Origin of the sequence: Streptomyces sp. N35, assembly GCF_016464295.1 — a bacterium.
Classification (GTDB): Bacteria; Actinomycetota; Actinomycetes; order Streptomycetales; family Streptomycetaceae; genus Streptomyces.
In genome coordinates, this window is the sequence record NZ_JAEIMH010000021.1 from 1 (window position 1) to 57,671 (window position 57,671).

Genomic DNA, 57,671 nt, shown 5'->3' on the forward strand with positions numbered 1-57,671 from the left:
AGCGCACCGACCTCCCCGCCGCCGTGCAGCAACTGCACAGCCTGCGGCGGGAGTCCGGCCTCCAGAAGGAGCGCGACGATCGCGGCGGTGGAGGCCGGGGCCTGCGGGGGCGCCTTGACCAAGGTGGTGTTGCCCGCGGCGAAGGACGCGCCGAGTTTGTGGGCCAGGAGGTTGGCGGGGGCGTTGAAAGGAGTGATGGCGAGGGTGATCCCGGCGGGTGCGCGGTAGGTGAGTGCGGTGTTGCCGACCCCTCGCTGCCAGCCCGCCACGGGCAGCATCTCGCCGCCGATCTGCCGTGCCTCGGCCGCGCATACGGAGAGGGTGTCCGCCACGCGGTCGATCTCGCCCCGCCCGTCCTTGACCGGCTTGCCCAGTTCCAGGGCGAGCAGCCGGGCCAGATCCTCCCGGTGGGCCAGGGCGGCGTGTGCGGCGCGGTCGAGGATCTGGGCACGTGCCGCGGGGGAGAGCGAAGCCACCGTACGAGCGGCGGTACGTGCGTAGCTGAGCGCGCGGTCGATGTCTTCGCCGGTCGCGGCGGTGGTCCTGCTGACCTCGCGACGGACGTACGGGCCGGTACGGGTGAGAACGCTGCCGTCGCCGCCCCAGCGGCCGGCGACATACGGTGGCGCCTCGGCGACCGCGGACTCCCGGCCTGCCTTGAGGAGCGAATCGAGCATGTGATCTCCCAGAAAACCGCTGAGTGGTACTGGTGGACTGCTCTGTGGTTCGGCCGGTAACGTACGGGCGCCAACTCCCTGTGGCAAGAGGAAAGTTCAGGGAAGTTGCCGCACCATCGCCGATGCCGAGGGAGTAGCCAGATGGACGAGACCGGGAACGAGCGGACGGACGAGGCGACCGGGGTGCGCAGTGTGCGCAGGGCGCTGGACATCCTGGGGCTGCTGACCGAGGACCGGCCGACGGTGTCGCTCCGCGAGATCGTCGAGGCGACCGGACTGGCCAAGACGACGGTGGTCCGCCTCGTGCAGACGCTGGAGCAGTGCGGACTGCTGTGGATCACTCCGGCCGGTTACACGGCGGGCCCCGGACTGTGGCGCTGGGCGCATCTCGCCCACACCAGCTGGGAACTCCCGGGCGATGCGCGCAAGGTGCTGCGCGAACTGGCCGAGGAGCAGCGCGAGACCGTCAACCTGTTCATGCTGCGCGGTCTGCACCGCGTGTGCGTGGCCCAGCAGGAGAGCCCGCAGCCACTGCGCCACGTGGTGCGGGTCGGCGACGAACTCCCGCTGTGGGCCGGCGCGTCCGCGAAGATCCTGCTCAGGGACGCCGCCGACGACCTGCTCCACCGGATCGCCGTCGCCTCCCCGCACGGTGAGGGCCATGCCCGGCAGCTGCGCGTCTGGGCGGACCTGGCGGCCGAGCGCGGGCACGCGGTCAGCCGCGGCGAACGCGACGAGGGCCTCACCGCGGTGGCCGTGCCGGTGCTCGGCCGCAGCGGCGCGGTGGTCGCCTCCCTCTCGCTCAGCGGTCCCAGCCACCGTTTCCCGGAGGCGGTCGTCGAACGGTTCGCGGAAGCACTCACCGTCGCCGCCCGGCGGATGTCCGAGCAGGGCTTCGACCACCCCCTCGACCCGATGAAGTGATCGTCTCCCTCCCTTCCCCCGCCAAGGAGCCGGCGTATGCCCGAACGGCCCGAACGACCGCTCTCAGGAATCCGCGTACTCGACCTCACCAACGTCCTCGCAGGGCCTTACTGCAGCTACCACCTGATGCTGCTCGGCGCCGAGGTCCTCAAGATCGAACAGCCGGGAAAGGGCGACCTCGCCCGCACCCTCGGCCCCGACCCCGACCTGAACAAGGAGGGCATCGGGGCCTCCTTCCTGGCCCAGAACTCCGGCAAGAAGTCCCTGGCGCTCGACCTCAAGGAACCTGAGGACCGGGCCGACTTCGAAGAGCTCGTACGCGGCGCCGACGTCCTCCTGGAGAACTTCCGCGCGGGCGTCATGGAACGCCTCGGATACGGCCCCGACCGGCTGCGCACGCTCAATCCGCGGCTGGTCAACTGTGCGGTCACCGGATTCGGGCAGACCGGACCGATGAGCACGGCCCCCGCCTACGACCAGATCATCCAGGGCCTGTCGGGAATGATGAGCATCACCGGGACCGCCGACACCGCGCCGCTGCGGGTCGGATTTCCCGTGTGCGACTCGCTCGGCGGGCTCGGTGCCGCGCTCGCCATCAGCGCGGCCCTGCTCGGCAGGGAACGCACCGGGCACGGGGTGCGCCTGGACGTGTCCATGCTGGAGGTCTCCCTGTCCGCGATGGGCTGGGCCGTGTCGAACTACCTGGTCAGCGGGGTGGATCCGGAGCCGATGGGCGACCAGAACGCGACCGCGGCACCGTCGGGCACCTTCGAGACCGCCGACGGAGGACTGAACATCGCGGCGAACCGGCAGGAGCAATTCCACACTCTGTGCCGCCTGTTGGGGCTGCCCGGTCTGGTGGACGACCCGAGGTTCGCGGAGCGGGAGGCGCGCAAGCACAACCGGGCCGCCCTCAACGCCGAACTTTCGGTGGCGCTGCGGCAGAAGACCGCCTACGAATGGGAGGAGATGCTCTCGGTGGCCGGTGTTCCCGCGGCCCGCGTCCTGACTGTTCCGGAGGCGGTGGAGCTGCCGCAGCTCGACCATCGTGGCTTCTTCACCGACCTGCCCTATCCGGACGGATCCGGCCGCTCGCTGCGGGCGAGCGGCAACGGGGTCCTCGTCGACGGGGAACCGCTGCGGCCCCATGCCCCGCCCCCGTTGCTCGACCAGCACGGTGAGGACCGCGCCGGTCTGATCTCCCGCTGGCGGGCACGTCCACCGCGGGCCGTTCCGGCGTTGGGCTCATGACCACCGGTCGCGATGGTGCGGCCGCACCCGCCGCACCCGCCGCACCCGCCACACCCGCCGCACCCGCCGCACCCGCCGAACGCGCCGAACGCGCCGAACGCGCCGAACGCGCCGAACGCGCCGAACGCGCCGAACGCGCCGAACGCGCGGAACCCGCCGCACCCAACGCACCCTCGGACGCCCTGGGCCCGCAGGACGGCCTCGTCGCCCAGTGGTGGGCCACCGGCGTCAGCCGCATCGAGCCCGGCATCGTCGAACTGCGCGGACATCCCGTACAGGACCTCATCGGGCGCACGTCGTTCGTCGAGGTGATCTGGCTGCTCCTGCGCGGCGAACTTCCCGGACCGGCCCAGGCGCGACTGCTCGAGGCGGCCCTCGTGGCCGGCGTCGACCACGGGCCGCAGGCCCCCTCCATCGCCGCCGCCCGGATGGCCGCGACCTGCGGCATCGGCCTCAACAGCGCCGTGGCCACCGGCGTGAACATGCTCGGCGACGTACACGGCGGAGCCGGACAGCAGTGTGTCCAGTTGCTCAGTGAGATCGCCGAACAAGGCGATGCGGAAGCGGAGTTCGAGGACACGGTCGAGCGCACCGTTGGTGCATGGCGGGCCCGGTCCCGCTACCTCCCCGGCTTCGGCCACCGCTTCCACCCGCACGACCCCCGGCGCGATCCGCTGCTCGCCCTCGTCGACCGGGCCGTGTCCGACGGCCTCGTCCGCGGGGCCCATCTGCGGGCGGCCCGCGCCGTGGAGCGGTACCTCAACCAGGGACGTACGGGAAAGAAGCCCGTGCCCATGAACATCGACGGTGCGACCGCGGTCATCTACGCCGAACTGGGCTTCGCCGCGCCCCTCGCCCGCGGTCTGTTCGTGCTCAGCCGCAGCGTCGGCATCCTCGCCCACGCCTGGGAGGAGACCGGTCAGGGGCGACGCAACAAGAGCCCCATGCCGCCGTCCATGATCCCGGTCCACCTGGCGGACCAGACTGACGCTTCCTGACCCTCCGGTCGGCAACCCCGGCGAAATGCCTCGGCCATACCTCTTGTCACCCGGCCCGACCCGTCTCTAACGTGACCCTTCGTCACGCGAAACCATCGCACGGAACTCGCAAACCATCTAGCGGACCAAGCGGGTGTTCTTCCACCCCGCGCCTTCGTACCTCCGCCATCTTGCGAGCGATCCCGTACCACTCCTCGTCATCGACCCGAGGGAACTGACCGATGGAAAGACGCAACTTCCTCCTCACCGCGGCGGGCAGCGCCACCGCTCTGCCCGCGCTCACATCAACCCGGGCCGCCGCGGCCCCCGGCGGCGACACGCTGGCGCTTCCCGTGCCCGGCCAGTCCGCCGCACTGGGCACGGCCGGCCGCAACTGGCCCAAGGTGGGCGGGGATTACGGCAACCAGAACTACTCGCCGCTCGCCCGGATCACCCAGCGGAACGTGGACCGGCTCGGCGGCGCCTGGCACATCAACCTGGAGGGCGGCTCCACTTCCGCGTACCAGCAGTGCACGATCGTCGTCCAGGGCGGCGTGCTGTACGTGGAGACCACCCAGCAGAACGTCTTCGCCGTCGACGGCCGCACCGGCAAGGTGCTCTGGAAGACCAACCTGGGCAGCGAGACCACCAACATGCGCGGTGTCGCCGTCGCCGAGGGCAAGGTCTTCACGATCTCCGGCGCCAACATCGTCTACGCCCTGGACCAGCGGACCGGAGCCGTCGTCTGGCAGAAGCCGCTGATCATCCCGGACAACGGCGGCGACGACGGCTGCGACAACGACAGCGGCCAGTGCGGCGGCAACAGCGGCGGCCTGGCCGGCGCGGTCGTGCACTACGACGGGCTCGTCTACATCGGCACCGAGGGCTCGACGGCCGGCGCCCGCGGGCGCGGCTACGCCCTCGACGCCAGGACCGGCGACGTGGTGTGGACGTTCTGGGGCCCGCCAGGACCGGGGGAGTACGGCCACGACACCTGGGAGGGCGAATCCTGGAAGACCGGCGGCGCCGTCCCCTGGATCCATCCGGCGGTCGACCCCGAACTCGGCCTGGTCTACTGGACGTTCGGCAACCCGTATCCCCGCACCGACGGGTCGAGCCGCGGTGGCGACAACCTCTTCGCCAACTCGATCGTCGCCATCGACGCGAAGACCGGCAAACGGCGCTGGCACTTCCAGTCCGTGCACCACGACATCTGGGACGCCGACAACGTCATGGCCCCGGTGCTCGCCGACCTCCTCATCGACGGCCGGAAGCGCAAGGTCGTCGTGTACGGGTCGAAGACCTGCTACTTCTACATCCTCGACCGCCGTACCGGAGAACCGGTTCACGGCATGGAGGAACGCAAGGTCCCCCAGCACGCCCTGCAGAAGACCTCGCCCACCCAGCCGTTCCCCGGCGGCGAACCCTTCGTCGAGCCGTACCCGCGCTTCGACAAGACGACGAAGCCGGTGCCGTTCTACCCGGCCGGCGGCCTGTACGACGTCTTCTGGGACCGGGCCACCATTCTCTTCCCGGGCGCCGGCGGCGGCGCGGACTGGGGCTTTCCCAGCTTCAGCCACAAGACCGGCTACGTGTACGTCGGCTACGGCCTGGTCAACTCCTCGTACTCCAACACCCGCGGCGGACGCGTCAACACCGCCCGCCCGCTGGGGGAGTTGTTCGGCGGCGGCCTCGTCGCGGTGGACCCGCGCACGAACACCGTCGCCTGGCGCAAGGAGGGCGACTGGTCCCTCGCCCACGGCAACGGCATCCTCTCCACCGCCGGCCGGCTGATCCTGCAGGGCCGCCCCGACGGCGTGCTCGAGGCGATGGATGACGCGAGCGGCAAGACGCTGTGGTCCTGGCAGTGCGGCGCCGGCGTCAACACCATCCCGGTCAGTTACGAGATCGACGGCGAGCAGTACATCGCGGTCCTGGCCGGCGGCAACGGGCTGCCGTTCCCCGACATCCCGCGCGGCGACCACCTGTGGGCGTTCAAACTCGGCGGAAAGGTCGAGCAGGCCCCGGCGCCGGTTCCGCCCTTGCGCCGCAACCAGATCCGCGCCGCGGCCGTCACCGGCGAGACCGCGAAGAACACCGTCACCCTCGGCCGGGTCTGGAGCACCCAGACCGGAGCGCCGGGCACGACCGAGAACACCGTCGCCCAGAACGCCATGGCCCCCCAGCACCTCAGCATCCCGGCCGGCACCACGGTCACCTTCACCAACCCCGCCGGCAATCAACTGGCCCACGGCGCGGTGGCGTTCTTCGACGCCGAGTTCGACACCGGCCTGCTGATGCCGGGCCAGTCCGCCACGTACACCTTCACGACCCCCGGCGAGTACTTCTACAACGACCCGGCCTTCCCCCAGTCCACCGGCAAGATCGTCGTCAAGTGAGAGGACCGACCGTGGCCATCAGCAGATCCCGCACCACCCTCACCGCTGTTGCGGCGGGCGTCGCCGTCGTCCTGACGATCCTGGCCGCACTGCTCACCGGAAGCCACCCGGCCACGGCTCAGCGGGAGGACCGGCCGAGCGGCGCCCAGGAACTCGGCGACCCCGACTACGGTGTCTGCCGCGGCACCAACCCGCGCTGCTACCACGACTGGGGCAACTTCGACCCGGCCACCGACGGCTACCGGGTCCTGCTGTACACCCGCACCGCAGGGCCCCGCCACGCCAACCTCGGACCGGCGCTCGGCAGCGGCCTCAACCCCGTACTCGCCGACACCAACGTCGTACAGAAGTCCGTCGTGGAGATGGGCAGGGCCAACGGGTTCGCCGTCGACTGGACCGAGGACGTCACCCAACTCGCCACGCCGTCCCGCCTGTTCCGCTACAACGCGGTGATCTTCTTCTCCACCAGCCGCGACACCCTCGACGACGCCGCGCAGACCTCACTGCGGCAGTACGTCCGTGGCGGCGGCGGCTTCGTCGGCATCCACAACGCGTTCGGCACCGAGTACAACTGGCCCTGGTACGAAGGACTGCTCGGCGGCGCCAACTTCTACGACCACAGCGCCAACCAGCCGGGCACCGTCGTCACCGAGCACCGCCATGACACCTCCACCAAGGACCTTCCGGCCCGCTGGGAGTTCACCGACGAGTGGTACAACCTCGTGCCCGCCCCCTCGAAGGTCCGCATCCTGGCCACCGTCGACGAGTCCACCCTGCCCAGGGGCGTCACCGGCAGCCAGGGCCACCCCGGTCACGGCAGGTCCCACCCGGTTGCCTGGTGCCAGTACTACGACGGAGGCCGCGCCTGGCTGACGACCCTCGGCCATGACGCCAAGTCCTTCTCCACCGACGGGAGTTTCGCCGGCGCGAAGGAGTTCCAGGGGCTCATCCTCGGCGGGATCGAGAGTGCCATGGGCAAGAAGCCGTTCTGCCGGGCCGCCTGAACCGCCGCCCTGTCCCGCACGCATGCCCGGAACACGCCCTGTCCCGCACGCATGCCCGGAACAACCGGGCAAGGAGGCCACTTTCATGACCAGCATCGACCGGCGCCGGCTGCTGCGCGGGGCCGCGGTGTCCGCCGTCACCGCCGCCGTGGCGACGGGAGCGCCCGCCGCCACGGCCACGGCAGCCGACCGTTCCGCTCGACGGCCGGCCCCGCCCCTGGGAGCGGCACAGCCGCTCGACGGCCGCCCCTTCCCCTCGTACGACTACACCCGTGCCAACAAACTGCCGCGGGAGATGACCGGGTACTGGGAGAAGTCCTTCGCCATCGGCGGCACGAGCCGGACCGCCAAGGTCTACCTCTCACCCGAGACGCCGATCCGCTCCTACTTCACGGTGCTCGCCGTTCCCGACGGCGTCGACACCGCCGAGTTCCTGCGGCGGTCGGGCTGGCGCGACACCGCCGACGAGCGCGAGGAGGGCCTGTTCGTCCTCGAACCGGGCGAGGACGGCTGGACGGACGCCGAGTCCGAACTCGCCTATGTCGAAGCGGCGATGGGCTTCTTCGAGTCCAACCGGTACTTCTCCCTCTTCGGCGAGCACTACCTCGTGGGCTACGGCTTCGGCGCAGCCCCTCTCGAAGCCTGGGCGGTCGCCCACCCGCTCCGGGTCATCGCCCAGGTCCACCTGAACTCCCGCGGGCTGCGCGAGACCTACCTGAACGCCTACGCCGGCGTCGAGTTCGACGGCCGGACCGCCCCCTCCTACACCACCGTGGTCTTTCCCGACGGGTTCCGCCGCATCCGCCACGACGAGACCGTCCTGCCGACCTGGTACATCGGCCCCGCGAACACCGCCGGGGCGAGCCTGTCCTACTGGAAGCGTGCGAACGACACCCTCCACCGCGGCGAGCGGGACGGGGCGTTCGGCACGGTGTACCGGCAGCGGCACGGCTCGGGCCGGTGGATGACCTCGCACGCGGGACCGATCTCCCAGGTCGCGGTCGAGCAGCGGCCGACCGACCCCGGCGCACCCCGCACGACCGACCGGATCGTCGCCTTCCTCACCCGCTACACCCGCTACGAGAACTTCTTCGCGTACGGGAATCAGCTCAACGAGCGCGCCGACTACAGGCGGCTCGGAGTCGAAGTCCGCACGATGACGGTCGAGGGCCAGGTACGGGAGTACCTCGTCCACGTGCCCCGCACCGCTCACAGGATCTGGCGCGGAAAGGCACCCGTGGTCTTCGTCTGGCCCGGCAACAGCCAGACCGACAAGGTCTTCATGGACGCGGCCGGGTGGTGGGAGGTCGCCGAGCGCGAAGGCTGCGTCGTCGTCACGGTGTGCGAGCAGTACAGCGCCACCTCGGTCTCGGTGAGCCACCGGGACTCCCTCGTCTTCTTCCGGCAGCTGCGCGAGGTGATGCTTCGCGAGTACCCCGTCGATCCCAGCCGGTTCTACTCCACCGGTCAGTCGGCCGGCAGCGGTGTGACCCAGACCTTCGCCGTCGCCTTCCCTGAGTACTTCGCCGCGGTCGCCTCCACGTCGTTCACCGTGGCACCCGACGCCACCGGCACGGTGGGCCTCGACGGAGTCGCCCACCCCGCCCGTAACCGGCCCATTCCCACCTGCCAGATCTATGGCTTCGGCGACCTCGCGTTTCTCGAGGGCGGTCTGTGGGACGGCATCGACAACCGGCTCGACACGTGGGCGCGTTACCACCTCGACGCGGGCGGCCTGGCCCTGGCCGACGTCGACACCGTCGACGGTGCGCGCAGCGGCTGGCAGGACCGCTACCAGACCTGGACCTGGCACGCCCCCGGCACCCAGGCACCTCTCGTCAGGCTCACGAAGAACAACTACCGCTCGCACAACACCATGCCCGAGGAGACCCCTCTGCTGTGGGAATTCCTCCGGCACTACCGCCACGAAGCCCGCTCCGATGGCACGGTGGCGCGCTACTACAGCGAGTCGGGCTTCCGCCGGAGGGGCGACGAGATCCGGCTCAGGTCCTGACGCCATCCGGTCGTGGCCAGGACGGCGAGCATCGGGTCCGGGTGTTGGGAATCGAGTCCAGGATGGGCAAGAAGCCGTTCCGCGGCGCACGGTGAACCACTGCGGGGATGTGCCCGACCCGAGGGCCGGGCACATCCCCGTATGACCTACGCGGCTCAGGCGACGGTGACGCGGTCCTCGGCCGAGGCGGCGGGGGCCGGTGCGCCGAGCAGTTCGGTGGGGACGGTACGGGTCTCGCGGGCGGTGAGCGCGCCCACGGCCGGCGGCACGCACAGGGCCGCGGTGAACAAGGCCACCGCGAACCAGTTGTCCCCGTCCGGACCCGCGATCTGCGCCGCGAACGTCACCGCGAACCCGGCGACCGCGAAGCCGATCTGCGTACCGATCGCCATCCCCGACAGGCGTACGCGGGTGGGGAACATCTCCCCGTAGAAGGAGGGCCACACCCCGTTGGCCGCGCTGTAGACGAGGCCGAAGGCAAGGATCCCGAGGAGGAACGAGAGCGGGTACGAACCCGTCGAGATCGCCCACAGGTAGCCGAACATCAACAGCGGGCTGCCGACCGCGCCCACCAGGAAGACGGGCCTGCGCCCGATCCGGTCGGCGAGACGGGCCCACAGCGGGATCGCGCCGAGGGCGACGACGTTGGCGAGTGCGCTCACCCAGAGCATGGCCGAGCGGTCCATGCCGACCGCGTCGCTCGTCGCGTAGGACAGGGCCCAGACGGTGAAGATCGTGCTGACCGAGGCGACCAGCGCGCAGGCGATCACCCGCAGGACATCGGCCCAGTGCTCGCGCAGCAGCACCGCGAGCGGGAGCTTGGCGGGCCCCTCGGAGGTGGCGGCCTGGCGGGAGAACTCCGGGGTCTCGTGCAGGGTGCGGCGGATCACGTAGCCGACGACGGCGACCACCGCGCTCAGCCAGAAGGGGACGCGCCAGCCCCACGACAGCAACTGGTCCTCGGGAAGCGTGGCGACCGCCAGGAAGGCCAGTGTGGCGAGGAGTTGACCGGCCTGGGTGCCGCTGAGGGTGAAGCTGGTGAAGTAGGCGCGGCGATCGGCCGGTGCGTGTTCGAGTGTCATGGAGCCCGCGCTCGCCTGCTCGCCGGCCGCCGAGATCCCCTGGAGCACCCGGCAGAGCACCAGGAGCACGGGGGCGAGAGTGCCGACCTGGTCGCGGGTGGGCAGACAGCCGATGGCGAAGGTCGCGAGCCCCATCAGGACCAGGGTGAAGACCATGATCTTCCGGCGTCCGAGGCGGTCGCCGATGTGGCCCAGGAAGAGGGCGCCTATCGGGCGGGCCGCATAGGCGACACCGAAGGTCGCAAGGGACAGCAGGGTGGCGGTGGCCGGGTCCGATTCGTCGAAGAACACGTGCGGGAAGACCAGGGCGGCGGCACTGCCGTAGATGAAGAAGTCGTAGTACTCGAGGGCGCTGCCGATCCAGGCGGCGAGCGCGGCCTTGCGCGGCTGGCTCTGCGGCGGCGGGGCGTCGGAGGACGGAGCGGGGACGACGTCGGTCAACGCGGACTCCTTGGGGAACTCCGGGCGGGCGGAGTGGCGGGGAGGAGGCGCCGGGTGCCGGGCGAGCGGTAACCGCGGCACCGGACCAGGCGAATTAACTCACCAGATGGTTAATAGCGAGTGGTTACGGATGTTGGGGTCCATGGCTTGCGGGTGTCAAGGGGTGTGCGCGGGTTGTTCGATACGGCGGTCAGCGGTCAGCGGTCAGCGGTCAGCGGTCAGTGATTGGAGGTCGGAGGTCGGCGGTCGCCGTGACTCGGCGCCGTCAGGTAGGCGATCACCATGTCGCCGAGCATCCTCCGGTAGCGCTCACGCTCCGTGGCCGCGGTCAGGTCGCGGCCGAACAGTGCTCCGAAGGTGTGGCGGTTGGACACGCGGAAGAAGCAGAACGAGCTGATCAGCGCGTGCAGATCCACCGCGTCCACATCCGCCGAGAACGCGCCCTGCGCGCGGCCCGCGTCCAGGATCCGCCGAAGCACGTCGATGGCCGGGGAGCTGAGGGAGCCCAGGGTCCGCGAGGCGGCGATGTGCTCGGCCTCGTGGATGTTCTCGATGCTGACCAGGCGGATGAAGTCCGGATGCACCTCGTGGTGGTCGAAGGTCAGCTCGGCGAGGCGGCGGATCGCGGCGACGGGGTCGAGGTGCTCGACGTCGAGATCCTGTTCCTTGCTGCGGATCTCCGTGTACGAGTGCTCCAGCACGGCGGTGAACAGCTGTTCCTTGCCACCGAAGTAGTAGTAGATCATCCGCTTCGTGGTGCGGGTGCGGGCGGCGATCTCGTCCACCCGCGCTCCGGTGTAGCCGGCGCGGGCGAACTCCTCGGTGGCCACCGCGAGGATCTCGGCCTTCGTGCGGGCCGCGTCACGGATGCGTGTCCCGCACCGGGCCGAAGGCTCCTCGGTGGTCGTCATCGCAATCCTCCATGCGGCTGGGACGTGCCTGGCGTCCGGTGATTGTAGGAGCCGGGCCGTGGTCGGCCGGATCCGTCAGGCCTCTTCCCTGAGCGGTCCGTCCTTGCTATTACTAACGAACCGTTTCGTACATTAGCTAGTGTGGAGGGCGCCCGTGCCCCGGCAGACGTACCTGATCGGCCTGATAGGCGCCGGAGTCGGCCCGTCGCTCAGCCCTGCCCTGCATGAGAGGGAAGCCGACCACCTCGGTCTGCGCTACCTCTACCGGCTGATCGACATCGACGTGCTCGAGCGGCCGGCCACCGCCGTGGGTGACCTCGTGCGCGCCGCGCGTGACCTCGGCTTCGACGGGCTGAACATCACTCACCCGTGCAAGCAGCACGTCATCGCGCACCTCGACGCGTTGTCCCCGCAGGCAGCAGAACTCGGCGCGGTGAACACCGTCGTCTTCGAGGACGGGCGCGCGATCGGCCACAACACGGACGTCACCGGGTTCGCCGCCGCTTTCACGCGCGGCCTGCCCGATGCGGCCATGGAACGGGTCGTGCTGCTCGGAGCCGGAGGAGCGGGGGCCGCGGTCGCCCACGCCCTGCTCACCCTCGGCACGGTCCGGCTCACCGTCGTGGACGCCGTACCGGAGCGGGCCGCCGCGCTCGCGGCCTCCCTCAACCTGCACTTCGGCGAGGCACGTGCGCGCTCCGCGCCGGCGGACACACTCGCCGCCCACGTCGCCGAGGCCGACGGAATCGTGCACGCCACGCCGACCGGCATGGCCGCCCACCCCGGACTGCCGCTGGCCGAAGAGCTGTTGCACCCCGGACTGTGGGTCGCGGACATCGTCTACCGACCGCTGGAGACCGCACTCATCCGCGCCGCGCGGGCGCGCGGCTGCGCGGTCCTGCACGGCGGCGGCATGGTCGTCTTCCAGGCCGTCGACGCGTTCCGCATCTTCACCGGCCGCGAGCCCGACGCCGACCGGATGCTCGCGCACTTCACCGAGATCACCGACCAGGAGACGGCCATGCGCACCGCGTACGGCGCATAGCCGGCGAGCGGAACGGCTGCCACCACCGCCTCGTACGCCCCGAAGGAGCCTGCCGTGCGCACATCCATCGCCACTGTTTCGCTGAGCGGTCCCCTCACCGAGAAGCTCACCGCCGCGGCCCGCGCCGGATTCGACGGTGTGGAGATCTTCGAGAACGACCTGCTCACCAGCCCGCTCACCCCGGAGGAGATCCGCACCCGCTGTGCGGACCTGGGCCTGACCATCGACCTCTACCAGCCGATGCGCGACATCGAGGCCGTGCCCGACGACGAGTTCGCCCGCAATCTGCGCCGCGCCGAGCACAAGTTCCGGCTCATGCGCAGGCTCGGTGCGGACACCGTCCTGGTCTGCTCCAGCGTCTCGCCGAACGCCGTCGACGACGACGCCCTCGCCGCCGCTCAGCTGCGTCAACTGGCAGGCCTCGCCTCGGAGTACGACATCCGCGTGGCGTACGAGGCGCTCGCCTGGGGGCGCCACGTGAACACCTATGACCACGCCTGGCGGATCGTCGAGGCCGCGGACCACCCGGCACTCGGGCTCTGCCTGGACAGCTTCCATATCCTCGCCCGCGGCAGCGACCCCAAGGCCATCGAGGACATCCCGGGCGAGAAGATCTACTTCCTGCAACTGGCCGACGCTCCGCAACTCGCCATGGACGTACTGCAGTGGAGCCGCCACTACCGCTGCTTCCCCGGCCAGGGCGGTCTCGACGTCGCCGGCTTCCTCGGGCATGTCCTGCGCGCCGGCTATGACGGGCCGCTCTCCCTCGAGATCTTCAACGACGTCTTCCGGCAGGCGGACGCGGCGACCACCGCCGTGGACGCGTTGCGCTCCCTCCTTGTGCTGCAGGAATCCACCGGCGTGCACGCATCACCGGCCCCCGTCGTGCCCACCGGCGTCGCCTTCGCCGAACTCGTCACCACCGACGTCGAACCGACCGCCGAACTCCTCACCGCCCTCGGCTTCACCCGCACCGGGCGCCACCACGGCAAACCCGTGGACCTGTGGGAGCAGGGCGAGGCCCGCATCCTCGTCAACACCGGGCCCGCCGCCCGCCGCGACGGGACCGTACTCGCCGCGCTGGGCCTGGAGTCTCCCGACCCGGCCGCCGCGGCACACCGCGCCGAGGCGCTGCTCGCCCCCGTGCTGCCGCGCCGCCGCACGCCCGGTGATGTCCCGCTGTCCTCGGTCGCGGCGCCCGACGGCACCGCACTCTTCTTCTGCGCCACCCGCCGCCCCGAACTCCCCAGCTGGACCGAAGACTTCGACCCCACCGGCCAGGAGGCCGACGGACACGGCATCCGCCACATCGACCATCTGGCCCTCACCCAGCCCTGGCACCAGTTCGACGAGGCCACCCTCTTCCACCGCGGCGTGCTCGGTCTCGACGCCCAGGACAGCGTCGACGTCGCCGACCCCTACGGCCTGCTCCGCAGCCGCGCCGTGAGTACGGCCGACGGCAGCGTCCGCATCGCCCTCGGCGTCGGCCCCGGGCCGGGCGACGACCTCGTCCGCCCCCAGCACATCGCCCTGGCCTGCGACGACCTGGTCACCACCGCCCGCCGCTTCAGCGAGGCCGGCGGACACCTGCTGTCGATCCCGGCCAACTATTACGAAGACTTGGCCGCCCGCTACGGACTGCCCGAGGAAGAGTGGTCGGTCTACCAGAAGCTGGGCATCCTCTACGACCGCGACGCGTACGGCACCCTGCGCCACTGCTATACGCGCACCGTCGGCCGCGTCTTCTTCGAACTCGTCCAGCGCGACGGGGGATACCGCGGCTACGGAGCGCCGAACGCGCCGGTACGACTGGCCGCCCAACGCGCGGCGGCGTACTGAACGGCCGGGTGCTCCGCGTCAGCCCGACTCTTCGTAGACCACCGACCAAGGCCGGGGCGGCCCGTCCGGTGGGCCGGCACGTTCGTCGCGGTGCAGGGCAGCCGTGCGGTCGCGGGCGAGTACCCCGGCCGCGAGTGCGGCGAAGTGGGGGGCTGCCGGGTGGGCTGACCGGCCGGCGGGCCAGGCCCCGGTCGTCCGCCGGACCAGCGGGCGGCCCGCCAACGGCCGCCAGACGACGCGCGGTTCCTTGCGTGCCACCGGCCCTTGGTCGAAGGCGACGCCGTGGCCGGCGTGCACCAGGGCCAGCAGGAACTCGGGGTTGGACGCGTGCCGGAGGCGACCGGGCACGAAGCCTTCGGCGCGGCAGGTGTCGAGGATCCGGTCGTACCAGCCGGAAGCCTGTGCGCGGGGAAAGAGCACCAGGTCGTGGCCGGACAGGTCGCCAAGGGCGATCTCGGGGAGCCGGGCCAGCGGGGAGGTACGGGGCAGGACGACACCGAGTTCCGCGCGCACTTGTGGGCCGAGGCGGAGTTCGGTGGTGTCCACGGGCTGGTGCACCAGGCCGACGTCGAGTCCGCCGGACGCGAGCAGCCGCAGCTGTTCCTCTGTGGTGATCTCCTGGAGATCGACGGTCAGGCCCGGGGATTGCTCCGCGCAGGCCGAGAGCAGCGAGGAGAGGGTCGCGACCGTGGTGTCGGGCGGAACTCCCGCGCGCAGTGCGCCCAGGCCGCCGTCCCCGGCGCGGCGGGCGATCGTCCGCAACCGCGCCTCACGGGCGAGGAGTTCACGCGCCTCGTCCAGCAGCACCATGCCGGCAGCGGTCAGCCGGACCTGGCGGTGTGTGCGGTCGAACAGGTCGGCGCCGAGGTCCTTCTCCAGCCTGCGTACCGCCTGACTGAGAGGCGGCTGGGCCATGCCAAGCTGGTCGGCGGCCCGGCTGAAGTGCAGCTCGTCGGCGACGACGACGAAGATACGCAGGTGGCGCAAGAGATCCACAGCCCGGCACCTTACGTGAGGAGCGAACCGATGGTCGAGAAACAGATCCGCGAGGTGTTCGCCGAGGCGGGCGCCGAGGGCGTGCTGCATGCGATCCCGGTCGGTGGCGTGCCGGACACCGCGGAGGTGGCCGTCGGCGCGGACGAGCCCGTCGTCATTGCCTCGATCTTCAAAGTGCTGCTGGTCCTGGAGTTCGCCCGGCAGGTGGCCGCCGGCCAGCTCGAGCCCCGTGAGCGGGTACGGGTCACGGCCGCCGACCGGCTCGGCGGCTGGGGGACTTCCGGCTGCGCGGACGACATCGAGGTGTCGCTGCGCGATCTCGCGTATTTCGCCCTCTCGGTGAGCGACAACTCGGCGGCGGATCTGCTCCTCGACCGGGTCGGCCTGGACACCGTTCAGCTCCTCGCCAAGGAACTCGGGCTCAACAAGACCCGGATCGTGGGTGGTCCCCGAGAGGTACTGGAGTCGATGCTGGCCGAGGTGGGCGCACGGGACGAAGCGGAGTTCGCCCACCGGTACCCGTCGTTGCCGGATGACCGCAAGAGACGGATGGGCGTACTCGATCCGCAGCGGACCAACTCCGCGACCCCTCGTGAGATCACCCGGCTTCTGCGTCTCGTCTGGTGTGACGAGGCAGGCCCGCCGGAAGCCTGCGCGCAGGTAAGGGAGTTGATGGCCCGCCAGGTGTTCCGGCACCGCCTGGTGTCCGGATTCCCCGACGAGGTGACGGTCGCCGCGAAGACCGGAACCCTGCCGGGTCTTCACATGGAGGCGGGGGTCGTCCGGTATCCGGATGGTGGGCGCTATGCGGTCTCCGTCTTCGCCCGTACGCGGGAGCTGACCGCATCACGGACGGCGGTGGACTCCGCGATCGGCGCCACGGCCAGGATTGCCGTCGATTTCCTTCGCGGCCAAGGCCTCTGACGTGCACTCATATGCGGATGCATATGACGACTCCGGGGTTTTGATCTTGGACGGCGAGGGTTGTCCCCTGCTCTCCTGAGGCCATGAACGACGACACAGGCGCCCAGCGCCCGCAGCGGAACATCCAGAAGTTCGGTCGGCGTACGGTGCTGCGCGGCGCCGCGCTCGGCGCGGCCGCCCCACTGATCCCCGCGACCGCCTCGGCGACCCCCGCTTCCGCGACCACCGCCTCCGCCTCCGCCTCCGCCTCCGCGACGACCGTCTCCGATGGAGCCAGGCGCGGGGCCCCGGCGGCCGGTTCGGCCTCGTTTCGCTGGCTGGGCACGTCCGGCTGGCGCATCGACGTCGACGGCCGGACGGTGCTCTTCGATCCCTACATCACCCGTTTCAAGACCGGCCTGTTCGACGGGGGCTTCAAGCCGGGCACCAAGCTGCGGTCCGACCCCGATCTCGTACGGGAGCACATCGGCCGTCCCGAGATCGTCCTGGTCAGCCACTCCCACTGGGACCACATCGCGGATGTGCCCCATATCGCCAAGACCACAGGTGCGCGGATTGTCGGCACCGAGACCACGTTCCATCTCCTGGTCGCGTTCGGCGTCGATCCGGAGCGGATCTCGGTGGTGAAGGGCGGCGAGATACTGGACTTCGGCGGGATCACCGTCGAGGTCGTATCGAGCCTGCACAGCCGCAACAAGCGGCACTCCTATTTCGCCCCGGGCACCCTGAACGCCCCGCCTGCCGCGGCCCCGAGGACCATCGGCGACCTGCCGGAGGGCGACACGCTCGCCTTCCAGGTGACCGCGGGAAGCGGAGGACCTTCGGCGTTCCTGATGGGCGCCAGCGACTTCGCCGAGCGGGCCGTGCAGGGACTCGGCCCCGATCTCGCGATGGTCGCGGTGCCGTCCAGCGCCGCCACCTCCCGCTACGTGCCCCGGCTGCTGCGGGCGCTGGGCCGGCCCGGCGTCGTCGTACCCGTGCACTGGGACAACTTCGAGGAGCCGCTCAGCGAACTCCCGCGCCGTGACCCGGCGATGGACCTGGGCGGGTTCGTCGCCCAGGTCCACCAGGAGAGTCCGACGAGCCGGATCGTCATCCCCGACTACCGCACCACGTACGGCGGGGACATGCGGCCGCGGACGCACTGACGAAGCATCACCCGCTCGTGACGTTCGCATGAGGTCCATGTGGTGCGCCTGGGCCGCGCTGCCCTCCCTCTCCCGGGCCTCCTGATGTCCACCCCTCCGGTAGTGGTGCGGGGATGTCGAAGGCGCCGCCGATGGTGGTGAACTGGCCCGATCCTGCTGAGCGTTCGATGGCGTCCATCGTCTCCAGGACGTGCTGGGCGAGTTCGGCCGAGGCCCGGTGTGCCGCGCCGGTGTGCAGTGCACGGGCCATGTCGAGTACGCCCAGGCCGCGGCCCGCCGTGGAGCCTTCTGCCTCGATGACGGTCCAGTCGTCGGTTCCGGCGCGGCGCAGCCGCAGCGGTCCGGTGAAGGTGTTCGGGTCGGGCAGGGCGAGCGTGGCCTCGGTGCCGGTGAGTTCCAGGAAGCCGTTCCGGGGGAGGGGTGAGTCGAAGCTGAACACCAGCGAGGCGACCGGCCCGGACTGGTACTCGACCAGCGCGGTGACATGAGTGTCCACCTCGACCGGGAACTCGGTGCCCGCACCCGGTCCGGCGCCGGTGGTGCGCACGTCCCGGGCGCGCCGGGCCACCGCGGCGACGCGTTCGGCGGGACCGAGGAGCGTGGCGAGCGCGGTCAGGTAGTAGGGGCCCATGTCGTACAACGGGCCGCCGCCGCGCCGGTAGTAGAACTCCGGGTGCGGATGCCAGCGTTCCGGTCCGGGGCCCTGCAGCAGGGCGAGTGCGTTCTGCGGTACGCCGATGTGCCCCGCGTCGACGAGGCGCCGTGCGGTCTGCAGTCCCGCGCCCAGGAAGGTGTCCGGCGCGCAGCCGAGGCGTACGCCCGCGTCGGCCGCTTCCTCGAGGAGTTTGCGGCCCGTGTCCGGGTCGAGGGCGAGGGGCTTTTCGTTCCATACGTGTTTGCCGGCGGCGATGGCAGTGGCGGCGACGTCGTAGTGGGCGGCCGGGATTGTCAGGTTGACGACCAGCTCGACGCCCGGGTGGGCGAGTGCCTCCTGGGCGCTGCCATGTCCCGGGACCCCGTACGCCTGTGCCTGCGCGCGGGCGCGTTCGGTGTCGAGGTCGGCGCAGAACAGGACGCGCAAGTCCGCGAAGGCGGTGAGGTTGCGCAGGTACTGGTCGCTGATCGTGCCGCAGCCGATCACGGCGATGCCGAGCGGGTCGCTCATCGCGGCCCCCGCGCGTTGTGATGGTCCCGCAGCCAGTCGTAGCTCATCTTGACGGCGGTGAGCATGTCGGTGGCGCACCGGTCGAGTTCGACGATGTGCAGGCGTACGGACGGCTGGGCCGCGAGGATGTCGGCGATCGGCATCCGGCCGGCGCCGACGGCCGTCATCGGATCGTCGTTGGTGACGGGGCCGTCCTTGACGTGCAGATGGGTGACCCGCTCGCCGAGGCGGCGCAGCAGCTCGGGAACGTCCTGGCCGCCGACGGCGGCCCAATAGACGTCGACCTCGAGGAACACGGCCTCGTCCAGCTGGTCCGCGAGTACCTCCAGGGCGGGGACGCCGCCGATGTGCTGAGCGAGCTCGAAGTCATGGTTGTGGTAGCCGAGTTCGAGGCCGTGGTCGGCCGCGCGGGCGGCCGCATCGTTGAGTTCGCGAGCGAGATCTCGTACGCCATCGGCGTCGGTGAATCGCTCGGGTGGCTGGATCGGCACGACGACGCTCTTCGCGCCAAGGGTGCGGGCCCCATGGAAGGCGGCCTGCGCCTGGTCGGTGAGGGCGGGCACATGTGCGCTGCAGGCGGTGAGCCCGGCGGCGTCCAGGTCGGCGCGCAGGGCCTGGGGGTCGGTCAGGGCGTCGTGGCACTCGACCGCCCGGTATCCGAAGGAGGCGAGGGCGCCGAGCGTGCCTTTGCGGTCGGAGGTGAGCTCGTCGCGCAGCGAGTAGAGCTGAACTGCCGTCAGGGGTACGGCCATTGATCTCTCTTTTCGATAAGTTTTCGCTCGCTTTCGACGGTACGGAGCTGCTGTGTCCAGGTCAACGGGCGTACAGTGCGCGGGAGGTTTTCGAAAAACTGCCCTGGCGAGGAGCGGCGCATGCGGTCCACCCTGAGCGAGCTCGCGGTGCAGGCGGGTGTGTCCGTGTCGACGGTGTCGAAGGTCCTCAACGGCCGCACCGACGTGGCTCCCACGACCCGGGAACGCGTCGGCCGGCTGCTGGCCGAGCACGGCTATCGCACCCCGCGCCGCAGCGGCCTGGTCGACCTCGTCATCGGCACACTGCACAGCCCCTGGGCGGACGCCCTGGTGGCCGGGGCGGTGAGCGCGGCCGCCGAGCAGGACTGCCGCATCGTGGTCAACACCGCCCCGCCGCACGGCGACGGCCTCGGCGCGGTCCTGGACAAGATCGTCGCCCGCGGCACGGACGGCGTGCTGACCGTGCACCACCTGCCCGACTCGGTGGTCCGGGAGCGGCTGGCGGCCAAGGGGGTTCCGCTGGTGGTGATCGATCCCCCGGTGGAGCCCGAACCCTCGGTGCGGTCGGTGGCCTCCACCAACTGGCAGGGCGGGCTGAGCGCGACCCGTCATCTGCTCGAGCTCGGCCATCGCCGTATCGCCGTGATCTCAGGCCAGTTGAGCGTCTGGTCGGCCCGTGCCCGGCTGGACGGGTACCGCGCCGCCTTGCTGCAGGCCTCGGTGGGGGTGGACAAGGCTCTGGTGCGCAGCGGCGAGTTCTGCCCCGCGGCCGGACATGCCCAGGCGCTGGCGCTGCTCGACCTGCCCGAGCCGCCGACCGCGATCGTCGCGGGCAACGACGGGCAGGCATTCGGCGTGCTCCAGGCGCTGGCCGAACGAGGACTGCGAGCGCCGGCGGACATGAGTGTGACCGGGTTCGACGACGTGTCGGTGGCCGCGTGGGCGGCGCCCGCGCTCACCACGGTGCGTCAGCCGCTGGAGGCCATGGCGGCGACGGCTTTCCGCATGCTCCGGCTCGCCGTCGCGGGCAGCGCGGTCCAGCCGTACCAGGTGGAACTCGCGACGACCCTGGTGATCAGGGACAGCACGGCGGCGCCCAGGTACGGCGGCGCCTGAGCACGGTGGCGCCTGAGCGCGGCGGCGCCTGAGCACGGCGGGACAGGGCCTGTTGGCCGCGTACGACCTGACAGGCGACCGGAGCACCGCACGAGCCCGCACACCACCGAGGGCCACGGCGACGTGGGGTACTGCGGAGCCGAAGGCAGCCAGGGTTGCCCCGTCCTGCCCCGCATACCCAGGCCCACGTCCAGGTTCCAGGTTCGTGCAAGGTCTGTGCAGGGCCGGACCGCAAAGCTGTGCCTGCAACCTCACGTGCATGCCCTGGTCGGCACCGGGAGCAACACGACCTCTTGCCGGTAGTCCGCCAACTGCCATGGCCGCCCCGTCTGGCACCAGTTCACGCACCGACCGCGCGGAACCCAGAACAGAAACGGAAGGCAACCACATGCGACTTGCACGGCTGCTCGCAGGAACCACGGCCACCCTCACCGCCACCATCGGACTCGGCCTGGCAACCGCCGGATCCGCCTCTGCCGACGACGGCAGCTGGCGTGCCTACGGCAACACGAACCCGATCACCTCCAGCTCCAGCACGTGGAAATGCGCCAGCACCGTAAGTCTCGACACCAGTGTCGGCGCGCAGGTCTGCGTGATCAGGTCAGCGAGCGGCGGCTCCGTACAAGGCGCGGTGATCGTACGTAACAACCGAGACAGCCTCTACCGCGTCTCGGCCACCGTCAGCCTCTACAACTCCGCCGGCGTCTGGCAGGGCGGCACCTGGCACTGCGCCAAGTCAGGAGTCGGCGCGAACTCCTGGTCCGTGTGCTACGGAAAGACCGTCACCACGAGTGCCTCGAGGTATGCGCAGGCAGCCGCCACCGGCACCGAAGACACCGAAAGCCTTGGTAGGACACAGCTCATCTGACCCTGATCGACGAGAACACCCTGGCCACCCCGAGCTCTCGGGGTGGCCAGCACTCCACCAACCACCACGCCCGCACCACGCTCACCCGCGGAAACCCGAGCCTCACTGGACAACCTGCCGAGAGAGCAACTACGGCCGCCGGCCGCCTTTGTCCAGGGCCCTGGGCAAGGCCGACCGCCTCCGACGCGGCGGCGGCGCCCTCGCGGCCCTCGACGCGCGCATCACCGATATCGTGAAGCCGTCCTCGTCCTTCACCATGCGTCAGCATGACGATGGAAAAGCCTCAGTAGCCGGCTTGGCGCTGGAAGTGTTTTGCCACGAGCAGTGCCGCGTGAACGTTCGGAATGTGCATTGCTCCAAACGCGATGGGGGTCATTTTTCCGGTGACTTTCACGTACAGCGATCCGGCGCTAATTCCTACCTCGCGTACGGTGCTCCATGGGCTGAAGGTCTTCCCCAGAGTGATTCCCTCGCTGGTCATGGCGACGACTGAACGGGATTTACCGGGGATGCTGTGAAGGTTCCAGGTTTCACCGTCCGTGAGTCGCTTGATCTCGAACGGCACCCATACGGCCGTTGTCTCCTGGATGATGATCGGGGCGAACTCTGGGGCGCTTTTCCAGTTTCCCAGGTAGATGCCGTAGTTGTTTCCGGTCATCTGGTAGTTGCGGGATACGACACCGCCGCGGCTGTATATCTCCTCGAAGACATTCATGTGGCCCCAGCGGATCGCGCCGACACCTCCCTCGCGGTACGCGGCGGTCACGCCGTACGTGTAAATATCAAACCGTGTTACGGGGTCCTTCTTCCACGAGGGCAGGAAGGTGTGCGTATGCTCCCCCAACTTCTGTTGTTCTGCGGCCTGTTGGATGTCTGTGCTGAGTGGGTGACTCATGGGCTGAGACTCGGCCGTGGGCGGGTGTGCTGTCAAGGTTCTCCGTGCCTGTTCCACCCGGTGGAAACCTGCTCCTGAACAACCCCGGGCTGTCGCGCCTGTGAGCCACGCGCCGCCGTGGAACCAACGCCACCTGGTCCAGAGATGTCAGTCGTCAGTGGCGTCGTAGGGTTTGACGCACAGAATCACGCTGGAATAGCCGTCCTCGCTCGTAGTCCCGGTCGCTACCGTGCGATAGGACCACATGGAGAGGCATTCGCCCTGAATGACGACGCTGTACTTGGTGGCAGCGGACCAGCAGGGGACCTCGACCCATTCCTGCTCGCCGGTTTCGTGGACGCAGTCGCCTTTCTCGGCGGAGGCCACGTCGCCGTTGAGGCCGCCACTGACCCAGTTCGCGAAGGATTCATAGCTCGTGTAGAGCACGAGCAGCACGCCGAAGGCAATAGCGAGGAGGGTCAGGTCGCCCGCCCAGTCGCTCTCCTTTGAGGGCTTCGTGGAGTCGGGAACGAATGCCGCACCAGCAGGAGAGTCCTGCGACTTGTTGTCCGGCCGTGGCCTTTCATCTGACGTCGGCTCGGGCTTGGGTTTGGGTGCCGACGTCGAGCGGACGGCGGTCTTGGATCCCGCCGGAGGCGCTGCTTTCGGTTCGGGGAGCGGCCTGAACTGTGACTCGCTGTCCCGTTTGGCCTTCTGGGCCGATGACTTGAGCAGTTCGAGGGCTTCGGTGGCGGTCGGGCGGTCGGCCGGGTTTTTCTCCAGGAGTGCTTCGATCAGGGGTTGCAGTCTGCCTGCGCGCTTCATTGGCGGTACGTCCTCGAACGCGACGGCGTGGAGCGAGCCCGCCGGGCTCTCACGCTTGAAGGGGCAGACGCCCTCCACGGTTTCGTACAGGGTTGTGCCCAGGGCGAACAGGTCGCTGGGTGCCTGCGCCTTCAAACCCTGGGCCCGCTCCGGCGAGAGGTAGGGCAGGGAGCCGATGACCATGCCGGTCGCGGTGAGCGTGGAGTCGCCCTGGCTGATCGCGATGCCGAAGTCGGTGAGCAGGACGGTGCGGTCGGCTGTCTCCATGACGTTGGCGGGCTTCACGTCCCGGTGGACGATGCCCCGCTGGTGGGCCGCTTGGAGGGCCCGCAGGAGTGCCTCGGCGATCTGCCCGGTACGGCCCACCGACAGGCGCTTCTTCTTGACGAGGTGTTCCTGGAGAGTGCCACCGGTCACCAGCTGCATCACGATCCAGGGCGCCTCATCCAGGATGACGACGTCGTGGACGCTGACGATGTTCGGGTGGTCCCGGAGCTTTGCTGCGTTGCGCGCCTCGCGTCTGGCCCGGCTCAGGCGGTCTTCCCGCTCCCTGCCGGCCAGGCCCTGCTCCAGGACCAACTCCTTGATAGCGACGTCGGTTTGGAACTCGATGTCCTTGGCCGCCCAGACCCGGCCGAAGCCACCTGTGCCCAGGACGTGCGACAACCGGAAGCGGCCGCCTATCAGTAAGCCTTCCACCCCTTGGGCCACAGCCCCCGCCCCTCATCTGTGCTACCGCCGGGTCAGTAATGGTGATGATGTTGCCAGGGTTCACAGAATCCGGCCTGATCCATGCAATAACTGGGGTGGTTGGGGACTGGCAACCCACCTGGGAGGACCATGTCGTCCCGGATCTCCCACGCGTCGTCGTACAGCGTCCGGCGCCGCTCCGTGTGTGCCGCTTGACCACCGACCTCCCGTACGCCTGGCGATGGCGTCGGCGTCGGCGATGGCGTCGGTGGTGACGGGGGGGATTGCGTTGGGCGAGCGGCCGATGGGTGGCGGCGGTCTGCCCAATCAGCATGCTGGGCTGGAGGACGTGCTCTTTCCGACCGCCTCCCGCCTGAAGCCGGGGGCTTTTCATCGTCGCGTGGTGTAGCCGATGAGTGCGGCGACGCCGGCGAGTGCGGCGACGCTGGTGAGCGCGATGGGGAGGGTGAACCAGTCCGCCATGAAGCCGATGGCCGGTGGCCCGAGGAGCATGCCGCCGTAGCCGAGGGTGGAGGCGGTGGCGACGCCGCTGGGTCCGGCGAGGGCGCCGGCGCGTTCGACGGCGACGGGGAAGATGTTGGCGAGTCCGAGTCCGGTGATGGCGAAGCCGAGCAGGGCGAGCCAGACGGTGGGGGCGAGGGCGCCGAGGAGCATGCCGGCGGCGGCGGTTGTGCCGCCGGCGACGAGGATCGGGGTCTGGCCGAGGCGCTCCAGCAAAGTCGTTCCGCTGAGGCGGCCGAGGGTCATGGCGAGCGCGAAGCAGGAGTAGCCGGCGGCAGCCATGCCGGGGTGGGCGTTGAGGTCCTGTTCGAGGTGGAGCGCGCCCCAGTCGGCCAGGGCTCCTTCGCCGAAGGCGGTGCACAGGGCGATGAAGCCGAAGATCCATACGAGCCGGCGCGTGCGGGAGTCGAGGCGACGCGGTGCCTTCTCCGTGTCGGGCCGGTCAGTTGGAGGCGCCGGAGGTGACAGGCGAAGCAGGGCGCGTCCCGCAACGGCGGTGACGAGGAGGCCGATCGCGGTCAGGCCGAGCAGGTGGCGGGTGGGGGAGAGGGAGCCGGCCATCAGTCCGCCGGCGCCCGCGCCGACCATGCCGCCCAGGCTGAACGCCGCGTGGAAGCTGGGCATGATCGGGCGTCGCAGCGCGGCCACGAGATCGACGGCCGCGCTGTTGAAGGCGACGTTGATCCCTCCGTACGCCGCCCCGAAGACCAGCAGTACCGCGGCCAGTGCCGTCGCCGAGTGGGTCAGGGGAGGCAGCGCGACGCTCAGGGAGAGCAGTACGCCGCAGGCGACGGTGACGGGATGGCTGCCGTAGCGGCGGCACAGGCGCCCGGTGAACACCATCGTGACGACGGCGCCGACCGACACACCGAGCAGCGCGAGTCCGAGCGCGCTGGACGAGGCGCCGGTCTGCTCCTTGATCGCCGGGATGCGGACGACCCAGCCCGCGAAGATGAACCCGTCGAGGGCGAAGAAGACGGTCAGGACGATGCGCAGGCGCGTGAGGTCCCGGGATGGCTTGGTGGTGTCGGCAGATCCGGACGCGAGTTTGTTCATTGTCGGCACAAAATACAGCGTAGAGGTGCGGGCGGTTCCGGACAAGGGGGATTCGCCGGTCTTCCAAATGGGATACCAAAGACTCGAACACGTAACGATCATCCATGATGCGGAAGCGGCTAATGCTCTGTTTCGCCCGGAAAATAGAGGGCGTTCAGGAGTAAATCGGCCCAGCTGTCCACCAGTTGAAACACCTCTGCGGTATACCGTGACGGCCCTCAGCGCGGCCCGACCGGGCCTGCGCCCCTGCTCGTGTAAGGAGGTGTGGTCCCGTGCGTCGCCTACCTGCCGTGCTCGCGGCGGCCGCATTGCTGACGCTGGCCACCGGCTGCGGCTCGCTCGCCCCGCCCGGCCAGAAGACCGCCGCGGAGCCCCGGCTCAAGGATTCCCGACCCGTACGAGACGGTGGCACGGCCGTGATCGGCCTCAAGTCGGACCCCGACATGCTCGATCCGAGCCTCACCGGCACCCTGGTCGCCCGCACGGTGTTCACCTCCATGTGCGAGCAGCTCTACGACGTGGACCAGAACAACCGGTTCGTGCCCCAACTCGCCGCGTCTCTGCCCAAGATCAGCAATAACGGCAGGACCTTCACGTTCGACGTACGGCGCGACGCCCGCTTCAGCGACGGCGCCAAGCTCGACGCGCACGCCGTGAAGGTCTCCCTCGACCGGCATCTGCACCTGAAGGGTTCGGGCCGCGCCTCGGAGATCGACTCCGTGCGGAAGGTCGAGGCGATCGCCCCGTACACCGTGCGCCTCACGCTCGAGCACGCCGACACCCCGCTGCTCGGCAGGCTGGCCAACACCGCGGGCCTGATCATGTCGCCCAAGGCGATCGGGAAGTACGGCAGGAACTTCGCCGCGCACCCCTCCTGCGTCGGCCCGTTCAAGTACGACCAGCGCGTCATCGGCGACCGGATCGAGCTCAAGAAGGATCCGCTGTACTACGACGCGGAGAAGGTCCACCTCGACGGCGTCACGTACAAGACCATCACCGACGGCAATATCCGTCTCGCCAATCTGCGCTCAGGCGATGTGCAGTTGGGCGACCAGATGGGGCCGGTCGAGGTCAAGAGCGCCATGGGCGACAAGGACCTGCACCTGCTCAACACCCCCTCGCTCGGCTATATGGCGCTCACCTTGAACGTCGGCAACAGCGACGGCATCGACAAGCCGCCGGGCAAGGTCGACACCCCCTTCGCGCGCGATGTGCGGGTACGGGAGGCCTTCGACCTCGCACTCGACCGGAAGCTGATCAACAAGGTCGTCTTCCAGGACATGTACGAGCCGGCGTGCGGCCCCGTACCGCCGGGCACCCCGCTCAGCACGCCGATCACCTGCCCCGGCCGCGATGTCGAGAAGGCGAAGCGGCTCCTGAAGGAGGCCGGGGTCAAGACGCCGGTGCCGCTGGAGCTGATGATCAACACGACGCCGGAGGACAACCGGCTCGGACAGGTCGTGCAGGCCATGGCCAAGGAGGCGGGCTTCGATGTGCGGCTGCGGCCCACCGAGTTCGCCACCGGTCTCACCCGCACCCTCGCAGGTGACTTCCAGGCCCGTACGGGCGGTTGGGGCGGCCAGCCCGACCCGGCCGGCAACATCGACAGCCTCGTCGGCACCCACGGCAGCAACAACCAGGGCAAGCTCTCCGATCCGGAGATCGACCGCCTGATCGCCGCGGGGCGTTCCACCGCCGACGTGTCCGAGCGCCGTGAGATCTACCGCCAGTTGACCGAGGCCATCAACAAGCAGCACTCGGTCATCTACCTCTACCGCAATATCAACTACGCGGTCGCGTCCCAGGAGATCAGCGGGATCGCGCTCTCCGGCGACGGCCTCATCCGCGTCAAGGAAGCCGGCTATGTGAAGGGGGCACAGGGATGACCACCGCCCGCACGTGGCTCACCTCGTATCCCGGCCGCCGCATCGGCCAGGCCCTGCTCACCATGGTCCTCGTCTCGATCACCGTCTTCGCGGGCGTACGGGCGATGCCCGGCGACACCGCGCAGGCCATGGCCGGCGAACAGACCGACCCGGCGGTACTCGCGGCGATCCGCGAGGAGTACGGACTGAACGACAACATCGTGGTCCAGTACTGGAACTACGTCAGCCACGCGGTCACCGGCGACTTCGGTACGTCGGCCCGCAGCGGACTGCCGGTCCTGGACTCGATCCTCGAAGCCCTGCCCATCACCCTCGAACTGGCCGCGCTCGCCCTTCTATTGGCGATCACCCTCGGCATCGGCGCCGGTATCGTCGCGGCCGTCCGGCGTGGGAAGCCTGAGGAGTGGCTGGCCAACGGCATCGCGCTGCTCGGGATGTCGGTGCCGACCTTCTGGCTCGGGATGCTCCTGGTGCTCGCGTTCGCCATCGCCCTCCCGGTGTTCGCGGCCTCCGGATTCGTACCGTTCGGGCAGGACCCGCTGGAGAACCTGCGCCGGCTCGTGCTGCCCGCGATCGTGCTCGGCTCCGGACTCGCCGCCGTCGTGATGCGGCAGACCCGCGCCGCGATGCTCGACGCCCTGTCCTCGGACTACGTCCGCACCGCCCGCGCCAAAGGCCTGTCCCGGCGCGCGGTCATCGGCTCGCACGCCCTGCGCAACTCCCTGGTCACCGTGATCACGGTGCTCGGTCTGCAGCTCGGTCAGCTGATCTCCGGCGCGGTGGTCACGGAGCAGGTCTTCGTGCTTCCGGGCTTCGGCAAGCTCACCATCGACGCGGTTTTCACACGTGACTACGCCATGGTGCAAGGCGTCGTGCTCTTCACCTCGGCCGCGTACATCCTGATCAATCTCCTGGTCGACCTCCTCTACTCGGTCGTCGACCCGCGTATCCGGCTGGGAGGCTCCCGATGACGGCCGCCGTCGACACCGCTCCCGTCGTGACCGCCGCGGCCAAGTCCCGCGGGCGTGCATCCGACGCCTGGCGCAAGCTGCGCCGCAACCGCCTCGCGCTCACCGGCGCGATACTCGGCGCGCTGTTCGTGTTCGTCGCCGTGTTCTCCTCGCTGCTCACGCCGTACGATCCCGCGCAGCCCGACTTCGACAACGTGCTCGCGCCGCCCGGCTGGGACCACTGGCTCGGCACCGACGACCTCGGCCGCGACCAGGTCTCCCGCGTCCTGGTCGGTGTGACCGCGTCGATGCAGGTCGGCGTGCTCGCGGTGGCGCTCGCCTTCGTGGTGGCGGTGCCCCTGGGCCTGCTCGCGGGCTACTACGGCAAGTTCGCGGACACCGTGGTGTCGCGGCTGACGGACACGATGCTGGCGTTCCCGTTCCTGGTGCTCGCCGTCGGTCTCGCCGCCGTGCTCGGACCGTCGCTGAAGAACGCGACGATCGCGATCGGTATCTCGCAGATCCCGGCGATCGTCCGGATCACCCGGGCCGAGACGCTGCGGCTCAAGCACCTCGACTATGTGGGCGCGGCCGTCGCGAACGGCGGCGGTGACGGCACGATCCTGTTCCGGCACATCCTGCCCAACGCCACCTCGGCGCTGATCGTGCAGGCCACCGTCGGCATTCCCGCGGCGATCATCGGCGAAGCGGTGCTGAGCTTCCTCGGACTCGGCGTACAGCCGCCGTCCCCGTCGCTGGGCGTGATGCTCTCCAGCGCCCAGCCGTTCATCGCCAACGCCCCCTGGATGGCGGTCTTCCCCGGCCTTGTCATCGTGCTCGCCACGCTGGCGTTCAACCTGCTCGGCGACGGCGTACGCGACATCCTCGACCCTCGTGGAGGCTCCCGATGACCGCCCCCGCACCCCAGAGTGTGCAGAGCGAACCGGTACTCAGCGTCCGTGACCTGACGGTCGACTTCGTGGGCCCGGACGACACCGTGCACGCCGTGGACGGGGTCTCCTACGATCTCGCACCCGGCGAAGTCCTCGCCGTGGTCGGTGAATCGGGTTGCGGGAAGTCGGTCACGTCGATGGCCGTGATGGGTCTGCTGCCGCCGACCGCCCGTATCGGCGGATCCATCACGCTCGACGGACAGGAGCTCGTCGGCGCGGGCGAACGGACATGGCGCTCCCTGCGCGGCCGCCGTCTGTCGATGATCTTCCAGGAGCCGATGACCTCGCTCAACCCGGTCCTTACCGTGGGCCGGCAGATCGGCGAAGTCCTCGTACGCCACCGGAAAGTGAGCAAGAAGGAGGCCCGTGCACGGGCCGTGGAACTGCTCGACCTGGTCGGTATCCCGGCCCCCGAGCGGCGGGTCGACGAGTACCCGCACCAGCTCTCCGGCGGGATGCGCCAGCGCGTGATGATCGCCATCGCGGTCGCCTGCGACCCGGCCGTACTCATCGCCGACGAGCCGACGACCGCGCTCGACGTCACGGTGCAGGCCGGCATCCTCGACGTACTCAAATCGCTGCGCGAACGGCTCGGCACCGCGATCGTGCTGATCACGCACGACCTCGGCGTCGTGGCCGAGACAGCCGACCGCGTGCTCGTCATGTACGCGGGCCGGCCGGTCGAACAGGCCCCGGTGGACGAGCTGTTCACCTCGCCCTCCCACCCGTATACGAAGGGGCTCCTCGGCGCCGTCCTGCGCCCCGGCAGCCGCACGAAGGACGGACGGGCACGGCTCAACGAGATCCCGGGCCTCGTGCCCGACCTGCGGGCACAGCCCGACGCCTGCTCGTTCGCACCGCGCTGCGCGTTCGCACAGGACGACTGCCTGGGCCGACGACCGCCGCTGCGGACCCTTTCGGGACCGCACCGGATCGCCTGCCATCACCCCATCATGGTCAAGGAGGCCGCCCGATGACCGATCCGGCAGCGACCCCGGTCCTGGACGTCCGCGACCTCCAGCGCCATTTCCCCGCCCCGTCCGGCAGCGTGCGCGCCGTCGACGGTGTCTCGCTCACCATCGGACCCGGTGAAGTCCTGGGTCTGGTCGGGGAGTCGGGCAGCGGCAAGTCGACGGTGGGCCGCTGCGTGGTCCGTCTCGACAGCCCGACCGGCGGTCAGGTCCTGATCGACGGTACGGATGTCACGACGCTGTCCGCCCGGCGGATGCGGCCGCTGCGCAAGAAGGTCCACCTGGTGTTCCAGGACCCTTCCTCGTCGCTCAACCCGCGGATGACGATCCGCCAGATCATCGCCGAACCTCTGCGCCTGCACGGCCTCGCGACCCGCGCCGAAGCCTTCGCGCGGGTCGACGCACTCCTGCGGCAGGTGGGCCTGCGCCCCGAACTGGCCGACCGCAATCCGCACCAGCTCTCCGGCGGCCAGCGTCAGCGCGTCTCCATCGCGCGCGCCCTGTCCGTGGAGCCGGCGCTGCTCGTGGCCGACGAACCGACCTCGGCGCTTGACGTCTCCGTACAGGCCTCGGTGCTCAATCTCCTCGCCGATCTGCAGAAGGAGCGTGGCTTCGGCTGTCTGTTCATCACGCACGACCTGGCCGCGGTGGAGTACCTCGCGGACCGGATCGCCGTGATGTACCTGGGCCGGATCGTCGAACAGGCGCCGGCTGCCGAGCTGTTCGCGGACCCCAAGCACCCGTACACCCAGGCGCTGCTCTCGGCGGCGCCCGTGCCCGACCCGCGGGCGTCACGGGAGCGGATCGTGCTCGACGGCGATCTGCCGAGCCCGCTCGCTCCGCCGACCGGCTGCCACTTCCATACCCGCTGCCCCCTGGCCACGGACCGCTGCCGCACCGAGGCCCCCGAGCTGCGGGTGCTGCAGGGACCTGAGCCGCGTGAGGTGGCCTGCCATCTGGTGGGGGAGGACGGGGCGGCCCCGGACGCCCGCTCGCCCCAGGCCACTGCCGTCTGACCGATAGGGATACGGCGAAGCCCCCGCCCCCCGGGTAGGGGGGGGGGGGGTCCCCCCCTCCGGGGGCGGGGCGCGCCCCGCCTCGGGATACGAGGCGGGGGCTTCCTCCGTTACGGCGAGGACGCCTGCTCCGAGGTCGCCTGCTCTCCGAGGGTGCCTGCTCCGAGGTCGCCTGCTCTCCGCATGAGCAAGGCCCGGGCCCTGGAAGGGAGTTCCGAGACCCGGGCCTTGCCCGATGGTGCTCAGACGAGCTGGAGCTGGTCCGCGACGACACGGCCCGCGTGGATCACCGTGCGGTCCGAGCCGCGGTCCATCACGGCCGCCGAGACGGTGTCGCCGTCGACCAGGATCAGATCGGCGGCGTCACCCGCGTCCACACCCGGCCGGTCGGCCGTCGAAGTGAGGCGCCGCAGCGACGGGTCGAGGATCGAGTGCCCGCCGCGGCTGGCCACCGCCCAGGCGTGCTCGATCAGTTCGTCGGCGCGGTAGCGGCTGGTGAACGCCAGCTGCCAGGTCCGGTCGAGCATGTCGCCATTGCCGTACGGGGACCAGAAGTCCCGCTGACCGTCCTCGCCCAGGCCGACGCGGACGCCCGCCTTCGTCAGCTCGACGAGCGGCAGCGCGGTGAGCTGCTGGGCCGGGGCGATCGTGGCCATCGAGATGTCCAGGTCCGCGAACTCCTCGATCAGACGGCGCGTGGTGGCCTCGTCGACCGTGCCCAGCTCGTACGCGTGGGAGAGCGTGACCTTGCCCTGCATGCCGAGCGCGCGGGTGCGCTCCAGGATCAGGTCGGTGCTGAACACACCCAGGTGGCCCGGCTCGTGCAGGTGGATGTCGATGGGCGCCTGGTGCTTCTCGGCGAGCCCGAACACGATGTCGAGGTGCTTGACCGGGTCGCGGTCGAGCGTGCAGGGGTCGATGCCGCCGACCACCGCGGCCCCCGAGGCGAGCGCCTTGTCCATCAGCTCCGGCACCCCCTTCTCCAGGAGCAGACCGGCCTGCGGGAACGCGATGATCTCGAGGTCGGCGCGGTCCTTGTGCGCCTCCTTCGCGGCGAGCACGCCCTCGAAGCGCTCGAGGCCGCAGTCCGCGTCGATCTGCGCGTAACTGCGGACGCGGGTGGTGCCGCGCTCGATCATCCGGCCGAGCAGCCGCGTGGTGCGGTCGGCGACCGGACCGTCCTCGCGCCAGTGCTCGCGGTCGTTCATCGTCATGCCCCACACGCCCGGCTTGCCGGTGTGCGGGCGGAAGGGCAGCCCGACACGGTTGGAGTCCAGGTGGCAGTGGACGTCCGAGAAGGTCGGCAGAGCGAGCCGGCCGCGGCCGTCGACGCTCTCGCCGACCTCGGCGCGCGCGGGGTCGTGCGGCCGTACGGCGGCGATCTTGCCGTCCTTCAGCTCTATGTCGGAGGCTTCGCCGCCCCAGGGGCGGACGTTCCTGATGAGCATGGGTGGTGACTCCTTGCTGAGGTCGGGGTGGTGCCTTTGCGGGGTGTCCCACACGTCTCGTGGAGGGCTGTTCAGCGCGCCTCGTCCACGAAGGCCGGGAACGTGGCCGGGAAGAGTTCGTCGGCGTCGCGGCGCCTGAAGTCCCGTTCGCTGTACGCGGCGCGCATCTTGGCGAAGAGGCCCTGGGCCTGAACGCGCAGCGCCTCGGTGTCGACGCCGGGCAGCTCGCCGTCGACCAGTACCGGCCGGCCGTCGACGACGGAGTGGGAGGCATTGCGGGCGGTGCCGTTGAGCAGCAGGGTGCGCACCGGGTCGTCGAGCACGCCGTCGCGGATGTCGTCGAGGCGGAAGGCCACCAGGTCGGCGCGGGCGCCGGGGGCGAGCCGACCCAGGTCGTCGCGGCCGAGCGCGCGGGCGCCGCCGAGCGTCGCGGACTCGACATAGGCCTCGGCGGGTGCGGCGTCCGCGCGGGCGTCGACCACCTTGGCGAGGGGGGCGCCGAGGGCCATGCCGCGGGTCAGGTCCGGCGGGGAGGAGGCGGGGCCGGGGCAGAGATTGAGCCCGGCGCGGCGGTACTCGCCGAACGAATGCAGGACATCGCCGTAGCGCAGCGAGGTCTGCGGGCAGTGGATGACAGACACACCGGCGTGGACGAGGGTGTCCAGATCGCCGTTGTCCTCGCCGTGTACGCAGGGGTGGCGGTCGATGACGATGCCGTGCGGGATGAGCAGACGGGTCTCGAACAGGCCGGTCCGCTCGATGAGTTCGAGCGGTGTGCATCCGTAAAGGCGCTGCACGAGTTCCCGCTCGACGGTGCCCTGGAGGCAGTGCAGCCGGACCGGGACCGAGCGGCTGCGCGCGAGTGCGGCGGGGGCGCGCAGCAGCTCGGGCGTCATCGTCTCGGTAAGGCAGGGGAGCAGGGCCGGGCGCACCAGGGGGGCGGGCAGCTGCTCGACGTGGTCGAGGAACCGCTCGGCGTCCCGCAGGCCGGCGCGGCCGCGCTCTTCGTCGAAGTGGAGATCGCGCCCGCCGTCGGCGTCGACGACATTGACCGCGGAGCGGTAGCTGGGCCCGAGATAGCCGCGCAGTCCGATCCGCCGCGAGGTCTCGGCCATGTCCGCGCACTCGTCGAAGGTCTCCGCCCAGGAGCTGTGCACCTCGGACGCGATCGGCATGTAAGTGGTGATGCCGTGCAGCGCGAGCTGGACCAGCGCGTACTCACGGATCACGGCCCGCTCGGCGCGCGTGAAGACATCACGGCTGCCGCGGGCGTACGTCCGGGACCACTGAAGGCCCGGGCCGGTCTCGGGGGAGTGCCACGAGTCGAGGATCAGGTGGTCGATGTCGGTGAGGGCGTCCAGGTCGATCAGCCCCGGCATGACCAGACGGTCGCCGAGGTCCACGTCCTCATCCACGGGCCCTTCCCAACTGCGGCCCACATGGACGATGGTGTCGTCCTGCCACACCACCTCACCGTCGCGCAGCAGCGCATGCTGCCCGTTCTGGTACGCGAGCACATGGGCGGCACGCCAGCGGGTGTGCACGAGGAGCCTCCTGTGGGTAGGGCGACTCCCGGACTCTAACACTTGGGATACCAAATGCTCGGTGGGCTGGTTGGGCTCTGATGTGGGGATTCGCCAGAATCCAGCGGGCCTTCGTGCTTGCCGACAAATGACTCGGTATACAAATTGTGGCCACCCACATGCCCGTCGAGCACTGCACGGACGATCTCGGATGCGAAAATGGCGTCATGGCAACGGCTGAGGAATTCACCCCCGAGTCGGAGCGGGTCATGAACACCCTGCGCGACGAGATCATCGACGGCACGCGCGCTCCCGGCAGCAAGCTGGTCGAGCGTGAGATCGCCGCCGAGCTGGGCGTCAGCCGGCTGCCCGTACGTGATGCGCTGCGCAGTCTCGTCAGTGAAGGCCTGGTCACGCCGAGGCCCCGGACCTGGGCCGTGGTGCGCGAGTTCAGCCAGTCCGATGTCTCCGACCTCAACGAGGTGCGCTCCGCCCTGGAGACCCTGGCCTTCCGCCTCGCCGCCGAGCGCCGTACCCGCGCCGGCCTGGCCAAACTCCGCGCCGATCTGGACGAACAGCAGGCCGCGTCGGCGAAGGGTGACGGCGGCGCCGCCCGCCGCAAGGCCGCCGACTTCCACCAGACCGTCACCGAACTCGCCGACAACGCACTGCTCAGCGAACTCGACGGGATCCTGCAGAGCAGGCTGCGCTGGCTGCTCGGCCAGCACGACGACCTCGATGTCTTCGCGCACGAGCATGAAGAGCTGTACCTGGCCATCGAGGCGCGGGATGTGCAGCGCGTCGATGAACTGGCTGCCCAGCACCTCGCGACCAGCCGGGCGAAGATCGCGGCGCATCGGCGCGACGCGACCGGCGCCGAGTAGGCGCGCTGAGCAGGCGGGCCGAGTGGGACGGGGCCGCGGGCTCTGAGATCCGCGGACTTTGCGGGCCGCGGGCTCTGAGGTCCGCGGACTCAGGGGCCGCCCGTCAGTCCCGGCGGATCGCCGCCTCGATCTGGGCGAGTTGGGCCCCGAGGAGCTCCTCGAACGCGCCGCGGCGCTCCGCCCCGAGCGGTCGGACCTCACGCGCGAAGTGGGCCAGGGCGGGGAAGCGTTCGGGATCGGCGCCGAGTACCGCGACGCGGAACAGCTCCATGCCCTGCTCGTGCTCTTCCGGGGTGATGGTGCTGACTCCGGCCTCGGAGGCGATCAACGCGGCGATGAGGACCGCGAGCCGGTGGTAGCGCGCCGGAATCTCTTCGTCGGGCAGCCCCGAGGCGCGCAGCGCTTGCAGCACTTCTTCCATCACCAGCCGGGAACCGGCGCCGCCTGACGCGTACCGCCCCCAGACCGCGGCGAGTTGAGGCTGCTGCCCGAACGCCTCTCTCACGCGCAGGGCCAGCGCGGTGATGCGCTCCTTCCAGTCGCCCTCGGCGCGATAGCCCTCCATGGACGCCAGGAGGATCCGGTCGGCGACGGCGCGCAGCAGCTCCGTCTTGCTGCGGAAATGCCGGTAGAGGCTGGAGGAGTCGGTCCCGAGCGTCGCGGCGAGCTTGCGCACGCTGAACGACTCCGCGTCGCTCGTCCGCAGCAACTCCGCTGCCGCGTCCAGGATTTCCTCGGTCGACCAACGCCTGCGACCTGCCATTTCGCCCCTCTCGTCGAGCCTCAGTCTAGCTCATGCACTTGGTGTTGCACGCACCGCGTGCATAATGAGGACATGAGCGTGCCCAGTGCCACCCGTAGCATTGCGAAAGGACGCATGTCGTGAGGAACTCACTGGATTTCACGGCCCTTGACGCCGCCCTCGAAAACGTCCATCGCGCCGGAATGCCGGGCCTGTTCGCCGAGGTGCGTGACAGCGACGAGGTCTGGCGCGGCGCCGCCGGGGTCGCCGACCTCGCCACCGGCCGTCCCGTCACCGCCGATATGCGGCACCGGGTCGGCAGCATCACGAAGACCTTCACCGCGGCAGCGGTTCTGCAGCTGGTGGAGAGCGGTCGGATCGCTCTTGACGCACCGATACGCCGGTATCTCCCGGGGCTGGTCCCCGCAGGGCGCGGAGACGCGATCACGGTCCGCATGCTGATCAACCACACCAGCGGGCTCGCCGAGTACCTGCCGTACGCCTATCCCTCGCTCAAGTCGTTCCCCGCTCTCGCGGACACCGGCCCCGAGAGCCTCGACGACCACCGGTTCACGCGGTTCGACCGCACCGAACTGATCGAGATGGGGGTCACCGCTCCCGCCTTCGGCCCCCCGGGCGGTACGCCCGGGCTGTACTCCAACACCAACTACCTGCTCCTCACCGAGCTCGTGGAGCAGGTCACAGGAACCGCGGCCGACCGGCACATCACCCGGAACGTCATCGAGCGCGCCGGTCTCCGGGACACCGCATTCCCTGACGGACCGCATGTCGACGGGCCGCACTCGCAGCTCTACGAGTCCTGGTTCGGCATGGTCGACCCGCCGCGCGACTACAGCGTCTTCGACATGTCATGGGTGGGGCCGTCGGCCTCGCTGATATCGACCGTCGCGGATCTCAACCGCTTCTACGGCAAGCTGCTGGCCGGCGAGATCATCGCTCCCGGCTCGCTGGCGCAGATGCAACGCACCGTCCCGGTCGTCTCCCAGGAGGGGAAGGTGATCGATTACGGGCTAGGCCTGCACCCGATGGAGGGCCCGGGCCAGGGTGTCTTCTGGGGGCATGGCGGCACGGTCTGGGGTGGGGGAGCGCTGGCCATGACCCGTGCCGACGGCGGGCGGCAGGTGGCCCTCGCGGTGAACATGCAGCGGTGGAACAGGCTCGACTCCTCCGGCACACCGCAGCCGCACCCCGTCGACGAGGCGCTTGCGGCGCTGTACCGCGTGGCCATGTACGGCTGACCCAGCCGGACGGCCGGCCGGACGGCGGCAGCGGATCGATGAGGGTCCGCTGCCGCCGCCGTACGTTCGCCGGGCTCATGCCGGCTACTGCGCGGCGTACCCGATCCCGCTACTGCGCGGCGTACCCCATCCCGCTACTGCCCGACGTACTCGATCCCGCCCGCCACCTCGGCCCGGATCTCCGTGCCCACGCGGCGCGCGAGCAGATCGTCGAGGCGCTCCAGGGGGCCGATCAGGGTGCGCCCGCCGGCCTCGGCGACCCGCACCGCCGCGTCCACCTTCGGCTTCATCGACCCCTCGGCGAAGGCCAGTTGGGCCAGACCCTCGGGGGACGCGGTGAGGATGTCGCGCTGTTCGGGCGTGCCCCAGTTCTCGCTGACGAAATCGCCGTCGGTGAGCATGATCAGCATGTCGGCGTTCAGGTCCGCGGCGAGCGTGGCGCTGGCGAGGTCCTTGTCGACCACGGCCTGCATGCCGATCTGGCGCCCCTTGGAGTCGGTGCGTACCGGCACACCGCCGCCGCCGACGCACACCACGAGCGTGCCGTTGTCGAGCAGCTTGCTCACCAGCGGGGCCTGCATGATGCGGATCGGGTCGGGGGAGGGAACCACGCGGCGGAACGCCCCGCCGTCCTTCGCGATCGTCCAGCGGTACTCGGCGGCGGCCTCCGCCGCGTCCTGTGCCGAGTAGGTCGGGCCGATCAGCTTCGTCGGCCGCTCGAAGGCCGGGTCGGCCTCGTCGACCTCGGTGGTGGTGATGACCGCGGCGACCTCGCGTTCGCCGACGAGCGCATTGGACAGCTCCTGCTGGATCACATAGCCGATCATGCCCTGGGTTTCGGCTCCCAGGATGTCCAGCGGATACGCCGCCACATCCTGGTATGCCAAATTCTGCAGCGCGAGGAGGCCCACCTGCGGGCCGTTCCCGTGGGTGATGACGACCTCGTGCTCGCGGGCGAGGCCGGCCAGCGCCTGGCAGGCCCCTCGCACGTTGGCCCGGAGATGATCGGCGGTCATCGGCTCGCCGCGACGGGCCAGCGCGTTTCCTCCGAGGGCGACGACGATGCGCATGTGATGTCCCTTGCTTTGTCTGCTTGGTGCTTGCGTTCGCTGATCGGACGTCGAATGGTATACCAATACGAACGACGTCGACGGGACCGGGAGAGGAGCCGCGGATGACCCCCGAGGAGTCGATACCCCGCACGGGTGGCCCGGTCCACCTGACCGTGGACGGCGGTGATGCCGTGCTCCTTCGCCGCCTGCGCACCGGCTCCGGCCGTGGTCGCGTCCACTCGGTCTTCACCCGGGTCGTGAACGTCGTCACCCCTCAGGACACCCTCATCGCCCTCGCCGCCCGGGACGCGGGCCACGCACCTCGCACGCTGACCACCGATGTGGCGGACTGGAGCGGGTGGGGGATCGAAGAGGGCCAGCCCGTGACGTTCACGCCGGGGGTGCTGACCCTCGAAGTGCCGTACGGCCCCCTGAGGTTGACCCTCAAGGGCGCCCGCGCCTGGCACCCCGAGCTGCCGTCTCTCGCGCAGCTGGACCGCGATGAACTCGCCGCCGCCGCCACGCACTTGGCGCAGCTCAACCAGGAGCACGGCCCCCTCGGCGGCATGCTCGGCCCCACCTCTGACGCCGGTCCGATGGACCTCGCGATCACCAGGGCACTCGCCGAAGGCCGTACGCGCCTCATCGCCGCAGTCCGCGACCGGGACCCGGACGCCACCCGGGCGGCGATCCTCGCCCTCCTCGGCCTCGGCCCCGGACTCACCCCCGCGGGCGACGACTTCCTCACCGGCGTGGCCCTGCTCGCCGCACTGCCCGGCAGCGCACAGGCCGCCTTCGTCCCCGTACTCGAGGAGGTCCTGGCGGCACACCCCGGGCGCACCACCGACGTCTCGCTCGCCACCCTGCGCGAAGCGGCCGACGGGCGGGCGCGCGACGAACTCCTCGATGTACTGCGGCTGGTGGCCGACCGAGCCCAGCCGCAGCAGTTAGCCGCTCCTGTCCGCAAGGTGCTGGCCATCGGCCACACCTCGGGCAGCGACACCCTGTCCGGCCTGATCGCCGGGCTCCACCTGGAAGAAGAACTGCGAGGTTCGCTGTGAGCACCACAGCAGTCGTACGGAAGAACACGTACTTCGACTCCGTGTCCCTGATGTCCGTCTCCACCAAGGCCAACGGTCTGGACGGGGTCGAGCAGGCGTTCACCGCCATGGGCACCGAGATGAACAAGGGGGTCCTGGACAACCTGGGCCTGCTCACCGACGAGCTGCGCGCAGCCGGCAGCGGTGACCTCATGATCGTCCTGGTCGCGGCGGACGGCACCGACACCGAGGCGCTGCTCGCCGAGGTCGAGGACCTCCTGCACCGCAAGGCACCCGCCTCCGCCGGCGCCGGAGCGGTCACCTACCGCACGCTCGCAAGCGCCGCGGCAGGCGTCGAGGGATCCAACCTCGCCGTGATCGCCGTCAACGGCGCGTACGCCGCGCGCGAGGCCCGTAAGGCGCTCGACAACAACCTGCACGTGATGCTGTTCAGCGACAACGTGGCCGTCGAGGACGAGGTGGCCCTCAAGGAACTCGCCCACGACAAGGGCCTGTTCATGATGGGTCCGGACTGCGGCACCGCCATCATCAATAACGTCGCGCTGTGCTTCGGCAACAAGGTGCGCCCCGGCTCCGTCGGCATCGTCGCCGCCTCCGGCACCGGCTCGCAGGAGGTCAGCGTCCGTGTGCACGCCCTCGGCGGCGGCATCTCGCAGTTGATCGGCACCGGTGGGCGCGACCTCAGCGGGGGGGGCGGCGGCATCATGATGACCCACGGCGTCCCCGCCCCCGCCGCCCGTCCGGCCCCCCACGTCATCGTGCTCGTCTCCAAGCCGCCGGCCGCGTCCGTGGAGAAGAAGGTCCTCGCCGAAGTGGCCGCCGCGGGCAAGCCCGTCGTCGTCCACTTCATCGGCGGCTCCGAGGAAGCGGTCACCGCCGCGGGCGGACACTTCGCCGCCGGCAGCCTCGACGCCGCCCGCCCGGCCGCGCGCCTCGCCCCCATCGAGGCGCCCGGCCCCCACCGCCTCCACCCCGGGCAGGCCGCCGCCGATGTCGTCGCCCGTCTCGCCGACGGACAGCGCTACGTCCGCGGTCTGTTCTGCGGCGGCACGCTCTGCGACGAGACGATGTACGCCGTTCGCGACGCCGGAATCGACGTCTGGAGCAACATCCAGAAAGACCCCTCGTACCGCCTCACGGCCGCCGCGGACAGCAAGGGTCACACCTTCCTCGACTTCGGCGACGACGACTTCACCAACGGGCGCCCGCACCCGATGATCGACCCCACCCCGCGCCTGGAGCGGCTGGTCGCCGAGGCGCGCGATCCCGAAGTCGCCGCTGTCGTCATGGACTTCGTGCTCGGCTTCGGCTCCCACGAGGACCCCGTCGGCACCACGCTGCCCGCCATCGAGGAGGCCCAGCGCATCGCCCGCGAGGCAGGGCGCCACCTGGAGATCGTCGCGTACGTCCTCGGCACCGACCTGGACACCCCGTCGGTCGCCGCCCAGACCGCGGCCCTCGAGGCCGCCGGTGTGACCGTCACCCGCAGCAGCACCGAGACGGGCCAGTTCGCCCGAGAGATCGCACGGAAGGCCCAGCAGGCATGAGCACCTCCTCCGAAGCCGTCAGCCCTGAACTCACCCCGGCCGCACGGCTGTTCAGCAGCGACCTGAACGTCGTCAACGTCGGCCTCGCCATGTTCGATACGGACATCAGCGCGCAGGGCGCCCAGGTCACCACCCTCGACTGGACCCCGCCCGGCGGCGGCGACGCCGAAGCGGCCCGCGCCCTCGACCTCCTGGAGCGTCCCGAACTCGCCGCGAGGATCGACGCCGCCAACGCCGAGGCCGTCGAGCGGATCATGTCGGCCCGCCCGATGCTCACCGGCTTCGCCCGCGCCCTCGACGTGGTGCCCGGCATGACGCCGACCACGATCCTGCACTCGGGCCCGCCCCTCACGTGGGAGCGGATGAACGGCCCGATGCAGGGTGCCGTCACCGGCGCGATCGTCTTCGAGGGGCTCGCCAAGGACCTCGACGAGGCCGCGGAGGTCGCCGCGTCCGGCCGTATCACCTTCAAGCCCTGCCACGAGGCGGACGCGGTCGGCTCGATGGCCGGTGTCACCTCCGCGTCCATGTACGTGCACATCGTCAAGAACGAGACGCACGGCAACATCGCCTACACCAACCTGTCCGAGCAGATGGCGAAGATCCTGCGGATGGGCGCCAACGACCGGAGCGTCATCGACCGCCTCGTGTGGATGCGGGACGTCTTCGGTCCGATGCTCAAGGAAGCGGTCGAGTTCACCGGACCCATCGACCTGCGGCTGCTGCTCTCGCAGGCGCTGCACATGGGCGACGAGTGCCACAACCGCAACGGCGCCGGCACCCTGCTCCTCTTCCAGGCCCTGGCCCCCGGTCTGCTGCGGTCGTCGTTCACGACCGAGCAGAAGAAGGAGGTCTTCGACTTCGTCGCGTCCTCCGACTACTTCTCAGGACCGACCTGGATGGCGATGGCCAAGGCCGCCCTCGACGCCGCCAACGGCGTCGAGAACTCGACCGTACTGACCGCCATGGCCCGCAACGGCGTCGAGTTCGGCATCCGCGTCGCCGGGCTCCCCGGCCAGTGGTTCACCGGCCCCGCGCAGCAGGTCGTCGGCCCGATGTTCGCCGGCTACAAGCCCGAGGACTCCGGCCTCGACATCGGCGACAGCGCCATCACCGAGACGTACGGCTTCGGCGGTTTCGCGATGTCGGCGGCGCCGGCGATCGTCGCGCTCGTGGGCGGCACCGTGGCCGAAGCCGTGCAGTACACGCGGGACATGGGCGAGATCACCACGGCCGACAACGCCAACGTCACGATCCCTGCCCTGGACTTCCAGGGTCTGCCGACCGGCATCGACGTCCGCAAGGTCATCGACACCGGGATCCTGCCGATCATCAACACGGCCATCGCGCACAAGGACGCCGGCATCGGAATGATCGGCGCGGGCATCACGCACCCGCCGGCCGAGGCCTTCACCAAGGCGGTCACCGCCCTCGCCGACGCCCTCGCGTAAGCCGCGAGCGCCGACCAGGAAGCCCTTCGCTGACACCATGAACACTCACCACTCCGCCGCGGACCACGACACCTCCGCGGCCCGGGAACTCGACCCCGAGTACGAGCACTCCCCGGTCCCGGCCGAGAGCCGGAAGTCGCTGTTGACGGTCTCGGCCGTCTGGTTCGGATTCCCGATGATCCTGACCAATGCCGTGCCCGGCGGCGTGGTCGTCGCCATGCTGGGTTTCTGGCGCGGGCTCGCCGCCATCGCCGTGGCCAATCTCGTGATGCTCCTTTACGTGGGCATCCTCAGCCACCGTGCGGGCAAGACCGGCGAGTCCTTCTCGCTCCAGGCCACCCGCACCTTCGGCCGCGCGGGGTACGTCGTCGCCTCGGCGTTCCTCGCGACGGTGGTGGTCGGCTGGTTCGCGTTCAACACCGGGGCGACCGGCGCCACGCTGCACCAGGCGTTCGGCTGGCACGAGCAACTGGTCGCGGTCCTGGCCGGGTTGGGCTTCATAGCCCTGACCTACCTCGGCATCAAGGCCCTGTCCTGGCTCGGCGCCGTGGCCGCACCCCTCTTCGTGATCGCGGGCGTCATCGCGCTCGTGATCGTCGCCCGCGATCACGATCTCGGCGCTGTCTTCTCGTACGACGGGGCCGGCGGCAACGCCACGATCACCTTCGGCGCGGCGGTGTCGATGATGATGGCGACCTTCGCCGACTCGGGCACCATGACGGCCGACTTCACGCGCTGGTCGAGGAACGGCCGCCAGGCCGTACTCGCCACGGTCAGCGCCTTCCCGGTGGCCAGCGTCATCGCACAGGTCACCGGCGGTGTGGTGGTCGCGGCCGGTGCGGTCGCCGCGCCGGCGACCGCGGGCGGGGACTTCCTCCCCATCCTCACGGGCGAGAACTCGTCGCTGCTCAATGTGCTGGCCGCTGTCTTCGTCTTCGTCAACCTCGGCTCGGTGTGCAGCCACTGCCTCTACAACGGTGCGCTCGGCTGGTCGCATCTGACCGGCCGCACCATGCGCACGACGACGCTCGTCCTCGGCGTCATCGGCACGCTCGCCGCGCTCGCCGGCGTCTGGAACCACTTCCTGGACTGGCTGGTCATCCTCAGCGTCTTCGTCCCGCCGCTCGGCGGCGTCCTGATCGCCGACCAGTTCTTCGCCCGCGGCGGCCGCACGGCCATGGACGACCGCCCCACGATGGTGGTCCGTCCCACGGCGTTCGTGGCCTGGGCGATCGGGGCCGCGGCCGCGGGGATCGCCCACTGGTGGGCGCCGCAGCTGTCGGATGCGATCACCGGTCTTGTGGTGGCGGTGGTGGCGTACGCGCTGTTGGAGCGGACGGGTCCCCGTACGGCCTGACGCCTGCTGACGCCTGGGGGTACCCCTTCTACGCGCCCCTGCCCACCGCGGGCAGGGGCGCGGCGGCGTAGCCTCGGGCTCATGGGCGAGCTGTTCCGGCGCCCGCGCCGCACCACCGCACCCGGCGCCGGACACCTCCCGGACTGGCTGGACCTTGCCGAACAGCGCACGCTCCTCGACCAGTGCCGCGCCTGGGCCCGCCCGCCCGCCGGGCTGCGCGAGGTCGCCACGCCGGGCGGCGGCCGGATGTCCGTCCGCCAGTTCGGCCTTGGCTGGCACAGGTTCCCGTACGGCTATGCCCGCACCGCCGTGGACGGCGACGGGGCGCCGGTCAAGCCGATGCCCGTTTCGCTGGTGGAGTGGGGCCGACGTACGGCGGCAGCGGCCCTGGGCGAGGAGTTCGCCGACGCCCCGTACGACATTGCCCTGATCAACTTCTACGACGCGGACGCCCGCATGGGCATGCACCGCGACCAGGACGAGAAATCCCTTGATCCCGTAGTCTCGGTCAGCCTCGGCGACACGTGCGTCTTCCGCTTCGGGAACGGCGAGACACGGGCCAAGCCTTATACGGACGTGGAGCTGCGCAGCGGCGACGCGTTCGTGTTCGGCGGGGAGTCACGGCTCAACTATCACGGGGTGCCGCGGGTGCACGGGGGAACTGCCCCCGCGGAACTGGGACTTGTGGGGCGGCTCAACATCACTCTGCGGGTGAGCGGCCTGCAGTAGACGGACCGACGGGGAGGGTGTCTGTGGGGAACGCGCGCTTGAGTGGGCTGGCCGTCAATCCCGCCGCGCCGGCGGATGTGCTCCTTGAGCTGTTGGCGCCCGAGCACGAGGACGCCTGGTCGGCGCTGGCCGGCCGGCGCGCCTCGTTCCCCGGGGAAGTGGCGGCGGCGATCGTCGCGCACCCGGACGTGCGCGTCCGCAAGGCGCTGGCCCGCAATCCGTATGCGGATCCCGAGGTGCGCGGACTGCTTGTGGACGATCCCGAGTGGATCGTCCGGGGGTGGCTCGCGGGCCGCCCGGACCGGAACCGGCCGGTGCGTCCGCTGCCCGACTGGGTGATCGACCGGATGCTCACGACGTATGACAACGACTGTCTGTCCGAGCTGTTCTCCTCACGCCAGATCCCGTTTCGGGTCCAGCTCTCCTTCCCTCGGCACCCCGTGGCCTCGGTCCGCCGGTATGCGCTGAACGTGTGGGGCTCGCTGACCGCGGCCGAGCGGGCGGCGCTGCTCGACGACCCGCACCCCGAGGTTCGCGCAGCGGCTCGTAACGACCTTCGGCGTCGGCAGGAGGAGGACGACGAAGGAGCGATGGAACGCCGACTCGGGCCGCTGCCCGCGCCGCGCAACCACGGGACCACGCACATCCTGGTGAACTGCCGTCTGTCCGGCAAAGTCGTCGACTGGCTGGTGAACGACCCGGACCGTGACTCCGCCTGGACCCTGGCCCACAACTACAGCACCCCGCCGGACGTGGTCGCCTCGCTGGTGGATCACCCGGACCCTGGAGTGCGCCGGGCCCTGGCCGCCCGCGACGGCCTCCCGCCGGCGCTGGTGGAGATCCTCGCGCGCGACCACGACCCTCGCGTACGCACCGAAGTGTCGCTGCGGCCCGAACTGAGCGAGGACGAACGGGCGGCGATCGACTACGTCGTGGAGCCCGACCAGTACACGGGCGTCCCGTGGGAGCCCCATGCCTCCGCACCCGCCGACCCGGCCGTCTCCGCGGCCCAGGCCCGTTCGGGCCACCCCCTGCGCCGCCGCCGGGCCGCCACCGATCCCGCCCTGCCCACCGAACTGGTCACCCTGCTCGCGCACGACGACGACGCGGGCGTACGCCTACGGCTCGCCCACCACCACCCGGCAGCCCCGCCGCACCTGCTCCTCGACTGCTACCTGTCCCACCCCGGCCCCGACCACCACCGCGCCCTGCTCACCGAGCACCCGAACTTCCCGACCACGGGCCTCGGCGGGCGTTTCGCGACGGCCGACACGCCTGCCGAGCGCCACCTCGCTCTCCTGGACCCCGACTTGGCGGCCGACGCGGCCGAGCGGCTCACCCACGACACGGATGCTGCCGTCCGCGCAGGGGCGGCCGCACATCCACGGCTGCCCGCGGCCAGGCTGACGGCGCTCCTGGACGACACCGAACTGGGTCCCCACGCCGCGGCCAATCCGGCTCTTCCGGCAACCGTGATGAGGGACCTGCTGTCATGATCACCTGTCCCTCACCCGAGGCTCCCTCCGTCGGAATCCGAGGCCCCCTCCGTCAGAGTCTCGACCTCACCCTGAGGGTCAGGGAACTCGAACGCTGAGCGAGAACGTGAGGGAACCTGCCGCTGAACCCCCGGCGGATCATGGGAGACTCGGCGCCATGAACGGCAAGGCGGTCCCCAGTGAAGTGCGGTCAGGATCCGCGCGTTCCCGGCTGGACCGAGGGCGTGGCGCGCTCGGCCCCGCGTTGGAGTTGGTGCATACGGGACGTGCCCCGACCCGTTCCGTGCTCACCGCCGAACTGGGCGTCACCCGGGCCACCGCCGGAGTGGTCGCCGCGGAACTCGAAGCGCTCGGACTGATCACCGTCGAGCCCGGTGCGGCCGGCGGATCGCAGGGCCGGCCTTCTCACCGGCTCACCGTCGCCGAGGACGGCCCCGTCGTACTCGCCGCGCAGGTGCACGCCGACGGTTATCGTGCCGCGCTGGTCGGGCTCGGCGGGCGGATCGTCGCGACGACGCCCGGCTGCGAGAGCGTCGAGGCCGATCCCCCCCAGGGGGTCGGCGCGGGGGTGGGCGCCGGGGGCCGGCTGGCCGCGGCCCCCCGCCCCCGCCGCGCGGGCGCCGGTCTGGCCGTTCCCTCCGCCGTCGAGGACCCCGAGGGACTCGCCCTCAATCCGCTGCACCTCGCCTGGCCGGTCGGCGCGCCCGTACGCCGTATCTTCGCCGAGCGCATCGAGGCCGCGGGCCTGGACGTGCGCGCGTTCACCGGCAACGACGTCAACCTCGCCGCGCTCGCCGAACACCGCCACGGCGCGGGCCGCGGCGCCGCACACCTGCTGTGCGTCGCGACCGGCCACCGTGGTGTCGGCGGTGCCCTGGTGCTCGACGGCCGTCTGCACACGGGCAGTTCGGGCCTCGCGCTCGAAGTCGGCCACCTCACCGTCAACCCCGAGGGCCGGCCCTGCCACTGCGGCAGCCGCGGCTGCCTGGATGTCGAGGCCGATCCGCTGGCCTTCCTCATGGCGGCGGGCCGCGAGCCGGGCCCCGAGGTGTCGCTGCTTCAGCAGTCCACCGATCTGCTGCGCGACGCGTATGCCGAGCCGCAGGTACGTATGGCGGCGGAGGAGATGATCGACCGCCTGGGCCTCGGTCTCGCGGGCCTGGTGAACATCCTCAACCCCGATCGCATCATCCTCGGCGGCCTGCACCGCGCCCTCCTGGACGCCGACCCCGACCGGCTGCGCGCGGTGGTCGCCGACCGCAGTCTGTGGGGACGCAGTGGGGGAGTCCCCATCCTGGCCTGCACACTCGACCACAACTCCCTGGTCGGAGCGGCCGAGTTGGCCTGGCAACCGGTCCTCGACGACCCGATGGGGGCCCTCGCATGAGCGGGGACGAGGCGTTCCGAGAGGTCGCGGACGGCGTGTACGTGGGCCGGGCCGACCGCGACGCGGCGCTCGACCGCGGCTGGCTCCTCGGCCATTTCAAGGATCCGGCCGACCCCCGGCACTGCGCCGAGCTGGAGATCAAATGGGGCGTCCATCCGGTGGGTGACCGACGTGCGGAATGGGCCACCGGCGAGATCCGTACGGCACTCCTGGTCCTGATCAGCGGCCGCTTCCGGATGGAGTTCCCCGGCCGCGACGTGGTGCTCGCCGAGCAGGGCGAGTACGTCCTGTGGGGCAAGGGCGTCGACCACTCCTGGTACGCGGAGGAGGAATCGGTCGTCCTGACCGTGCGCTGGCCCTCGGTCCCCGGCTACCGCGTGGACCCACCGCCCGCCGACTGAACCGAGTCCGCTCGGCCCTCTTTCCACGAGGGGTCGTCCTCGGAGCACCGTACGGATTAGCTTGAGATCAACAGTGGCTGGTGGAGTGGCCCGGAGGAGGTGACCGGCGGATGAAGGAGCACAGACCGACGCTCGAGGCGGTCGCGGCACGGGCGAGGGTCGGCCGGGGGACCGCCTCGCGGGTGATCAACGGGTCCGGGCACGTCAGCGCGGAGTCACGCGCGGCCGTCCTGCGCGCCGTCGAGGAACTCGGCTACGTACCCAACTCGGCCGCCCGCGCACTGGTGCGCCAGCGCACGGACACCGTGGCCTTCGTCGCGGCGGTGACCGACGACCGCGGGTTCTGGGAGGACCCGTTCTACTCGCCCCTCGTGCGCGGCGCGTCCGCGGCCCTCGCCGCCGAAGGCATCCAGCTCCTTCTGGCCATCGCACAGTCCCGGCAGGAGCACGCCCAGCTCACCGCGTTCCTCAGCGCGCGCCACGTCGACGGCGTACTGCTGAGTTCGCTGCACGAGGGCGATCCACTGCTCGGCCGGCTCGACGCGAGCGCCGTACCCACGGTGCTGGTGGGGGCGCCCGCCGGCTACACACCGGCGTACGGCGTCGATGTGGACAACGTGGCCGGCGGACGCCTCGCCGCGCACCACCTGATCGAACGCGGCCGTCGTCGCATCGCCGTCATCACCGGACCACTCAGCATCCGTGCCAGCATCGACCGCTGGGAGGGCTTCCGCGCCGCCCTCGACGAGGCCGGGCCGGCCCAGGGGCCGGTGGCGCACGGCGACTTTTCGCGTGTCTCGGGAGAGGAGGCCATGCGGCAACTCCTCGCCGGTGGCGAGCAGTTCGACGCGGTGTTCGCGGCGAACGACCTCATGGCCGCAGCCGCGCTGGACGTCCTGCGGGAATCCGGCCGGACCGTCCCGGACGATGTCGCCGTCGTGGGTTTCGACGACACCTGGGTGGCCGCGGCCGCCGACCCTCCGCTCACCTCGATCCACCAGCCGCTGGGCGACATGGGCCGCGAGGCAGCGCTCCTGCTGCTCGCCCGGCTCAGGCAGGACGAAGTTCCGGAGCCGAACGTGCTCTTCGGGCCGCGTCTCGTGGTGCGCGAGTCCTCGTAGGAGCAACTCCGGCCCCGCCGCGGAGCGGCACGGTGCACCCCGCTGGGCCCGTCGCCCACGGGCCAGGAATGTCCAAGATCGCGTACCGCCAGTCCAAGGACCGCACAGGTCCCGCCCGTTACGTTGCGCCTCATGACTCCCCTCACTCGGAGGACGCTCCTCACGGCGGGTGGGCTCACGCTGGCCACCGCGCCGCGGGGCGGCCTCCCCCCCCCAGAGGCTCCCGCCGCCAAGAAGCCGCGAGCGCCCGCTGCCGCCCTGGATGTCATCAGCGACATCCAGGGCGATCTCGCCGACTTCGGCAAGGCGCTGGACACCCTGTACGGCCTCGGCGCCTCGCAGGCGCTGGTCATCGCAGGGGACCTGGTGGCGCAGGGCACCGTGCAGCAGTACGAGGATCTCTACGGCACTCTCGCCGACCACCCCCACCCCGAACGGGTACTGGCCGCGCTGGGCAACCACGAGCAGTACAACTCCGACCCGTTCGACACCCAGGTCAAGCGGTTCCTGGAGTACACGGGCATGCCCGATGTGTACTTCCGGACGACCGCGGCAGGCCTGCCGTTGCTCTTCATCGGCACCACCGCACCGGCCGTCAACGGCACGAGCCCGCCGTTCGTGACGCTCGGCGCATCCCAGCTGAGCTGGCTGGACTCCACCCTGAACGAGCTCTCCGGCGAGCCGTACGTGCTCATCTTCAGTCACCACGTACTGCCGGGCACCGTGTCCGGCACCATCGGCTCCGACAAGGCGGGCTTCTACGACCAGGACTTCGTGGACGAGACCGACCTGCTGACCATCCTCGGGCGGCACCCCAACGTCATCTTCTTCTCCGGCCACACCCACTGGGACCTCGCCCGGACCGACTGGGCGGCCCGGAAGATCGTCGAGGGCGGCGACCCGGCCGGTTTCACCGTGGTCAACACCGGCTTCATCCAGACCCTTTACGGTCCCGACGGCAACGGTGGTGAAAGGGCCATCAGCGGCGCCGAGTCGCAGGGCCTGCGCGTCCTGAAGGGCACCGACGGCAAGCTCACCATCGAATCCCGCGACCTTCGACGCAACAGAGTGATCCGTACCCTCCCGGTCTGAGCTGCGGCCGCGGACGCAGGACCCCGCACGCCGTACTCCGCACGTACTCCCGTGGCAGGCGGGCGGACCCATGCCCCCATCAGCCAGGCGACCACCGGCGGCCGCGCTCCCCCGCAGCTCGGGCCTCCGCGTACTCCCGGGGGAGCAGCCGGACGGCCGCTGCCCGTACGACGACCCGGACCCCCTCCACCAGCGAGTCTCAAAGCATCGAGAAGCAATGAGACCCCACCGAGGAGATGGTTCGGATGCAGACCCTGGCGCACTTCGGCGACGGCGGGCCCGGCCCGTGGATTCTGCTCTTCCCGCTGATCTGGGCGGCCGTAGTGATCGGCGGGATCACGCTCCTGCGCCGCACCGTCCGGCGCGGACGCGGACCGCGCGGCCCGTGGCGTGAGCGGCCCGACGCGCAGAGCCCGATCAGCGTGCTCGGCCACCGCTTCGCGTCCGGCGAGATCGACGAGGACGAGTACTGGCGGCGGCTGACCGTCCTGAACGAGGAGTTCGGGCGCCGCGAAGGCCGCAAGGGCGGTGCGGCATGAGCACCGCGACCCTGACCGCCACCGCCGCTCGGGTCGTCGACGCCGTGAAGGTGTACGGCGCCGGCGACACCGAGGTGAGGGCCCTCGACGGGGTGAGCGTCGACTTCACCGCCGGCCGCTTCACCGCGATCATGGGGCCCTCGGGCTCCGGCAAGTCCACGCTCATGCACTGCGCCGCCGGCCTCGACACGCTCAGCTCCGGTTCCGCCTTCATCGGCGATACGGAGCTCAGCGCCCTCGACGACAAGCGGCTCACCCTGCTGCGACGCGACCGTGTGGGATTCGTGTTCCAGGCGTACAACCTGCTGCCGACCCTCACCGTCGCCGAGAACATCACGCTGCCGATCGACCTCGCGGGCGGCAGGCCCGACCACGAGTGGATCGACGCCCTGGTCGATGTGGTCGGCCTCGGCGACCGGCTGCACCACCGGCCGACCGAACTCTCCGGCGGACAGCAGCAACGCGTCGCCGTGGCACGGGCGTTCGCCGGTCAGCCCGACGTCGTCTTCGCCGACGAGCCGACCGGCAACCTCGACTCCCGCGCGGGCGAAGAGGTCCTCGGCCTGCTCGGCCGGGCCGTACGGCAGATGGCCCGCACCGTCGTGATGGTCACCCACGACCCGGTGGCCGCCGCCCACGCGGACGAGGTGGTATTCCTCGCCGACGGACGGCTCGTGGACCGGATGGCCGCGCCGACCGCGGACAAGGTCCTCGACCGCATGAAGGCCTTCGACAGCCGCACCAAGGCGCAGGGAGGATCGTCATGAACACCGCCACGGCGCGGATCAGTCTCTCCTCGCTCCGCGCCCACAAGCGCCGCTTCGCCGGCACGTTCACGGCCGTGCTGCTCGGTGTCGCCTTCCTCGCGGGCACCCTCGTGATGGGTGACACCCTCAAGGCCAGCTTCGGCTCGATGTTCGGCAACGCGGCCGGCGGCACCGACGCCGTCGTCCGCAGTGCCGACACCATCACCACACCCGGCGAGAGCCAGGGCGTGCGCAGCCCGGTGGACACCGCGCTCGTGGACAGCATCGCGAAGGTGCCGGGCGTTGCCGCCGTCGCTCCGAGCATCCAGGGCGCCGGTCAGCTCGTCGGCAAGAACGGCGACCCCATCGGCGGCGCCGGCCCGCCCACCCTCGCCGGCAACTGGATCGCCGACCCGCAGCTCAACCCGTATCAACTCGCCGAAGGACGCGCCCCGCAGACGTCCGGCGAGGTCGTGATCAACCGCGGCGCCGCGAAGAGCGGCGATCTGAAGATCGGCGATACGACGACGCTGCGCACCCCCGACCCGGTGAAGGTGACCGTCGTCGGCCTCGCGACGTTCGGCGGCGCGGACGGTATGGCGCAGGTGACCTTCACGGGCATGACGCAGGCCGACGCGGAGAAATACCTCACCCCCAACCCCGGTGAGGCGGCGACCATTTCGGTCCGTGCGGGGCCCGACGTGAGCCAGCAGCAGCTGGTCGACGCGCTGACTCCCGTACTGCCCCAGGGCGTCGAGGCCATGACGGGCCAGGCGTCCGCCGAGGAGAACACGGACATGATCTCCGGGCAGTTCCTCGACCTGTTCACCACCTTCCTGCTCGTCTTCAGCGGCATCGCGCTCCTGGTCGCGACCTTCTCCATCCACAACACGTTCGCGATCGTCGTCGCCCAGCGCACCCGTGAGAACGCACTGCTCCGCGCGCTCGGCGCCTCACGTCAGCAGGTCCTCGGGGCCACGCTCGTCGAGGCGGCCGTCGTCGCGGTGGCCGCCTCCGCGGCCGGACTGCTCGGCGGAATCGGCATCGCGGCCGGGCTGCAGGCCCTGTTCCCGGCGATCGGATTCCCGTTCCCCGAGGGCGACTTGGTCATCAAGGCCCTCTCGATGGCCCTGCCGCTGATCGTGGGCATCGTGGTCTGCCTCGGCTCGGCGCTCCTGCCGGCCGTACGGGCGGGCCGCACCGCGCCGCTCGCCGCGCTGCGCGAGAGCCAGGTCGACGACTCCGGAGCCTCGCGCCGGCGTGCGGTCGCCGGCGGTGCGCTGAGCGTCCTGGCGCTGGCGATCACGCTCGTCGGTGTCCTCGTCAGCCCGTCGCTCTGGCTGGCCGGCACGGGAGCGGTGCTCGCCCTCGTCGCCTTCGTGGTGCTCGGGCCGGTCGCGTCCAGCCGCGCGGTCCGGATCCTCGGCGGCCCCCTCGACCGGTTGCGCGGCGTCACCGGTGGCCTCGCCCGCCGCAATGCCCTGCGCAGCCCCAAGCGGACCGCGGCGACCGCGAGTGCGCTGATGATCGGGGTCGCGGTCGTCGGTCTCTTCACCGTGTTCGCCGCGTCCCTCAAGGCGACCATGGACCAGACCGTGTCCCGTTCCTTCGCGGGCGATGTCGCCGTGAGCGCGCCGGCCTTCGGCGCGGGCGGCAGCGGACTCAGCCCCCGGCTCGCACCCGCCATCGCCGAGCTCCCCGAGGTCGGCAACTCCGTCGGCCTGGGCAGGGGAGTGGCCGAAGTCGACGGCGCGGGACGCCAGTTGACCGTGACCGACCCGGTGGGCCTGGCCAAGGGCTTCGACCTCGGCACGGTCGACGGCTCGCTTCAGAGCCTGGGCGCCGACGGTCTCGCGATCGCCCGCGACGAGGCCGACAAGCGCGGTCTCACCGTCGGCGACACGGCCCAACTGGCCTTTACCGACGGCAAGAAGGAACCCTTCACCGTACGAGCGGTCTTCGACCGGTCGGAACTCGCGGGCGATTACGTGATCACCCGGGAGGCCTGGGCCCCGCACCGCGCACAGGACTCCGACACGCTGATCGCTGTCACCTTCAAGGACGGTGTGGGCGCGGACGACGGGCGCGCGGCCGTGGAGAAGGCGGCGGCCGCGTACGGCGGTCCTGAGGTGCAGACCCGGGACGAGTACGCGCAGTCCGCGGCCGGCGGCATCGACATGATGCTCACCCTGGTCTACGCCCTCCTCGCCCTGGCGGTCCTGATCGCCCTCCTTGGCATCGCCAACACGCTCACCCTGTCCGTGCACGAACGCACCCGTGAGCTGGGCCTGCTGCGCTCCGTCGGCCAGACCCGCGCCCAGCTGCGGGCGATGGTCCGCTGGGAGTCGGTTCTGGTGGCCGCGTTCGGTACCGCGGGCGGGCTCGCGCTCGGCGGCTTCCTCGGCTGGATCCTGGTCAAGGCCTCGGACGGCGCGAGCGACAGCGCGTTCGCCTTCGCCCTGCCGCCGCTCCAGCTCACGGTGGTGGCCCTGGTGGGCCTCGCCGCGGGCGCGGTGGCCGGGCTCCGGCCGGGGCGGGGGGCGGGCCGGCTGGAAGTACTGCGGGGCATCGCCGCGGGGGGGGGGGCCCCGGAGTGGGGGCTCTGTCCCGCCCGGGCTTCGGCTCGGGCGGGATCCGTACGCTCGCCCACTGCTTCAGCGACCCGCGCGTACCGCCGACGCTCGCGCCCCACGCCACAGCAGGCCGACCGACACGGCCCCCGCCACGATGGGAAGCGTCCCGCATCCGACGCCGGCACCCACCCGGCCATGGCTGTCCCGTACAAGAAAAAGATCACCGCCCGGTCAGCCCACCACGGCCGGCCGGGCGGGAGTCTCGGTGGAGGGGATCGCGCCGTGCATCGGGGATGCCGGGGGTGCCACCGCCGGGGACGGGGGCGGCAGGGTGAACCACACGGTCTTGCCCGCCGGGCCCTGCGGCCGGACCCCCCAGCTCTCGCTGACGGCCGCGACCATCGCGAGCCCGCGCCCGCAGGTGGCCAGCGGATCGGCGGTGCGGATCTGCGGCATACGGGGGTCATGGTCGTGCACGGAGACCGTGAGGTGGTCGAGCAGCAGCTCGATCTCGACCGTGCACATCTTGTCCGGCTCGGCATGCCGGTGGACGTTGGTGAGCAACTCGGTGACGGCGAGCGCGGCACAGTCGATCAGGGGATCGAGATGCCAGTAGCGCAGCTGCGCCGAGACGATTCTGCGGACTTGCCCGATCCGCGACGGCAGGGCCTGGAGCTCCACCGTGCAGTGCCTGCTTGGCTGGCTGATCACGGCTGCGACTCCCCGAATTGAGGTCCGGAAGAAGACGGCTGACGCATCCGGAGTCGCCCCCGGATGTCCCACAGTGGCTGCCTGCTGGGCGGTGGCTGGGTCGCAGCGTGACCGCCGTTGAACCCTGAGTAGTCAGGTGAGTCCAGGGTGACCCAGGGGATACGGCTGTGCAACTTGCGTGACGTACCGCGAGGTCACACGGCGGGGCGCGACCCCCGTCGGCCCGCGGGTCAGCTGCGCTTGAAGCGTCCGGTGGCCTGGCGCACGGCCTCGATGAAGCGGCTCGCGGCGGGCGGTCCCGGCTCGCCGGGAGCCGGGTCGCGCTCACCGAGCGTAAGCGAATAGCGGGTGCCGTTGACGGTGGTGAGCGCTTTGTCCTCGGGCACGAACCAGGGCTGACCGGCGCTCACCTCGGTCAGCGGCGCGCTGTCGATCTCCCGCCCGCTGCTCGTCAGCAGTTCCAGGCGGCCGCCCGCGATGCGCACCTGCCCGGCCCGGGTGAGCGAGCGCAGCCGCCGGCCGATCCGCACGCCCGTGGCCCTGAACTCCGTCTCCGCCATGAAGCTCGCCCCCAAGCCGTCCGCATCCGCCGTGGTCCGCCCCCGCCGTGCACGGCTCGCCGCCGGGGGACGGTGCTGGCAGTCTGCCCGCGATACGGCTCGAGCACCAGTGCCCCTCAGGACGTCGCACACCTGTGCCCCGGATGCGTGTGGCAGGCGTGCGAACTGGGCGCCCCAAGGGTGCCTTTGAGCTCCCCAAAGCGGTGTTTGTGCAGGTGAGAAGCGTGCGTCGGATGTCTATGCTTGAGGCGGAGCAACGGCTTCGCCGAGACGTTTTCAGCGGGCCGGAAGGGCCTGCCGGGAGATCCGGCAGGTATTCGGCAACCAAGGGAGCGTCGCGGTGAGCACGGTGGAGAAGCCTCAGACCTCAGCGGTGATGTCCACTGTCGACGTGGACCGCAGTGACCTCGCGTACCGGCGCTGGCTGAAAGAGGCCGTGCGCAAGGTGCAGGCGGACGCGAATCGTTCGGCCGACACCCATCTGCTGCGCTTCCCGCTGCCCGAGCGGTGGGGCATCGACCTGTACCTCAAGGACGAGTCGACGCATCCGACGGGAAGTCTCAAGCACCGCCTGGCCCGTTCGCTGTTCCTCTACGGACTGTGCAACGGCTGGATCCGTCCCGACGCCCCCGTGATCGAGGCGTCCAGCGGCTCGACCGCCGTGTCGGAGGCGTACTTCGCGAAGCTGATCGGAGTGCCGTTCATCGCGGTGATGCCGCGTACGACGAGCGCCGAGAAGTGCCGGCTCATCGAATTCCACGGCGGGCAGTGCCACTTCGTGGACGACTCGCGCGCCATGTACGAGGAGGCGGCCGCGCTCGCGGAGCGCACCGGCGGCCACTACATGGACCAGTTCACGTACGCGGAGCGGGCCACCGACTGGCGCGGCAACAACAACATCGCCGAATCGATCTATCAGCAGCTGAAGTTGGAGCGCTACCCGGAGCCGGCCTGGATCGTGGCGACGGCGGGCACCGGCGGCACCTCGGCGACGATCGCGCGCTATGTGCACTACATGCAGCACGACACCCGGATCTGTGTACCCGACCCGGAGAACTCCTGCTTCTTCGAAGGCTGGCTTAACGGAGACCCGGGCTGCACCAGCGACTGCGGTTCCCGTATCGAGGGCATCGGCCGACCGCGGATGGAACCGAGCTTCGTGCCGGGAGCGATCGACCGCATGATGAAGGTCCCCGACGCGGCGAGTGTCGCGGCCGTGCGGGCCCTCGAGTCGGCGATCGGCCGCAAGGCGGGCGGCTCCACCGGCACCGGCCTGTGGAGCGCGCTGAAGATCATCTCCGAGATGGTCGCCGCGGGGGAGAAGGGCAGCGTCGTCACGCTGATCTGCGACGGCGGCGAGCGCTACCTCGACAAGTACTACTCGGACAGCTGGCTCGCCGAACAGGGCCTGGACATCGGCCCGTACAGCGCGGCCATCGAGTCCTTCCTGGAGACGGGGATCTGGCCCAGCTGACGCGGCGGGTCGGCCGCCGGGCGCGCAATCACGCTCTCACCTCGGGGGTGCTCAGGAGCGTCCGCCCCGGCACCAGCGCCGCGCTGTGACCGTCACGCCCTCGTCCGCGAGTTCGTCGACGAGGGCCTGAACTTCCCTGTCCACGAGGGTGCGTACGACGGCGACGCAGCCGGTGGACCGTACGCCCTCGTCATCGACGAGCAGGCCGAAGAAGGCCAACGACTGCGGGGAGAGCCCCGGTTCGGTGGTGTCGATCGGCCGCGCGCCCCACCGGGCCGTCACCAGCGTCGCGTCCTCGTCGCGGCTGATCTCGCCCTGCTGCCGCACGATGATCCGGTCCGCGGTGAACTCCCGGTACAGGCCGCTGATCCAGTACGGCTCCCGCGTCGCGAAACGCTCGGCGGCGGCGCGGTCCGCCACCTCCACGACGTGCACGCTGCCGGTGTGCTCCTCGCCGTCCGCAGAGAGCGTCGGACCGCGCAGGACGAGCCGGTCGGCGAAGCGGTCCATGTACGACCAGTGTGCTTCGCCCTGCGCGATCATCCGGTCCTGCACATCCGGTGCGTCTTCGGCGTGTACGTAGAACAGCATGCGCTGAAGTTACCGGGGAGGGCGCGATGTCCCGCGAGGGGGAGGCCACTACGTCCCGCGAGGGGGAGGCCACGACCTCCGGCGAGGGGGAGGGCGCCAACGTACAGCGAAGGAAGGAGATGCCGCGTCCCGTGACGGGCTACGAAGTGCGCGCCTTGGCGAGCTGCTTGTCCAGCGATGAGACCGCTCCGCGGAACGCCGTGCCGAGCCCCGGCGACGCGATCTTGAAGAACGCGCGCAGCGGAGCCCCGCCGTCCACGGCGAACGTCCACTGGACGCGGCTGCCCGTCCCGGCCGGAGTGATCCGCCACTCCTCGACGAGATGACGCACGCCCGGCGCGTTGGTCTCGTCCACGCGGTACGCGTACACCTCGTCGGGCGTCTTGGCGAGGATCGTCTCCTCGAAGCGGATACCGCCCGCCAGTTGAACGGTGCGCCGCGCGCCCGCGTCGTGCGCCGTGGCGCGCTTGACCGACCGGAACCACGTGGGCAGGGACTCCACTTCCTCGGCTATCGCGTGGTACGCCTCGGCGGGCGTCGCGCTGATCTCGCGCGCGAACACCAGACGCACGGGCGCCACCTCGAGAAAGTCGAGCCCCACCGGGCTCAGTCGGCGTGCCATGGGAATCCCCCCAGTTGAATACAGCAGCT

49 protein-coding genes and 1 pseudogene are annotated in these 57,671 nt (G+C 70.5%); 33 read left to right on the plus strand and 17 right to left on the minus strand.

Annotated elements, in window-relative coordinates:
* Positions 1–677, minus strand: a 677-nt coding sequence (locus tag JAO81_RS13885) for an aldehyde dehydrogenase family protein (RefSeq protein ID WP_199548138.1), incomplete at its 3' end; no start/stop codon positions are given.
* Between the two features lie 141 nt (positions 678–818).
* Between JAO81_RS13885 and JAO81_RS13890 the strand changes: the two genes are divergently transcribed.
* The 6 genes from JAO81_RS13890 to JAO81_RS13915 all read left to right on the plus strand — a co-directional run bounded on the left by JAO81_RS13890 (position 819) and on the right by JAO81_RS13915 (position 9,246).
* The gene (locus JAO81_RS13890; protein ID WP_199548139.1) at positions 819–1,601 is read left to right on the plus strand and encodes an IclR family transcriptional regulator; all 783 of its coding nucleotides are present in this window, start codon (positions 819–821) and stop codon (positions 1,599–1,601) included.
* Positions 1,602–1,637: 36 nt separating this feature from the next.
* A complete protein-coding gene (locus JAO81_RS13895) occupies positions 1,638–2,852 on the plus strand; it encodes a CaiB/BaiF CoA-transferase family protein (protein WP_199548140.1) in 1,215 nt (404 codons plus the stop codon).
* Positions 2,849–3,850, plus strand: coding sequence for a citryl-CoA lyase (locus JAO81_RS13900; RefSeq protein WP_199548141.1), 1,002 nt, complete (start codon positions 2,849–2,851; stop codon positions 3,848–3,850). Before JAO81_RS13895 ends, JAO81_RS13900 begins: the two co-directional genes overlap by 4 nt.
* Positions 3,851–4,071: 221 nt before the next feature.
* Positions 4,072–6,228, plus strand: coding sequence for a PQQ-binding-like beta-propeller repeat protein (locus tag JAO81_RS13905; protein WP_199548142.1), 2,157 nt, complete (start codon positions 4,072–4,074; stop codon positions 6,226–6,228).
* An 11-nt stretch (positions 6,229–6,239) separates the two neighbouring features.
* Complete coding sequence (locus tag JAO81_RS42435) at positions 6,240–7,232, plus strand: ThuA domain-containing protein (protein WP_199548143.1); 993 nt, start codon at positions 6,240–6,242, stop codon at positions 7,230–7,232.
* A gap of 85 nt (positions 7,233–7,317) precedes the next feature.
* Positions 7,318–9,246, plus strand: coding sequence for a PHB depolymerase family esterase (locus JAO81_RS13915; RefSeq protein WP_199548144.1), 1,929 nt, complete (start codon positions 7,318–7,320; stop codon positions 9,244–9,246).
* 155 nt (positions 9,247–9,401) lie between these two features.
* On the opposite strand, the gene JAO81_RS13920 is transcribed toward JAO81_RS13915, so the two are convergent.
* Positions 9,402–10,769, minus strand: a complete 1,368-nt coding sequence (locus JAO81_RS13920; RefSeq protein WP_199548145.1) for an MFS transporter — start codon at positions 10,767–10,769, stop codon at positions 9,402–9,404.
* 218 nt (positions 10,770–10,987) lie between these two features.
* Positions 10,988–11,680: a TetR/AcrR family transcriptional regulator gene (locus tag JAO81_RS13925; protein ID WP_199548146.1), complete on the minus strand. Its 693-nt coding sequence runs from the start codon at positions 11,678–11,680 to the stop codon at positions 10,988–10,990.
* A gap of 154 nt (positions 11,681–11,834) precedes the next feature.
* On the opposite strand from JAO81_RS13925, the gene JAO81_RS13930 reads away from it, so the two are divergent.
* A complete protein-coding gene (locus JAO81_RS13930; RefSeq protein ID WP_199548147.1) occupies positions 11,835–12,725 on the plus strand; it encodes a shikimate dehydrogenase in 891 nt (296 codons plus the stop codon).
* Between the two features lie 54 nt (positions 12,726–12,779).
* The gene (locus tag JAO81_RS13935; protein ID WP_199548148.1) at positions 12,780–14,564 is read left to right on the plus strand and encodes a bifunctional sugar phosphate isomerase/epimerase/4-hydroxyphenylpyruvate dioxygenase family protein; all 1,785 of its coding nucleotides are present in this window, start codon (positions 12,780–12,782) and stop codon (positions 14,562–14,564) included.
* Between the two features lie 18 nt (positions 14,565–14,582).
* Here the strand turns inward: JAO81_RS13935 and JAO81_RS13940 are convergent, their stop codons facing one another.
* Complete coding sequence (locus tag JAO81_RS13940) at positions 14,583–15,551, minus strand: LysR family transcriptional regulator (RefSeq protein WP_199548232.1); 969 nt, start codon at positions 15,549–15,551, stop codon at positions 14,583–14,585.
* A gap of 39 nt (positions 15,552–15,590) precedes the next feature.
* Between JAO81_RS13940 and JAO81_RS13945 the strand changes: the two genes are divergently transcribed.
* Positions 15,591–16,484: a serine hydrolase gene (locus JAO81_RS13945; RefSeq protein ID WP_199548149.1), complete on the plus strand. Its 894-nt coding sequence runs from the start codon at positions 15,591–15,593 to the stop codon at positions 16,482–16,484.
* 83 nt (positions 16,485–16,567) lie between these two features.
* On the plus strand, positions 16,568–17,632 hold the full coding sequence (locus JAO81_RS13950; RefSeq protein WP_199548150.1) for an MBL fold metallo-hydrolase: 1,065 nt from the start codon (positions 16,568–16,570) through the stop codon (positions 17,630–17,632).
* Between the two features lie 7 nt (positions 17,633–17,639).
* On the opposite strand, the gene JAO81_RS13955 is transcribed toward JAO81_RS13950, so the two are convergent.
* Entirely contained in the window at positions 17,640–18,797 is a 1,158-nt protein-coding gene (locus JAO81_RS13955) for a Gfo/Idh/MocA family protein (protein ID WP_199548151.1), read from the minus strand.
* On the minus strand, positions 18,794–19,549 hold the full coding sequence (locus JAO81_RS13960; RefSeq protein WP_199548152.1) for a sugar phosphate isomerase/epimerase: 756 nt from the start codon (positions 19,547–19,549) through the stop codon (positions 18,794–18,796). Before JAO81_RS13960 ends, JAO81_RS13955 begins: the two co-directional genes overlap by 4 nt.
* Before the next feature lie 120 nt (positions 19,550–19,669).
* On the opposite strand from JAO81_RS13960, the gene JAO81_RS13965 reads away from it, so the two are divergent.
* The gene (locus tag JAO81_RS13965) at positions 19,670–20,665 is read left to right on the plus strand and encodes a LacI family DNA-binding transcriptional regulator (protein WP_199548153.1); all 996 of its coding nucleotides are present in this window, start codon (positions 19,670–19,672) and stop codon (positions 20,663–20,665) included.
* A 388-nt stretch (positions 20,666–21,053) separates the two neighbouring features.
* Positions 21,054–21,533 carry a hypothetical protein gene (locus JAO81_RS13970; protein WP_199548154.1) on the plus strand — a complete coding sequence of 160 codons (480 nt, stop codon included), beginning with the start codon at positions 21,054–21,056 and terminating at the stop codon, positions 21,531–21,533.
* Between the two features lie 283 nt (positions 21,534–21,816).
* On the opposite strand, the gene JAO81_RS13975 is transcribed toward JAO81_RS13970, so the two are convergent.
* The 3 genes from JAO81_RS13975 to JAO81_RS13985 form a co-directional block, all read right to left on the minus strand.
* Positions 21,817–22,428, minus strand: coding sequence for a hypothetical protein (locus tag JAO81_RS13975; protein WP_199548155.1), 612 nt, complete (start codon positions 22,426–22,428; stop codon positions 21,817–21,819).
* 147 nt (positions 22,429–22,575) lie between these two features.
* Entirely contained in the window at positions 22,576–23,943 is a 1,368-nt protein-coding gene (locus JAO81_RS13980; RefSeq protein WP_199548156.1) for a protein kinase, read from the minus strand.
* 369 nt (positions 23,944–24,312) lie between these two features.
* Positions 24,313–25,500, minus strand: coding sequence for an MFS transporter (locus JAO81_RS13985; protein WP_199548233.1), 1,188 nt, complete (start codon positions 25,498–25,500; stop codon positions 24,313–24,315).
* 272 nt (positions 25,501–25,772) lie between these two features.
* On the opposite strand from JAO81_RS13985, the gene JAO81_RS13990 reads away from it, so the two are divergent.
* Genes JAO81_RS13990 through JAO81_RS14010 form a run of 5 tightly spaced genes read left to right on the plus strand, consistent with a single transcriptional unit; the run spans position 25,773 to position 31,276 of the window.
* Positions 25,773–27,386, plus strand: a complete 1,614-nt coding sequence (locus tag JAO81_RS13990) for an ABC transporter substrate-binding protein (protein WP_199548157.1) — start codon at positions 25,773–25,775, stop codon at positions 27,384–27,386.
* Complete coding sequence (locus JAO81_RS13995; RefSeq protein ID WP_199548158.1) at positions 27,383–28,357, plus strand: ABC transporter permease; 975 nt, start codon at positions 27,383–27,385, stop codon at positions 28,355–28,357. The genes JAO81_RS13990 and JAO81_RS13995 overlap by 4 nt, the downstream gene beginning before the upstream one ends.
* A complete protein-coding gene (locus JAO81_RS14000) occupies positions 28,354–29,247 on the plus strand; it encodes an ABC transporter permease (protein ID WP_199548159.1) in 894 nt (297 codons plus the stop codon). The genes JAO81_RS13995 and JAO81_RS14000 overlap by 4 nt, the downstream gene beginning before the upstream one ends.
* Complete coding sequence (locus tag JAO81_RS14005) at positions 29,244–30,266, plus strand: ABC transporter ATP-binding protein (RefSeq protein WP_199548160.1); 1,023 nt, start codon at positions 29,244–29,246, stop codon at positions 30,264–30,266. Before JAO81_RS14000 ends, JAO81_RS14005 begins: the two co-directional genes overlap by 4 nt.
* Positions 30,263–31,276, plus strand: a complete 1,014-nt coding sequence (locus JAO81_RS14010; RefSeq protein ID WP_199548161.1) for an ABC transporter ATP-binding protein — start codon at positions 30,263–30,265, stop codon at positions 31,274–31,276. Before JAO81_RS14005 ends, JAO81_RS14010 begins: the two co-directional genes overlap by 4 nt.
* A gap of 242 nt (positions 31,277–31,518) precedes the next feature.
* On the opposite strand, the gene JAO81_RS14015 is transcribed toward JAO81_RS14010, so the two are convergent.
* Together JAO81_RS14015 and JAO81_RS14020 are read right to left on the minus strand one after the other, a co-directional pair.
* The gene (locus tag JAO81_RS14015; protein ID WP_199548162.1) at positions 31,519–32,724 is read right to left on the minus strand and encodes an amidohydrolase family protein; all 1,206 of its coding nucleotides are present in this window, start codon (positions 32,722–32,724) and stop codon (positions 31,519–31,521) included.
* 71 nt (positions 32,725–32,795) lie between these two features.
* Positions 32,796–34,268: a chlorohydrolase family protein gene (locus tag JAO81_RS14020; protein ID WP_199548163.1), complete on the minus strand. Its 1,473-nt coding sequence runs from the start codon at positions 34,266–34,268 to the stop codon at positions 32,796–32,798.
* Between the two features lie 206 nt (positions 34,269–34,474).
* Here JAO81_RS14020 and JAO81_RS14025 point away from each other — a divergent pair, with 206 nt between their 5' ends.
* Complete coding sequence (locus JAO81_RS14025; RefSeq protein WP_199548164.1) at positions 34,475–35,131, plus strand: GntR family transcriptional regulator; 657 nt, start codon at positions 34,475–34,477, stop codon at positions 35,129–35,131.
* A gap of 103 nt (positions 35,132–35,234) precedes the next feature.
* Here JAO81_RS14025 and JAO81_RS14030 read toward each other — a convergent pair whose 3' ends face one another.
* On the minus strand, positions 35,235–35,894 hold the full coding sequence (locus JAO81_RS14030; protein WP_199548165.1) for a TetR/AcrR family transcriptional regulator: 660 nt from the start codon (positions 35,892–35,894) through the stop codon (positions 35,235–35,237).
* A gap of 119 nt (positions 35,895–36,013) precedes the next feature.
* Between JAO81_RS14030 and JAO81_RS14035 the strand changes: the two genes are divergently transcribed.
* Complete coding sequence (locus tag JAO81_RS14035; protein ID WP_199548166.1) at positions 36,014–37,132, plus strand: serine hydrolase; 1,119 nt, start codon at positions 36,014–36,016, stop codon at positions 37,130–37,132.
* A gap of 134 nt (positions 37,133–37,266) precedes the next feature.
* Here JAO81_RS14035 and JAO81_RS14040 read toward each other — a convergent pair whose 3' ends face one another.
* Positions 37,267–38,202, minus strand: a complete 936-nt coding sequence (locus JAO81_RS14040; protein ID WP_199548167.1) for a carbamate kinase — start codon at positions 38,200–38,202, stop codon at positions 37,267–37,269.
* A gap of 104 nt (positions 38,203–38,306) precedes the next feature.
* Here JAO81_RS14040 and JAO81_RS14045 point away from each other — a divergent pair, with 104 nt between their 5' ends.
* The 13 genes and pseudogenes from JAO81_RS14045 to JAO81_RS14105 form a co-directional block, all read left to right on the plus strand.
* Entirely contained in the window at positions 38,307–39,245 is a 939-nt protein-coding gene (locus tag JAO81_RS14045; RefSeq protein ID WP_199548168.1) for a DUF2877 domain-containing protein, read from the plus strand.
* Positions 39,242–40,792, plus strand: a complete 1,551-nt coding sequence (gene fdrA / locus JAO81_RS14050) for an acyl-CoA synthetase FdrA (RefSeq protein ID WP_199548169.1) — start codon at positions 39,242–39,244, stop codon at positions 40,790–40,792. The genes JAO81_RS14045 and fdrA overlap by 4 nt, the downstream gene beginning before the upstream one ends.
* A complete protein-coding gene (locus tag JAO81_RS14055; RefSeq protein ID WP_199548170.1) occupies positions 40,789–42,243 on the plus strand; it encodes a DUF1116 domain-containing protein in 1,455 nt (484 codons plus the stop codon). The genes fdrA and JAO81_RS14055 overlap by 4 nt, the downstream gene beginning before the upstream one ends.
* A 37-nt stretch (positions 42,244–42,280) precedes the next feature.
* Complete coding sequence (locus JAO81_RS14060) at positions 42,281–43,600, plus strand: cytosine permease (RefSeq protein ID WP_199548171.1); 1,320 nt, start codon at positions 42,281–42,283, stop codon at positions 43,598–43,600.
* Positions 43,601–43,681: 81 nt separating this feature from the next.
* Positions 43,682–44,329, plus strand: a complete 648-nt coding sequence (locus JAO81_RS14065) for an alpha-ketoglutarate-dependent dioxygenase AlkB (protein WP_199548172.1) — start codon at positions 43,682–43,684, stop codon at positions 44,327–44,329.
* A 38-nt stretch (positions 44,330–44,367) separates the two neighbouring features.
* Entirely contained in the window at positions 44,368–45,825 is a 1,458-nt protein-coding gene (locus JAO81_RS14070; protein ID WP_233415342.1) for a translation initiation factor 2, read from the plus strand.
* 157 nt (positions 45,826–45,982) lie between these two features.
* Positions 45,983–47,212: an ROK family transcriptional regulator gene (locus JAO81_RS14075; RefSeq protein ID WP_199548174.1), complete on the plus strand. Its 1,230-nt coding sequence runs from the start codon at positions 45,983–45,985 to the stop codon at positions 47,210–47,212.
* Complete coding sequence (locus JAO81_RS14080; RefSeq protein WP_199548175.1) at positions 47,209–47,613, plus strand: signal peptidase I; 405 nt, start codon at positions 47,209–47,211, stop codon at positions 47,611–47,613. Before JAO81_RS14075 ends, JAO81_RS14080 begins: the two co-directional genes overlap by 4 nt.
* Positions 47,614–47,723: 110 nt before the next feature.
* Positions 47,724–48,734, plus strand: coding sequence for a LacI family DNA-binding transcriptional regulator (locus tag JAO81_RS14085; RefSeq protein WP_199548176.1), 1,011 nt, complete (start codon positions 47,724–47,726; stop codon positions 48,732–48,734).
* A 132-nt stretch (positions 48,735–48,866) separates the two neighbouring features.
* Positions 48,867–49,826 (plus strand): DUF4073 domain-containing protein, encoded by a 960-nt coding sequence (locus JAO81_RS14090; protein WP_199548177.1) that lies wholly within the window; start codon positions 48,867–48,869, stop codon positions 49,824–49,826.
* A 245-nt stretch (positions 49,827–50,071) separates the two neighbouring features.
* On the plus strand, positions 50,072–50,365 hold the full coding sequence (locus tag JAO81_RS14095) for an SHOCT domain-containing protein (protein ID WP_199548178.1): 294 nt from the start codon (positions 50,072–50,074) through the stop codon (positions 50,363–50,365).
* Positions 50,362–51,132, plus strand: a complete 771-nt coding sequence (locus tag JAO81_RS14100) for an ABC transporter ATP-binding protein (RefSeq protein WP_199548179.1) — start codon at positions 50,362–50,364, stop codon at positions 51,130–51,132. The genes JAO81_RS14095 and JAO81_RS14100 overlap by 4 nt, the downstream gene beginning before the upstream one ends.
* Positions 51,129–53,684: pseudogene (locus JAO81_RS14105) on the plus strand (ABC transporter permease); the annotation flags it as partial. The gene JAO81_RS14100 and the pseudogene JAO81_RS14105, both read left to right, overlap by 4 nt.
* 231 nt (positions 53,685–53,915) lie before the next feature.
* On the opposite strand, the gene JAO81_RS14110 reads toward JAO81_RS14105, so the two are convergent.
* Both JAO81_RS14110 and JAO81_RS14115 read right to left on the minus strand, forming a co-directional pair.
* Complete coding sequence (locus JAO81_RS14110; protein ID WP_199548234.1) at positions 53,916–54,395, minus strand: ATP-binding protein; 480 nt, start codon at positions 54,393–54,395, stop codon at positions 53,916–53,918.
* A gap of 230 nt (positions 54,396–54,625) precedes the next feature.
* A complete protein-coding gene (locus JAO81_RS14115) occupies positions 54,626–54,955 on the minus strand; it encodes a hypothetical protein (RefSeq protein WP_199548180.1) in 330 nt (109 codons plus the stop codon).
* Between the two features lie 376 nt (positions 54,956–55,331).
* Here JAO81_RS14115 and JAO81_RS14120 point away from each other — a divergent pair, with 376 nt between their 5' ends.
* On the plus strand, positions 55,332–56,429 hold the full coding sequence (locus tag JAO81_RS14120; RefSeq protein ID WP_199548235.1) for a PLP-dependent cysteine synthase family protein: 1,098 nt from the start codon (positions 55,332–55,334) through the stop codon (positions 56,427–56,429).
* Positions 56,430–56,480: 51 nt separating this feature from the next.
* Here the strand turns inward: JAO81_RS14120 and JAO81_RS14125 are convergent, their stop codons facing one another.
* Together JAO81_RS14125 and JAO81_RS14130 are read right to left on the minus strand one after the other, a co-directional pair.
* Complete coding sequence (locus JAO81_RS14125) at positions 56,481–57,020, minus strand: YciI family protein (protein ID WP_199548181.1); 540 nt, start codon at positions 57,018–57,020, stop codon at positions 56,481–56,483.
* A 139-nt stretch (positions 57,021–57,159) separates the two neighbouring features.
* Positions 57,160–57,642 carry an SRPBCC family protein gene (locus JAO81_RS14130; protein WP_199548182.1) on the minus strand — a complete coding sequence of 161 codons (483 nt, stop codon included), beginning with the start codon at positions 57,640–57,642 and terminating at the stop codon, positions 57,160–57,162.
* Between the last annotated feature and the right edge of the window lie 29 nt (positions 57,643–57,671).

Excerpts from the sequence above, each read along its gene's own strand:
- JAO81_RS13890 (WP_199548139.1), top strand. The coding sequence starts at position 819 with ATGGACGAGACCGGGAACGAGCGGACGGACGAGGCGACCGGGGTGCGC.
- JAO81_RS13895 (WP_199548140.1), top strand. The coding sequence starts at position 1,638 with ATGCCCGAACGGCCCGAACGACCGCTCTCAGGAATCCGCGTACTCGAC.
- JAO81_RS13900 (WP_199548141.1), top strand. The coding sequence starts at position 2,849 with ATGACCACCGGTCGCGATGGTGCGGCCGCACCCGCCGCACCCGCCGCA.
- JAO81_RS13905 (WP_199548142.1), top strand. The coding sequence starts at position 4,072 with ATGGAAAGACGCAACTTCCTCCTCACCGCGGCGGGCAGCGCCACCGCT.
- JAO81_RS13915 (WP_199548144.1), top strand. The coding sequence starts at position 7,318 with ATGACCAGCATCGACCGGCGCCGGCTGCTGCGCGGGGCCGCGGTGTCC.
- JAO81_RS13925 (WP_199548146.1), bottom strand. The coding sequence starts at position 11,680 with ATGACGACCACCGAGGAGCCTTCGGCCCGGTGCGGGACACGCATCCGT.
- JAO81_RS13945 (WP_199548149.1), top strand. The coding sequence starts at position 15,591 with ATGGTCGAGAAACAGATCCGCGAGGTGTTCGCCGAGGCGGGCGCCGAG.
- JAO81_RS13950 (WP_199548150.1), top strand. The coding sequence starts at position 16,568 with ATGAACGACGACACAGGCGCCCAGCGCCCGCAGCGGAACATCCAGAAG.
- JAO81_RS13955 (WP_199548151.1), bottom strand. The coding sequence starts at position 18,797 with ATGAGCGACCCGCTCGGCATCGCCGTGATCGGCTGCGGCACGATCAGC.
- JAO81_RS13960 (WP_199548152.1), bottom strand. The coding sequence starts at position 19,549 with ATGGCCGTACCCCTGACGGCAGTTCAGCTCTACTCGCTGCGCGACGAG.
- JAO81_RS13965 (WP_199548153.1), top strand. The coding sequence starts at position 19,670 with ATGCGGTCCACCCTGAGCGAGCTCGCGGTGCAGGCGGGTGTGTCCGTG.
- JAO81_RS13970 (WP_199548154.1), top strand. The coding sequence starts at position 21,054 with ATGCGACTTGCACGGCTGCTCGCAGGAACCACGGCCACCCTCACCGCC.
- JAO81_RS13975 (WP_199548155.1), bottom strand. The coding sequence starts at position 22,428 with ATGAGTCACCCACTCAGCACAGACATCCAACAGGCCGCAGAACAACAG.
- JAO81_RS13985 (WP_199548233.1), bottom strand. The coding sequence starts at position 25,500 with ATGAACAAACTCGCGTCCGGATCTGCCGACACCACCAAGCCATCCCGG.
- JAO81_RS13995 (WP_199548158.1), top strand. The coding sequence starts at position 27,383 with ATGACCACCGCCCGCACGTGGCTCACCTCGTATCCCGGCCGCCGCATC.
- JAO81_RS14000 (WP_199548159.1), top strand. The coding sequence starts at position 28,354 with ATGACGGCCGCCGTCGACACCGCTCCCGTCGTGACCGCCGCGGCCAAG.
- JAO81_RS14005 (WP_199548160.1), top strand. The coding sequence starts at position 29,244 with ATGACCGCCCCCGCACCCCAGAGTGTGCAGAGCGAACCGGTACTCAGC.
- JAO81_RS14010 (WP_199548161.1), top strand. The coding sequence starts at position 30,263 with ATGACCGATCCGGCAGCGACCCCGGTCCTGGACGTCCGCGACCTCCAG.
- JAO81_RS14015 (WP_199548162.1), bottom strand. The coding sequence starts at position 32,724 with ATGCTCATCAGGAACGTCCGCCCCTGGGGCGGCGAAGCCTCCGACATA.
- JAO81_RS14025 (WP_199548164.1), top strand. The coding sequence starts at position 34,475 with ATGGCAACGGCTGAGGAATTCACCCCCGAGTCGGAGCGGGTCATGAAC.
- JAO81_RS14030 (WP_199548165.1), bottom strand. The coding sequence starts at position 35,894 with ATGGCAGGTCGCAGGCGTTGGTCGACCGAGGAAATCCTGGACGCGGCA.
- JAO81_RS14040 (WP_199548167.1), bottom strand. The coding sequence starts at position 38,202 with ATGCGCATCGTCGTCGCCCTCGGAGGAAACGCGCTGGCCCGTCGCGGC.
- JAO81_RS14045 (WP_199548168.1), top strand. The coding sequence starts at position 38,307 with ATGACCCCCGAGGAGTCGATACCCCGCACGGGTGGCCCGGTCCACCTG.
- JAO81_RS14055 (WP_199548170.1), top strand. The coding sequence starts at position 40,789 with ATGAGCACCTCCTCCGAAGCCGTCAGCCCTGAACTCACCCCGGCCGCA.
- JAO81_RS14060 (WP_199548171.1), top strand. The coding sequence starts at position 42,281 with ATGAACACTCACCACTCCGCCGCGGACCACGACACCTCCGCGGCCCGG.
- JAO81_RS14065 (WP_199548172.1), top strand. The coding sequence starts at position 43,682 with ATGGGCGAGCTGTTCCGGCGCCCGCGCCGCACCACCGCACCCGGCGCC.
- JAO81_RS14075 (WP_199548174.1), top strand. The coding sequence starts at position 45,983 with ATGAACGGCAAGGCGGTCCCCAGTGAAGTGCGGTCAGGATCCGCGCGT.
- JAO81_RS14080 (WP_199548175.1), top strand. The coding sequence starts at position 47,209 with ATGAGCGGGGACGAGGCGTTCCGAGAGGTCGCGGACGGCGTGTACGTG.
- JAO81_RS14085 (WP_199548176.1), top strand. The coding sequence starts at position 47,724 with ATGAAGGAGCACAGACCGACGCTCGAGGCGGTCGCGGCACGGGCGAGG.
- JAO81_RS14090 (WP_199548177.1), top strand. The coding sequence starts at position 48,867 with ATGACTCCCCTCACTCGGAGGACGCTCCTCACGGCGGGTGGGCTCACG.
- JAO81_RS14095 (WP_199548178.1), top strand. The coding sequence starts at position 50,072 with ATGCAGACCCTGGCGCACTTCGGCGACGGCGGGCCCGGCCCGTGGATT.
- JAO81_RS14100 (WP_199548179.1), top strand. The coding sequence starts at position 50,362 with ATGAGCACCGCGACCCTGACCGCCACCGCCGCTCGGGTCGTCGACGCC.
- JAO81_RS14115 (WP_199548180.1), bottom strand. The coding sequence starts at position 54,955 with ATGGCGGAGACGGAGTTCAGGGCCACGGGCGTGCGGATCGGCCGGCGG.
- JAO81_RS14120 (WP_199548235.1), top strand. The coding sequence starts at position 55,332 with ATGTCCACTGTCGACGTGGACCGCAGTGACCTCGCGTACCGGCGCTGG.
- JAO81_RS14125 (WP_199548181.1), bottom strand. The coding sequence starts at position 57,020 with ATGCTGTTCTACGTACACGCCGAAGACGCACCGGATGTGCAGGACCGG.
- JAO81_RS14130 (WP_199548182.1), bottom strand. The coding sequence starts at position 57,642 with ATGGCACGCCGACTGAGCCCGGTGGGGCTCGACTTTCTCGAGGTGGCG.